The sequence below is a fragment of the Mycobacterium deserti genome, assembly GCF_025345615.1.
Classification (GTDB): Bacteria; Actinomycetota; Actinomycetes; order Mycobacteriales; family Mycobacteriaceae; genus Mycobacterium; species Mycobacterium deserti.
Map to the genome: position 1 here is coordinate 565563 of NZ_JAODWD010000002.1, position 55710 is coordinate 621272.

A 55710-nucleotide genomic window follows, 5' to 3' on the forward strand; every position below is an offset into this window, starting at 1 on the left:
ACGGAGCACTGCCGGTCACGACACTCGAGTTGGCGTCGCGACTGCGCGCCGTGCGCGCCGACGTCCGCGTCGTCGGACTCGAGATCGACCCCACTCGGGTGGCAGTGGCGCGGGCCGCCGGCAGCGACACGGTCGAATTCGGGCTGGGCGGTTTCGAATTGGCCGGTTTGCGACCCGTACTGGTGCGCGCGTTCAACGTGCTACGCCAGTACCCGGTCGAGGCGGTGCCACAGGCATGGTCGGTCATGCAGAAGCAGTTGGCGCCCGGCGGGCTGATCATCGACGGCACATGCGACGAGTTGGGCAGGCGGTGCTGCTGGGTGTTGCTCGACGCCGACGGTCCGGCCACCCTCACCCTCGCGTGCGACCCGTTCGCGATCGAGCGGCCGTCCGACCTCGCCGAGCGTCTGCCCAAGGTGCTGATCCACCACAACGTGGCGGGCCAGCGCATCAACGCGCTACTCGCGTCGGCCGACCGGGCGTGGAACAGCGTCGCCGGGCACGGCGTCTTCGGCCCGCGGGTGCGCTGGCGCGCGATGCTGGACTCGCTGCGCGGCGCGGGGCTGCCCATCGAACCGCCGCGCCGCCGCCTTCGCGACGGCGTGCTCACCGTGCCGTGGTCGCTCGTCGCACCACCGTGAGCGGCCCCGCCCCGTAGGATCGCGCCATGCGGATTGCCCTGGCGCAGATCCTCAGCAGCACAGATCCTTCGGCCAATCTCGGCGTGGTCGAGGACTACACGATGCGTGCCGCCGACGCCGGCGCGCGCATGGTGCTGTTTCCCGAGGCGACCATGTGCCGCTTCGGGGTGCCGCTCGCGCCCGTAGCCGAGCCGCTCGACGGGCCGTGGGCGTCCGGCGTGCGGGCCATCGCCGAGCGGGCGGGCATCGTCGTCGTCGCGGGTATGTACCGGCCCGCCGACGACGGACGGGTGACCAACACGCTGATCGCCACCGGGCCTGGCGTCGAAGCGCATTACGACAAGATCTACCTGTACGACGCGTTCGGGTTCGCTGAGTCCAAGACCGTCGCGCCCGGCCGCGAGCCGGTGCTCATCTCGGTCGACGGCGTGGGCGTCGGCCTCACGTTGTGTTACGACGTGCGCTTCCCCGAGCTGTTCGTCGAGCTCGCCCAGCAGGGTGCGCAGCTGATCACCGTGCACGCGTCCTGGGGCAGTGGGCCCGGCAAGCTCGACCAGTGGACGCTGCTGGCCCGCGCCAGGGCAATCGATACGACCGGCTACATCGCTGCGGTGGGGCAGGCCTACCCGGGAGACGAGATCGCGGCCTCGGGACCGACCGGCGTCGGGGGCAGCCTGGTGTGCTCGCCGGTCGGCGAGGTGGTCGCGGCGGCGGGAGACGACCCGCACTTGCTGGTGACCGATCTGGATCTGCCCGCCGCGCACAAAACCCGCGAGACGATCGCGGTGTTACGCAACCGTGCGGGACTCACCGCGGCGCGTAAGGCAGAATCGCGGGGATGACCGATCCCTGGGCTCGCCCGGCCGACCAGGCCCCGCCCGTCCCACCGCAGCCACCGCAGCCGCAGTACCCGCAGGGCCCACCTCCCGGCCAGCCGTCTCCTGCGAAGGATTCGTCTCTCGTCGGCCGGGCCAAGACCCTGGTGCGCGACCCGCTGTCGATCGTCCTGATCGTCGTCATCGTGCTCGCGCTGGTGCTCGCCGGCCTGCTGGGCGGTGAGCTGTATGCCCGCAACCGCGCCGACGACGTGGTGTCCAAGGTCGTCTCGTGTGTGGTGCAGGACGAGGCCACCGCGTCGTTCGGTGTGATGCCGCCGTTCCTGGTGCAACACATGTCCGGCCACTACACGAACATCAACATCGAAACCGCCGGCAATCAGATCCGCGATGCCAAGGGCATGAAGGTCAACCTCAACATCGAGGACGTCCGCCTCGAGGACACCGCTGACTCCGGCGGCTCGGTCGGCTCTCTGGTCGCGAACATCACGTGGTCGTCCGACGGCATTCTGCAGACGATCCAGGATTCGATTCCGCTCGTCGGCAGCTTCGTCACCGGCGTGACGACCGATCCGGGTGCGGGCACCATCGAGTTGGAGGGCGCGCTGGGCAGCATCGTCGCCAAGCCGGAGGTCGTGGAGAGCGGGCTCTCGCTCCAGGTGGTCGAGCTGACCGGGCTGGGCTTCACACTGCCCCGCGAAACCGTGCAGCCCGCGCTCGACGCATTCCTTTCGCAGGTGACGCAGAACTACCCGATGGGCATTAAGGCCGACTCGGTGCAGGTCACCGAAGGCGGTGTGGTGAGCCAGTTTTCGACGCGCAACGCCAAGATGCCGAAGGACCAGCAAGACCCCTGCTTCGCGGGTCTCTAGCCGGCTCAGCCGGCGAGCCCGTCGAGCACTGCGCGGGTGCCCGACAATCCCAGCCGCTTGGCGCCGGCGTCGAGCATCGCGACGGCGTCGGCGGCGGTGCGGATGCCGCCGCTGGCTTTAACCGACACGTCGGGACCGACGGCGGCGACCATCAACTCCACCGCGCGCGTTGACGCGCCGCCGCTGGGGTGAAAACCGGTGGAGGTCTTGACGAAATCGGCGCCGACGGCCGCGCGGCACGCCTGCACGAGGGTCTGGTCGCCCCCGAGGCTCAGCAGCGCGGCGGACTCCACGATCACCTTCAGCAATACGTGCTCGCCGATCGCGTCGCGCACCGCGGCGACCTCGGCGCGCACGGAGTCGAAGTCACCGGACAACGCCGCGCCGACGTCGATCACCATGTCTATCTCGTCCGCGCCTGCGGCCACGGCGAGCCGAGCCTCCTGCGCCTTCATCGCCGAAAGGTGCTTGCCGGACGGGAATCCCACGACCGCGCAGATCTTCTGCGGGCCAGACGGTTTGACGGCAGGCACCATCGACGGCGACACGCACACGGCGTACACACCGAGAGCTGCGGCCTCCTCAGTGAGCGCGCGAACGTCGGCTTCGGTGGCTTCGGGTTTGAGCAGGGTGTGGTCGACGAGCGCGGCCACTTCGCCGCGGGTAGGGCCCTGCCGACCCCCGGGTCGCTCCGCTCCTGCCCGCCGCCGCATCTAGAACGGTTCTTCGGTGCCGCCGGGATTGCACCCGGCCGCGACCATCTCCTGATCGGACACCTCGTTGCGCCAGGGCTCGAGGTTCCAGCTGACCTTCCCGGGCCTGCCCAGTTCGGCGAACTCCCAGTGGCAGACGAACTGCGCCTTCATTCCGGGGATGTCGGCGTCGGGCGCCAGGGTCAACACCTCATTCCACGCGGCGTCGGCCAGGGTCGGAGCGGCCAGGCCCGTGGCCTGGCGCCCGGCCGGGGTCGGATAGACCCGCAGGCTCGACAGGTCGCCCCACTTGGCCCACTCGACATGGTCGACGAACGGTGGTGCGGGATCGGCCGAAGCGGCGGGCGCCGCGATCAGGGGCGCGAACATCGCCGTCGCCGCGGCGGCGACGGCGATCATAAGACGCACTAGCGCGACTTCCCTTGCACCTCGAGGATCTTGGGTCGCACGTCGACCAGATACACGCCTGCGGCGACGGCCGCGATCGCGGTGCCGGTGATGCCGAGCAGCAGAGCCAGCACGATGCCGACGCCGAGGATCACCAGCCACACGGGCTTGGTGAGTTTGTCGGCTGCGGTGTAGGCGTCCGGGCGCTGCATCGCGGCGTGCACCACCGCGTACACCGCCGTCGCGACGACCGCGATCTGCAACGCAAAGAGGACGTAACCCACAAGGCCTTGGAGCTGCACGCTCTAAGCCTAGGCGGGTTACGCCCCCTTAGTCGACTCGCGTCAACGACGCGTGTCGATGCTTACTTCTGGGTGACCTTCTTGGCCGGGGCCTTCTTGGCCGGAGCCTTCTTGGCCGGGGCCTTCGCCGCGGACTTGGCCGGCGCCTTCTTGGCAGCCTTCTTGACCGGCGCAGCGCCCTTGTCGGCCTTCTTCGGCAGCTCGACGCCGACCAGCTTGGCGGCACGCTCGCCCACCGCGCGGGTCTGCGCGGCGACGTTGCCCAGCGCTTCCTGGGTCAGCTCGACAGCCTGGTCGGTGTAGCCCTCGACGCGGTTCGCCGCGTCGGTGACGCCGGGCTGGGTGCGCAGCCGCTCGAGAGCAGCCTCGCCGCGCTCGATCAGCTTGTTGTAGGTCGACTGCGCGGCATCGGCGTACGTCTCGGCGAACTTGCGCAGCTCGTCGGAGCTCAGCCGGTCACGCAGGCCGGGCAGGTCGTCCTGCAGCCGGTTCACCCGGGCGCGGGTCTCCGCGGCGCGGCTCTGGGTGTCGGTGCGGGCTTCGCCTGCACGCTCACGCAGGGTGGCGACGATCTCGTTGACCCGCTCGAGCGCCAGGTCGGCGGCGCCGACCGCGGCGAGCAGCGGGGCCTTCAGGTCGTCGACATTGGGCTGGTTCTTAGCCGGGGTGTTCTTGGCCATGTTTCTAGGTCCTTTCTCAGGTCTTGATTGGGATCTCTGCTGCGCTGTTGTTCTCGTATCAGTCAGTCGTCGGCTCCTCTGGTGTCTTGAGGCTGTTCGCCTCGGAGCCTCCGGCCTCGGCGTCTGCAGCTTCGTTCTGCTGGCGAAACGACGTGTAGATCTCGAGCAGCACCTGCTTTTGCCGCTCCGTGATCGCCGAGTCGGTGACGATGGCGTCGCGCACCTCGCTGTTGACACTGGGTTCCAGGATTCCGGCCCTCACGTAGAGCACCTCCGCAGAGACCCGCAGTGCCTTGGCGATCTGGTTGAGCACATCGGCCGAGGGTTTGCGCAATCCCCGCTCGATCTGGCTCAGGTAGGGATTGCTGACGCCGGCCTTCTCGGCCAGTTGCCGCACGGACACCTGCGCTGCCTCACGTTGCGTGCGGATGAAGCTGCCGATGTCCATCGCTGCGCTCTGCGCGGCGGTGGATACGACGACAGCCAGATTTTCATCCTGCGGCATGCGTAGACCCCTCGATTGCGTCGGTTATCCAAGCGACGAAGACAACCGTACGACGGGGTGCTAACTTTTGCAAGCACTAGTTAGCGCAGGTCAGAAGAGTAGCTGGGCTATCGAATAGATCGCGAGGCCGGCCAGCGAGCCCACCACGGTGCCGTTGATCCGGATGAATTGCAGGTCACGGCCGACGTGCAATTCGATGCGGCGGCTCGCCTCATCGGCGTCCCACCGCTCGATCGTTTCGGTGATGATCGCTGTGATCTCCACCCCATACTCGGCGACCAGGTGCTGGGCGGCCCGGATGATCCAGTTGTCGACCTTGTCGCGCAGGTCGCCGTCGTCGCGCAGGGATTCGCCGATGTGCACCACGGAGTCGGCGATGCGGGTGCGCAGCGCCGACGACGGGTCGTCGACCGACTCGAGGATGATCCGTTTCGCCGCGTTCCACGCGGTTTCGGCGGCCTTGGCTACCTCGTCGCGGGCCATGATCTGGTCCTTGACGTTCTCGGCGCGCGCGATGGTGGCGTCGTCGTTCTGCAGGTCGTCGGCGAACTCGAACAGGAACCGGGTGGCAGAGCGCCGCAGTTCGTGGTCGGGGTTGCGCCGCACCTTGTCGGTGAAGTCCATCAGCTCGCGGTGGATGCGGTCGCCGACGAGGTGGTCGACCCAGCGCGGCGACCAGGTCGGCGAGTCGCGCTCGATGACCCGCTCGATGATGTCGCCCGCGTTGAGCGACCACTGAAAGGCCCGGTCGGCCAGCAGCTGCAGCAGCGCCTCCTGGCGGCCCTCGGCAAGCAGCGTGCCCAATACGCGCCCGATCGGCGGGCCCCATTGCGGTTCGGCGACGCGCTTGATGATCATCCGGTCGAGCACGTGCTGGACGTCCTCGTCGCGCAGCATCTCGACGAGAACCCTCAGCACGGTCGAGGCTTCGGCGGCGACACGTTCGGCGTGCGTCGGCTCGGAGAGCCATTTGCCCATCCGGCCCGCGACCTCCGCGTCACGCAGCTTGGTCGCCACGACCTCGGGCGACAGGAAGTTCTCGCGCACGAATGTGCCGAGGCCCTCGCCGAGCTGGTCCTTCTTGCGCTTGATGATCGCGGTGTGCGGAATGGGGATCCGCAACGGATGCCGAAACAGCGCCGTCACCGCGAACCAGTCGGCGAGCGCGCCGACCATGCCGGCTTCGGCGGCGGCCCGGACGTATCCGACCCAGGCTGCGGCGCCGTCGGCCTGCGCCCAGCTGCAGAGCAGGAAGACGATCGTCGCACCGATCAGGAAGCTCAGAGCGACGAGTTTCATCCGCCGCAACGAGCGGGCGCGCTCCGCGTCGGCAGCTGAATCGGCCGCGGCCAGCGACTCGGCAAAGCCGGCCCGCGGCGGGTTCAGAGCCGGGCCACCGGCGTGGGGTCTGTGTGCCACCGTTCCATCATCCGCTACTGCGGCGGCGCGGACCGTCCGACAACGCCTGAGGTCAAGATCAGCCGTAGTATCAAGGAGAACTAGGGAACGGATCACGGGCACAGTGGCACAGCAGGCTCACGCGATTGCGGTCAAGACCGATGGCCGCAAGCGACGCTGGCACCAGCACAAGGTGGAGCGGCGCAATGAGCTGGTCGACGGCACCCTCGAAGCCATCCGTCGACTGGGCAGCAACGTCAGCATGGACGAGATCGCGGCCGAGATCGGGGTCTCCAAGACGGTGCTTTACCGCTACTTCGTCGACAAGAACGACCTCACCACCGCGGTGATGATGCGCTTCGCGCAGACCACGCTGATCCCGAACATGGCGCGTGCGCTGTCGTCGGATCTGGACGGCTACGAGCTCACCCGCGAGATCATCCGCGTCTATGTCGAAACCGTGGCCTCCGAGCCGGAGCCGTATCAGTTCGTCATGGCCAACAACTCGGCCAGCAAGAGCAAGGCCGTCGCGACCTCCGAGCAGATCATCGCGCGCATGCTCGCGGTGATGCTGCGCCGCCGCATGATGACCGCAGGCATGGACACCGGCGGCGTCGAGCCGTGGGCGTACCACACCGTCGGCGGGGTCCAGCTGGCCACGCACTCGTGGATGACGAACCGCCGGATGACCGCCGACGAGCTGATCGACTACCTCACGATGCTGTCGTGGAACGCGCTGTGCGGCATCGTCGAGGTCGGCGGGTCGTTGGAGAAGTTCCGCAGCCAAGCGCACCCCTCACCGGCTTTGCCGAAACATAAGCTGCAGGAATGAGCTCTTCGATACCTGCCCAGCTCGTCTTTGCGCCCGGCCAGTCAGTCGCCGACATCGACACCAGTGCGACGCCCGGGTTTTCCGGTGCGAAAGCCGACGCGGCTCCCGTGCAGGCGGAACGCAGTGCGCGCCTAACCGAACTGCAGGAGATGCTCTACGCCAGCCACAAGGCCGCCGACGACACCCGCTCAGTGCTGCTGGTGCTGCAGGGCATGGATGCCGCAGGCAAGGGCGGGATCGTCAAACATGTTGTCGGCGCGGTCAATCCGATGGGTGTGCGGTATACCAGCTTCGGCAAGCCGACGGAGGAGGAGCTGGCGCACGACTACCTGTGGCGAATCCGCAAGGCGCTGCCGCCTGCCGGACACATCGGGGTGTTCGACCGCTCACACTACGAGGACGTGTTGATCGTTCGGGTGCACAACCTCGTCGCGCCGGAGGTGTGGGGTGCGCGCTACGACGAGATCAATGCGTTCGAGCGCGAACTCGTCGACAGCGGGGTGCGGCTGGTCAAGGTCGCGATGTTCATCTCGCTCGACGAGCAGAAGAGACAACTGCTCGAGCGGCTCGACGATCCGACGAAGTACTGGAAATACAACCCCGGCGACATCGACGAGCGCTTGGAGTGGCCGAAGTATCAGGAGGCCTACCAGGCGGTGCTGGACCGCACCTCGACGGATTACGCGCCGTGGCATGTGGTGCCATGCGACAAGCGCTGGTACAGCCGTCTCGCGGTCACCGAGCTGCTGATTCAGGCGCTTGAGAGCCTCGACTTGTCGTGGCCCGCAGCAGATTTCGATGTCGAGGCGGAACGCAAGCGCCTGCTCGACGCTTAGGCCCTAGTACGAGTAGAAGCCCTGGCCCGACTTCTTGCCGAGCTGGCCGGCCTCGACCATCCGCAGCAGCAGCGGCGGCGGGGCGTAGTGCGCGTCCCTCAATTCGTCGTACATCGAGTCCGCGATCAGCTTCATGGTGTCCAGACCGATGAGATCCGACAGCCGCAGCGGGCCCATCGGATGCGACAGTCCGGCCACAATCGCCGTGTCGACGTCCTCGACTGTCGCGACGCCCGCCTCGACCATGCGGATCGCCGACAGCAGATAGGGCACCAGCAGCGCGTTGACCACGAAGCCGGACCGGTCGCTACACCGCACGACCTGCTTGCCCAGCACCTCACTCGCGAACTGCTCGGTGCGCGCGAGCGCACCGTCAGACGTCACCAACGTGTTGACCAGTTCCACCAACGGCAGCACCGGGACCGGGTTGAAGAAGTGCAACCCCAGCACCCGCGACGGATTCTTCGTCGCCGCAGCGATTTTCATGATCGGGATGCTCGAGGTGTTCGACGCGAGCACCGCGTCGGGATCGGTGATGATCTCGTCGAGTTGCGCGAAGATCTTGCCCTTGACCGCTTCGTCCTCGACAACCGCCTCGATCACGAGCTGACGGTCCGCCAGGTCGGCGAGCGAGGTCGTGAACGTGAGCCGCCCCAGCGCCGCGTCGCGCTCGCCCTCGGACAGTTTGCCCTTCTTCGCCGCGCGCTCCAGCGACCCGGTGATGCGGTCACGGCCCGCGTTCGCCAGCTCTTCGGTCGGCTCGAAGACGACGACGTCCGCCCCGGCCTTCGCGCACACCTCGGCGATGCCGCCGCCCATCTGCCCCGCGCCGACAACGCCTACCCGTTCAATGCTCACTGGTGACTCCCTTAGACAGCATCAAGCCCCGCCCAATGATGGACGGGGCCTGACGCTATCAACTCCTAGTGGAACTGCCCCTCTTCGGTCGAACCCGCGAGCGCGGTGGTCGACGAGTTCGGGTCGACGGTGGTGGCGATCCGGTCGAAGTAACCGGCGCCGACCTCGCGCTGGTGCTTGGTCGCGGTGTAACCCCGCTCCTCGGCGTCGAATTCACGCTCCTGCAGCTCGACGTACGCGCTCATCTGGTTGCGGGCGTAGCCGTAGGCCAGATCGAACATCGAGTAGTTCAGGGCATGGAAGCCGGCCAGCGTGATGAACTGGAACTTGAAGCCCATCGCGCCGAGCTCCTTCTGGAACTTCGCGATGGTCGCGTCGTCGAGATGCTTGCGCCAGTTGAACGACGGCGAGCAGTTGTAGGCCAGCATCTGGTCCGGGAACTCGCTCTTGACGCCCTCGGCGAACTTCGCCGCCAGCTCCAGGTCCGGCGTGCCGGTCTCCATCCAGATCAGGTCGGAGTACGGCGCGTAGGCCTTGGCGCGGGCGATGCACGGCTCCAAACCGTTGCGCACCCGGTAGAAGCCTTCCTTCGTCCGCTCACCGGTGATGAACGGGCGGTCGCGCTCGTCGACGTCGGAGGTGATCAGCGTGGCGGCCTCGGCGTCGGTGCGGGCGATGACGACCGTAGGCACGTCGGCGACGTCGGCCGCCAGGCGAGCCGAGGTCAGCGTGCGGATGTGCTGCTGGGTCGGGATCAGCACCTTGCCACCGAGGTGACCACACTTCTTCTCCGAAGCCAGCTGGTCCTCCCAGTGCGAGCCCGCGACGCCGGCGGAGATCATCGCCTTCTGCAGCTCGTAGACGTTGAGCGCACCGCCGAAGCCGGCCTCGCCGTCGGCGACGATGGGCGCGAGCCAGTTCTCGACCGACGTATCGCCCTCGACCTTGGCGATCTCGTCGGCGCGCAGCAGGGCGTTGTTGATGCGGCGGACGACCTGCGGCACCGAGTTGGCCGGGTACAGGCTCTGGTCCGGGTAGGTGTGGCCGGACAGGTTCGCGTCACCGGCGACCTGCCACCCCGAGAGATAGATGGCCTTCAGGCCGGCGCGCACCTGCTGGACGGCCATGTTGCCGGTCAGCGCGCCGAGCGCGTTGACGAACTCCATGTCGTGCAGCTGGTTCCAGAGCACCTCCGCGCCGCGGCGGGCCAGCGTGGCCTCCTCGACGACGGAACCCTGCAGGGCCACGACGTCCTCGGCGGTGTACTCGCGGGTGATGTTCTTCCAGCGGGGGTTGGTGTCCCAGTCCTTCTGGATTTCCTCCGGTGACTTCGGCTGGCCAACGGTCGACATGGGTGCTCCTTCGAATCGTTCACTAGGCTGTGGCGCTGCCGGCATACCCGGCTTGTTAACGCCCGAACGGCTTTGCCGTTCCGCTATTTCGAGGATGCACCACGGCGTCTATGCAGGTCCAGCCGTTTCAGTTGCCAATTTTCGCCAATGATCGCCAGAACCTTGCGAATCTTGCGAAGGTGATTTACTCCTTGACCGGTTCAGAAGTTACCCGCCGGTAGGCGGTTTTCGCAGGTCAGTACGCCCGTACTGTTAACGGCGCGGTAATCAGAGCGAGAAGATCGCGGCGATGGCTTTGGCCTCCTCGCCGACCGCATATGTGAGCGTTGTAACAGTGCGGTCGGTGAGTTCGGGACCGAACTGCTCGGTCGATCCCGGCGGGTGCACGTGCGAGATGATCTCGAGTTTGTCGCCCAGCGCGACGGCGGCGTCGTGCTCGATGGTCACCCGCAGCGGATACCGCACCAGGTCGGGATGGTTGTAGAGGTAGTCCTCGATCACCGACCAATACACCGAGTTGTTCATGTGGTCGAAGATGTCGATGTCGCTGACGCGGATCGGATAGTCACGAATCTCCGCAGCGTCGTCGCGGCTGCCGGGCGACAGGTAGGCCTTGAATCGCAACCGGTCGACATCGGTGGTGCGCCGCAGACCTTCGAGGAAGTCGTCGGAGATGCGCGCGGGCCCCTGCGTCTCCCGGTTGATGTTGATCCAGAACGCCTCGGACTCGATGAGACCGCCCTTGCGGCCGTCGATGCGCACCCGCATCTCACACCACCGGTTGGACGTGCCCGAACACCACCGCCGAAGGCGCAGGATGTCCTGGAACTCGATGGGCTTGATCATGTCGATCATCGTGCGGCGCACGATCCAGAGCGGATGCGTTTCCTGGAAGCCCATCTCGCGCAACTGATCCGAACCGATGTCCTGAATATGACGGGTCGCGGCGTCGAACTTCAGCCGGCCCACCCGGTCCACATCGGCGACCCGCAGTGGCCACTGGATGTCGAACACGTCGGGGTGTGGATCGGGGACGGGCATCAGAGCCTTGAAGAGGCCCTGCGAAGGCCTTGCGCCTGGTCCACCCTTGGTACTCACGGCATTCGATCCTGCCACAGCGGGACCGGCTGCCAACAATGCGAAGAGCGTCTTCACAGCGAAGCTATGCTGGCTGACGTGGCGAAAACGTTCGTCGGCTCGCGCGTTCGACAACTTCGTAGCGAGCGCGGATTCAGCCAGGCGGCGCTGGCCCAGATGCTGGAGATCTCGCCGAGCTACCTGAACCAGATCGAACACGACGTGCGTCCGCTCACCGTGGCCGTGCTCCTGCGGATCGCCGAGCTGTTCGGCGTCGATGCGACGTTCTTCGCCTCTCAGGACGACACCCGCCTGGTGGCCGAACTGCGCGAGGTGATGCTGGATCGCGATCTCGACATCGACATCGACCTCGCCGAGGTCGCCGACCTGGTCGCCACTCACCCGAACATGGCCCGCGCGATGGTCAATCTGCACCGGCGCTATCAATTGGCGCACACGCAGCTGGCCGCCGTCACCGAGGACCGGTTCTCGGGCGGCAGTGGCAGCGGAACCGGCTCGATCACCATGCCGCACGAGGAAGTGCGCGACTACTTCTACGAACGACAGAACTATCTGCACGAACTCGACACGGCGGCCGAAGACCTGACCATCCGCATGCGGATGCACCGCGCGGAACTGGCCCGCGAGCTGTCGGACCGACTGACCATGGTGCACGGGGTGCGCATCGTGCGCCGGATCAGCCTGGGCGACTCGGTGCTGCACCGCTTCGATCCGGCGACCAAAACGCTGGAGATCAGCAACCACCTCTCCTCGGGGCAGACGGTGTTCAAGATGGCCGCCGAATTGGCGTACCTGGAATTCGGGGAGTTGATCGACAAGCTGGTCGCCGAGGGCAAGTTCACCAGCGAGGAGTCGGCGACCCTGGCCCGTCTCGGGCTGGCCAACTACTTCGCGGCCGCGACAGTGCTGCCCTACGGGCAGTTCCACGACGTCGCCGAGAACTTCCGATACGACGTCGAGCGGCTGTCGGCCTTCTACTCGGTCAGCTACGAAACCGTCGCCCACCGGCTCTCGACGCTGCAGCGACCGTCCATGCGGGGGGTGCCGTTGTCGTTCATCCGGGTGGACCGCGCCGGCAACATGTCGAAGCGACAGTCCGCCACCGGGTTTCACTTCTCGTCCAGCGGCGGCACCTGCCCGCTTTGGAACGTCTACGAGACGTTCGCCAACCCGGGCAAGATCGGAGTGCAGGTCGCGCAGATGCCCGACGGGCGCAACTACATGTGGGTGGCGCGCACCGTTGAGCGCCGCGCGTCGCGCTATGGGCAGCCAGGCAAGACGTTCGCGATCGGCCTCGGCTGCGAACTGCGCCATGCGCACCGCCTGGTCTACTCCGAGGGACTGGACCTGTCCGGCGACATCGCGACGCCGATCGGGGCGGGCTGCCGAGTGTGCGAGCGCGACAACTGTCCGCAGCGCGCCTTCCCCGCCCTGGGCCGCGCACTCGATCTCGACGAGCACCGCAGCACCGTCTCGCCGTACCTGGTCAAGCAGCAGTAGGCCGGACCACGCCTATAGACTCGTTTCGGTGAGTGCAATCGAGCCGGCGCGCATCTCGCCCGGCGGCTTCAAGGAACTCGGTCCTCTCAACTGGGCCATCGCCAAACTGGGTGCGCGAGCGATCAGGGCGCCGCGATTCAGCCTCTTCAATGTGCTTGGCCAGCACCGCCTTCTGTTCCTGGCCTGGTTGCCCTACAGCGGCATGCTGCTCGGAATGCTGAGCAAGCTCTCGGTGAAGGACGCCGAGGTCGTCATCCTGCGCGTCGGGCACCTGCGCGACTGCGAATACGAACTACAGCAGCATCGCCGGCTCGCCCGGACCCGCGGCATCGGCCCGGACCTGCAGAAGAAGATCTTCGAGGGCCCCGACGCCGAGGGGTTGACCGACCGACAGCGCGCACTGATCACCGCGACCGACGAGTTCGTCGTCACCCGGGGTGTGTCACAACAGACCTGGGCCGTGCTGTCCGGCCACCTCACCAAGCCTCAACTGATCGAATTCTGCCTGCTCGCCGCGCAGTACGACGGGCTCGCGGCGACGATCACCACGCTGGGCGTCCCGCTCGACTTCCCCGACTAGAGGTACGTCACTCCGAGCACGACCACCGACAGGAGCACCGGCGACGCGGGCAGCATCCATAGAAACGCGGCCCACACCTCGGACTTGCGCTGATAAAGGCGCCACCCCAGCCAGCCCAGGGCCGCGCCGACGACGAACGACACCGCCGCGACGACCAACACCCACGTGCTGACCGAAGTGGTGGCCGTGGCAAGGGATATGCCGGCCAGCCACAGGATGTGGCCGATGATCAACCCGCCGACGCCGGCGACCCAGATCGCTCTCAAAAGTTGATCATGTGTCCGGCGAGGCCGTGGAAGCACTCCTGCAGCGCCTCGGACAGCGTCGGGTGGGTGTGCACGTTGCGGGCCAACTCGTTGACGGTCAGGTCCCACTTCTGCGCCAGGGTCAGCTCCGGAAGCAGTTCGGAGACGTCGTGTCCGATCAGGTGACCGCCGAGCAGTTCCCCGTACTTGGCATCGGCGATCAGTTTGACGAACCCGCTCGGGTCGCCGAGGCCGTGGGCCTTGGCGTTGGCGGTCAGCGGAAACTTCGCGACCTTGACGTCGTAGCCCTCTTCGCGCGCCTGCTCCTCGGTGAGTCCGAAGCTGGCGACCTGGGGCTGACAGAAGGTCGCGCGCGGCATCATCCGGTAGTCGCCCAGCGCCAAAGTCTCTGCCCCGGCGATGGTTTCGGCTGCAACCACACCCATGGCCTCGGCGACGTGGGCGAGCTGCAGCTTGCCGGTGACGTCGCCGATGGCGTAGATGTGTGGCACGTTGGTGCGCATGTAGTCGTCGACGCCGATCCCCTTGCGGTCGGTCAGCTCCACCCCTGCCTTGTCCAAGCCGTAGCCTTCGACGTTGGGCGAGAACCCGATGGCCTGCAACACTTTGTCGGGTTTGAGGGTGTCGGACTTCCCGTCCTTGCTGACGGTGACTTCAACGGGCCCGTCGCCTCCCTCATCTTTGATCGACTCGACCTTCGTGCCGGTGAGGATCTTGACGCCGAGCTTCTTGAACTGCTTCTCGATCTCCTTGGACACCTCGGCGTCCTCGTTGGGCAGCGCGCGTGGAAGGAACTCGACGATGGTGACGTCCACACCGAAGTTGTTCATCACGTAGCCGAATTCCATGCCGATGGCGCCCGCACCCGCGATCACGATCGACCCGGGCAGTTCTCGCTGCATGATCTGTTCTTCGTAGGTGACGACGTTCTCCGACAGTGAGGTGCCCGGCACGAGGCGCGTGCTGGCACCGGTGGCGATGATCGCGTTGTCGAAGGTGACCTTCTCGGTGTCGCCTTCGTTGAGGTCGACCTCGAGCGTGTGGTCGTCGGTGAACTTTCCGTAGCCGCTGATCTCGGTGATCTTGTTCTTCTTCATCAGGAAGTGCACGCCCGCCACGCGGCCGTCGGCCACCTTGCGGCTGCGGTCGTAGGCCACCCCGTAGTCCATGCTGGCCTCGCCGCTGATGCCGAACAGCTTGGCGTCCTTGGTCAGGATGTGGTTCAGCTCGGCGTTGCGCAGCAGCGACTTCGACGGGATGCACCCGACGTTGAGGCACACGCCGCCCCAGTACTTGGGTTCGACGACTGCGGTGTTCAGGCCAAGCTGGGCGGCGCGAATGGCCGCGACGTATCCGCCGGGGCCTGCTCCGAGTACGACGACGTCATAGTGGGTCACGCCCCCACCCTAGTAAGGAATGACCCCCGCGAGACACCGGCTGGCCCATTCGCAGAAGTACAGGCCGTGCAGCACCGCCGCTGCGGCGGTCGCGGCCAGCGGCGCCGACGTGATCGCGACGGCCAGCGCCGAGAAGACCGGCCTGCCGGGCACCATCGCGGTGAGCAATCCGCCGACCGTGCACGCGATCAGGAAACACAGCACGACGAACACCGGGGCCGTCTTGTCGAGCGAGTGATACCACCAGTGGTAGAGGCCCCATCCGGCCGCGGCGGCGGCGATCCACACACAGGCGACGACGAGCACGAACGTCCACCGCTTCAGGTACTGGTAGGCCCCGGGCACGGCGACGGGCAGGGCAGGCGCCGACGGCAACTCGGGTTCTTGCGGCGGGGGTGGATGTTGGACCGGTATCTCACCGGTGAACATCGGCGTGAAGGGTCCCGTGGGATCGCCCGGCAGTTCGTCGAGGTCAGACACCGTGTGCCGCCTGGATCGCCACCAGTACACCGAACCAGCCAGGTGCGATCGCGAGGACGAAGGCGCCTGCCGCGGTGACCCATCGTCTGCCCGACAGCAGGATCATCAGCATTCCGACTGCGCTGGGCACGCCGACGACGAGTGCGATCACGACGTCCGGCCGCATCGCCGCATCCACGAGCAGGGTCGAGGCGATGCCGAGTATCAGCCCGGCAGCGGCCCCGACGAGTAGTGCACTCGTCAACACCCAGGCCCGCGGCAGCGGAATCACGTCTTTGAGGTTAACGCCGGGGAACCGCTAACCCTTTGAGCCACGCCCCAACGGAATCGGACAAGCATCGACGGCCTCGGCGACGATGTGCGTTCCGGCCGACGGCGGCCGCGTGCCCTTCTCGTAGTCGGCGCCCGTCACCGGCGGCTGTTCGTCCAGCAGCCGATTCTCCTCTTCGGTGAAGGCGCGGCCGCGCGACAGGAACCGCATACCCTCGGGAGCCTCGACGCTGAATCCGCCGCCGCGCCCGGGCACGACGTCGATCACCAACTGGGTGTGCTTCCACGCCTCGAACTGCGGACCGGAGATCCACACCGGCACGCCTTCCGATTGGACGTGCAAGCCGACGTCGAACACAGCCAGCAGGACATCGCGGTCTCCGATGATGAAGTCGCCGTCGGGGTAACACATCGGCGACGACCCGTCGCAACAGCCGCCGGACTGGTGGAACATCAGTGCGCCGTGGCGGCCCTGCAGTCGCTCCAACAGGTCGGCGGCGGCCCGGGTGATCAGCGCCCGCGCCGGGAGTTCAGCCATACGCACCCCGTCTCCGCGAACGTTCCTTACCACTCGAAGATTCGGCGAAATATCGAGTGGTAAGGAACGTTTGGCGCCGAAGGTGAATCAGAAGAAGCCCTGGGCCTTGTTGCTGTAGGAGACCAGCAGGTTCTTCGTCTGCTGGTAGTGGTCGAGCATCATCCTGTGGTTCTCGCGCCCGATGCCGGACTGCTTGTAGCCGCCGAACGCCGCATGCGCGGGGTAGGCGTGATAGCAGTTCGTCCACACCCGGCCTGCCTTGATGTCGCGCCCGGCGCGGTAGGCGACGTTGCCGTCGCGCGACCACACACCCGCGCCCAGCCCGTAGAGCGTGTCGTTGGCGATGCTGATCGCGTCGTCGTAGTCGGAGAACGACGTCACCGCCACGACCGGACCGAAGATCTCCTCCTGGAAGATCCGCATCTTGTTGTGGCCCTCGAAGATCGTCGGCTGCACGTAGTAGCCGCCGTTGAGGTCGCCGCCGAGTTCGGCCCGCTCACCGCCGGTGACCACGCGCGCGCCCTCGTCCTTGCCGATCTCGATGTAGGACAACACCTTTTCGAGCTGATCGTTGGACGCCTGCGAGCCGATCATGGTCTCGGTGTCGAGCGGATCGCCCTGACGCACCGCTTTGGTGCGGATAGCGGCCAGTTCCAGGAACTCGTCGTAGATGTCGGCCTGGATCAGCGACCGTGACGGGCACGTGCACACCTCGCCCTGGTTGAGGGCGAACATCGCGAAGCCCTCCAACGCCTTGTCCTGGTAGTCGTCGGCCGCGGCAAGCACGTCGGAGAAGAAGATGTTCGGGCTCTTGCCGCCGAGTTCCAGCGTGACGGGAATCAGGTTCTGCGACGCGTACTGCATGATCAGCCTGCCGGTCGTCGTCTCACCGGTGAACGCGATCTTGGCGATGCGGTTCGATGACGCCAGCGGCTTGCCCGCCTCGGCGCCGAAACCGTTGACCACGTTCAGTACACCGGCGGGCAACAGGTCACCGATCAACGACATCAGGTAAAGGATCGACGCGGGCGTCTGTTCGGCGGGTTTGAGCACTATCGCGTTGCCGGCCGCCAGCGCCGGGGCCAACTTCCACGTGGCCATCAGGATCGGGAAGTTCCACGGGATGATCTGGCCGACGACGCCGAGCGGTTCGTGGAAGTGGTAGGCGACGGTGTCGTCGTCGATCTGGCTCAGCGAGCCCTCCTGCGCGCGGATGGCGCCGGCGAAGTAGCGGAAGTGGTCGATGGCCAGCGGCAGGTCCGCGTTCAGCGTCTCGCGGATCGGCTTGCCGTTGTCCCACGCCTCGGCCAGGGCCAGCGACTCGAGGTTCTCCTCGATGCGGTCGGCGATCTTGTTGAGGATGCCCGCGCGTTCGCCCGCGGCCGTCTTGCCCCATGCGGTGGCGGCGCCGTGCGCCGCGTCGAGCGCCTTGTCGATGTCGGCCTCGGTGGAGCGAGCCACCTCGCAGAAGGCTTGACCCGTCACGGGAGTCGGATTCTCGAAGTACTCCCCCGACGCAGGCGGCACCCACTCACCACCGATGAAGTTTCCGTAGCGGGACTCATACGACATCAACGCGTCTGCTGATCCGGGCCGGGCGTAAACGGTCATCGGGGACTCCTCCCTGGACGGTGTAACGACGCTCACACTACGCCGCCCCGACACAATGGAGCTGTGGCTGACGACCCCTATCTCTGGCTCGAGGACATCACCGGCGATGACGCGTTGGACTGGGTGCGCGCGCACAACGAACCGACGATCGCCGAGTTCGGCGGTGACCGGTTCGAGCAGATGCGCGCCGAGGCGCTCGAGGTGCTCGACACCGATGCCCGCATTCCGTACGTGCGGCGGCGCGGCGAGTACCTCTACAACTTCTGGCGCGACGCGGACAATCCGCGCGGGCTGTGGCGGCGCACGACGCTCGCGAGTTACCGCACCGAAGAACCCGACTGGGACGTGATCATCGACATCGATGCGATTGCCGCCGCCGATGGCGAGAAGTGGGTGTGGGCCGGAGCGTCGGTCATAGAACCCGACCACTCGCGGGCGCTGATCTCATTGTCTCCGGGCGGCTCAGACGCGGCGATCGTGCGTGAATTCGACATGGCGACACGGCAGTTCGTCACCGACGGTTTCGAGGTACCGGAGGCCAAGACGCAGATCAGCTGGGAGGACGAGGACACCGTTCTGATCGGCACCGACTTCGGCGAAGGTTCGCTCACCGAGTCGGGATACCCGCGACTGGTGAAACGCTGGCGTCGCGATCAGCCGCTGCAGGACGCCGAGACGTTGTTCAGCGGAGCTGAAACCGACGTCCTGGTGGGCGCCTCGGCGGACCGCACTCCTGGTTTCGAGCGCATCCTACTGAGCCGTGCGATCGACTTTTTCAACGAAGAGGTCTACGAGGTGCGCGGCAACGAGTTGATCCGGATCGACGCCCCGACCGATGCGACGGTGTCGGTGCACCGTGGCTGGCTGCTGATCGAGCTGCGCACCGATTGGTCCAGCGGCGGTGCCGAGTATGCGGCCGGCTCGTTGCTGGCCGCCGATTATGACGAGTTTCTCTCCGGCACCGCCGAATTGGCCGTGGTGTTCGAGCCCGACGAGCACACGAGTCTGTACCAATACGCGTGGACACGGGACAAGTTGTTCGTGGTGACGCTGGCCGACGTCGCGAGCCGAGTGCAAGTCGTCACGCCAGGGTTGTGGCGCGCCGAGTCGGTTCCGGGCATTCCCGACAACGCCAACACCGTCATCGCGACCGCCGACGACCTGGGCGACGAGATCTTCTTCGACTCAAGCGGTTTCGATACGCCGTCGCGGCTTCTCTACGCTTCTGGCGGCGACGAACTGACCGAGATCAAACGGGCGCCGTCGTTCTTCGATGCCGCCGACCTGGACATCTCTCAGAACTTCGCGACGTCGACCGACGGCACGGCGATTCCGTACTTCGTCGTGAGCCACCGCCATGTGCGGGCGGCCGGGCCCACCCTGCTCGGCGGTTACGGCGGGTTCGAGGTCGCACGAACACCCGGCTACGACGGTGTGCTGGGCAGGCTGTGGCTGGCCCGCGGCGGCACCTACGTGCTGGCGAACATCCGCGGTGGCGGCGAATACGGTCCGACGTGGCACACCCAGGCCATGCGCGAGGGCAGGCACCTCGTCGCCGAGGACTTCGCCGCGGTGGCGCGGGATCTGGTGGACCGCGGCATCACCAGTGTCGAGCAGCTCGGCGCCCAGGGCGGCAGCAACGGCGGGCTGCTGATGGGCATCATGCTGACCCAGTACCCGGAGCTGTTCGGCGCGCTGGTGTGCAGTGTTCCGCTGCTCGACATGCGCCGGTTCCACCTGCTGCTTGCCGGCGCCTCGTGGGTGGCTGAGTACGGCGACCCCGACGATCCGGACGACTGGGAATTCATCTCGAAATACTCGCCGTACCAGAATATTTCGACCGATCGCCGATACCCACCGGTGCTGATCACCACCTCGACCCGCGACGACCGCGTCCACCCGGGCCATGCCAGGAAGATGACGGCGGCGCTCGAGGCTGCCGGCCATCCGGTGCACTACTACGAGAACATCGAAGGTGGCCATGCCGGTGCGGCCGACAACGCCCAGACCGCGTTCCGCTCCGCGCTGATCTACGAGTTCCTCTGGTCTCAGCTGACCAACTGATCGCCCAGGAATCGGTCCTGCCCGGTGACGCCGGGCAGGACGAAGAAGAAGCCCCCGCCGACCGGCAGGATGTATTCCTCGAGTGGCTCGCCGGCCAGGCGGCGCTGCACGGCCAGGAAACCCTTCTCCAGACTGCGTTGGTAGGCGATGAAGGCCAGCCCCTGATCGAGCCGCCCGGCGCCGTCGAAACCCCGGGAATAGTTGAATCCGCGCCGAAGGATCAGGTTTTGCTCGGTTTCGGGCGTGCGGGGGTTCGCCAGGCGGATGTGTGCGGTGAGCGGAATCCTCTTGCCGTCAGGATCTTCGGCGTAGTCGGGATCGGTGAACTCGCCGGAGCGCCCCAGCGGGGCGCCGCTGATCTTGCTGCGGCCGATCAGCGCTTCCTGCTCGACGAGCTGGGTGCGGTCCCAGAATTCGACGAACATACGGATGATGCGCACCGCCTGGTATGAACCGCCGACCGCCCATTCGGGCTCGCCGTCGCCGGGTCCGACCCACACGTGGCGGTCCATCAGAGCGTTGTCGTCGACGTCGAGATTGGCTGTTCCGTCCTTGAACCCCAGAAGGTTTCGCGGGGTCGCCGTTTCCGAGACACGACCCGCACCGATCCCCCGGGCGTAGCCATCGACCATCCACCGCAACACCAGATCGCTTCTGGTGCGACGCATCAACTGGCGCAACGCGAACTGCACCGTGTCGTTGTGGCCCGCTTCGAAGATGATCGAGATGTCACCGTGCGAGAGTTTGGGGTCGAGCCTGTCGTTGGCCAGAAACGGCATGGTGACAAGTTCGTTGGGCTTGCGGTCAGCCAGACCGAACCGCTTGTCGAACAAAGATGCTCCGACCCCGACGACTATCGAAAGGTCGTCGGCGGGCGGCTTGTCACCCAAGATGCCGGAGTCGACGGGCGGGTAGGCGGGGTCGCGGATCTCGGGCGGCTTGCCCGCCATCAGTCCCCGAATCTCCTCGGTCAGCTTGCGCAGCGTCTCAGTCAGCCCGGCACGATCCTTGGCGTGCACGTTGAACGAGGCGATCAGTCCCTGTTCTGGAATCGGCAGCGCGGTGACGCCGGTCTGATGCGTCCCTTCGAACGGAACGAATCGGCCCTCCTGGGCGGCCTTGGGCGACGGCTCGGACGACGAGCAGCCCGCCAGCGACGCGCCGGCACCTACCGCGACACCGGCGCCCAGCGCCCCCGTGAAAAACCCTCGTCGTGAAATACCCGAGCGCGAACGCCGCTGAGTCACTGCAGCTTCAACACCCCGGAGACCTGAGCCAGGTTCTCGGAGAGGCCGGCGAGTTCGGCCTTCAGCTTGTCGATCATCGCCGGATCCACGGTCACCTCGGGGCAGCGCGGCGACGGATACGGGTCGTTCTGCGTGCAGAACAGCACCCACCCGTCACCGCGTCGCAGCGGCCGCATGGTGTCGAAGATCTGGTCGAAGCCGGCGTCGATCTTGCCCAGCAGTGCCGGGTCGGTCTGCGACAGAGCCTGACTCAGTTTGTCGACCGCGGCCTGCGAGCCCTGAAGGTTGGCGTCGAAGTCCCACAGGTCGGTCTTGGAATAACGGTCTTCCTCGCCGGTGATCTTGCCTTCGGACACCTCTTCGATGAGTTCGGCCGCACCGGTGGAGACGTCGACCGGCTTCACCTCGACGGAAGCGAACTGGTCCTTGAGCGTGGCGACGTCCTTGTCGAGCTGGTCGGCGAACGGGGCGCCGCCTTCGGTGGTGTTCTGCTGGAACAACAGGTACTCGAGGCGGTGCCAGCCGGTGAACGCCGGATCGTCGACGCCGGCGAAGTCGTCGACGCGGGCGTCGACCTTGCCGTCGATCTCCTCGACGAGGCCCGCCAGCGGTTCGATGCGCTCCCACGGCAGGCGCGACGGAGCGTAGGCGTCCTGGGCGGCCTGCAGATTGTTCGCCCGCACGGCGTCGGTGAACGTCTTGACGGCACCGACGAGTTCGTCGATCTGGGACGTCGCGTACGCCTTGTATTCGGTTGCTGCTTTTTCGACGGCGGGGTTCGGCGCCGCCGCGGATGCGCTGGTCTCGCTCGCGGCCGACGTGGAGGTTTCGCTACCGCCGGAGTCCTCGCTCGAGCAGCCGGAAAGAATCAGGCTCGCCGCCGCAACCGGCACGGACCATGCGAAATAGCGGTTCATTGGGACCTCTCACTCGGAGAGGCTGAACATAACACCCTGGCCATCTGCGAGGGTAGGCACACCTAAAATTGCGGCTCGGCGGTGAGGTTGCTGCGCGCTCGCACCTCGAACTCCAACGCCAACTGATTCAGCGTCATCGGTAGCGGCCGCTGCGATGACAGCGTCGGTGTCGATGCCAATTCGACGTCGAGAGCGCTCACAAGATGGGCCAGCATCGTGGCGGTCACCAACAACACCAGGTTGCGGCCGGGGCATTCGGCGGGCCCCGCCGAGAACGGCACCAACTGCGGATGCTCCTGCGCTCGGCCGTCGAGCCAGATCTCTGGGGTGAACTCGTGCGCGAACGGCAGCAGATCGGCATCGCGGTGGAAGGCCGGCGCGACGATCATGACGCCGTCGCCCTTCGCGATCGTCTGGCCGCGCACGTCGGTGTCTTCGGCCGCGTCGCGCAGAATCGTCGGCGTCGTCGGCCACAGCCGCACCGACTCCAGCACGCACCCGCGCAGGTAGGGCCGCAGCGAGGCGTGGCCCGGGTCACCGGCGTCCTCCAGAGCATCGGCGTGCTGTTGCGGATGCGTCGCCAACAACGCGAGGGCACGAAGCGTCGCCATGCCTGCGGCGTCGAATGCGAACAGCCATTGCGGAATCTGACCCACCGGGTCAACGGCTCCGCTGGCCGGGGCCGCGGCGACCGCACCGGCCAACGTGTTCGCTTGCGGCTCCTCGACGTAGCGGTACAGGTGCTCGAAGAATTTCGCGCGCATCCGGTAGTGCGGCAGCGCCAGGAACGACCAGTTGCCTGCCTTGCGCAACCGCCGCAGCTCGTCGGTAATCGCCTCGTCGTCGCGTGCTCGATCGCCAAGAGTCAGCCGTCGCACGATCCGCCACCATGCGGTCATGAACTGCGCCGAGTCCATCCGGCCCCGCGCGCCCGCCTCCGATATCAGCCGCCGCGCCTCGTCGGCCACCACGTCGACAACCGACGGAGCCAGGCTGTGCAGTTCCCATCCGGATTCCAGCGCGACGTCGTTGAGCGCACGACGTTGCTGACGAATGGAACCCTGGCTGATCAGCACACCGTGCGGTTGAAACCACTGCAGCGCCTTGCGCTTCTCCTGGCTCGCCGGGTCGAATGGCCTCGGGGCACCGGTAAGCACCCGGCCCACGTCCTCCGGGTCGATGATCACCACCATCCGTCGGCCGGGCAACACCAATTCGACTGGCCCGCGGCCGAATTCGCTGCGCAGCTGCTGCATCCGCTTCACGGCGCGCTCGTCGGCCTGCAGCTTCTCGAGCAGTCGCACGACCGGACGCCGCCGCGCGATCACTCCGGCAGCGATCGACGCGAAGCCCAAATCCGTCAACGCCGCCGCCGCGCGCGCGCCGGTCAGGCGATTCTTCATGGTCCCCGATTACCCATGGCCGACTCTGTCAAACTGCAGAGATGCCGACATCGCCGCAGTTCGAGACGCTGCTCTACACGACGGATGGACCGATCGCGACCGTCACGCTGAACCGGCCCGAGCACCTCAACACGATCGTGCCGCCGATGCCCGACGAGATCGAATCGGCGATCGGACTGGCCGAGCGCGACCCCGCCGTCAAGGTCGTCGTGCTGCGCGGCGCGGGCCTCGCGTTCTCCGGCGGCTACGACTTCGGCGGTGGCTTCACGCACTGGGGCGAGGCGATGAACACCGACGGACGCTGGGATCCCGGTAAGGATTTCGCGATGGTCAGCGCGCGCGAGACCGGTCCAACTCAGAAGTTCATGGCTATCTGGCGCGCGTCGAAACCCGTTATCGCACAGGTACATGGCTGGTGTGTCGGCGGCGCAAGCGACTACGCGCTGTGCGCCGACATTGTCATCGCCAGCGACGACGCCGTGATCGGGACGCCGTATGCCCGCATGTGGGGGGCTTACCTGACCGGCATGTGGCTATACCGCCTGAGCCTGGCCAAGGTGAAGTGGCATTCGCTCACGGGTGAACCACTCACCGGGACAGAAGCTGCCGCAGTCGAACTCATCAACGAGTCCGTGCCGTTCGACAGGCTCGAGGCCCGGGTCAAAGAGGTGGCAGGTAGGCTGGCGCGGATCCCGCTCTCCCAGTTGCAGGCGCAGAAGCTGATCGTCAACCAGGCCTACGAGAACATGGGTCTGGCTTCGACGCAGACGCTCGGCGGCATTCTCGACGGGCTGATGCGCAACACTCCTGAGGCGCTGTCTTTCATTGAAACCGCTGGAGCGCAGGGGGTTCGGGCCGCGGTGGAAAGGCGTGACGGCCCGTGGGGCGACTACAGCCAGGCCCCGCCCGACAAGCGTCCCGACCCGTCGCACATCATCGAACCCTAGAGCCCGGCGCGCAGGTCGAGGAGGGCGTCGAGATCGGCGATCGCGCGCAGCGTGTCGTTGAGGTGCGTGCACGTGCTGGTCCCGACGAATTCGCGGCGAATACGCTCGCGCATCTCGCCCAGCGTCATCCCCCGGATCCGCGCCGCGCTCCCGATCGCCTGAGGGCATTCCTGCCACGGCAGCACCCGGACGTCGGCTGTCACCGCCGTGACGGTGCGCGTCGACGTCTGGACCGAACCGGCGACGGTGTATTCGTGCACGATTGTCTCGACGCCGTCGCCGTCGACGTGGGAATCACGGAAGTGCGCATCGAACTGAGCCGACGATTCGTCGACCGGGCACAGGTCGAGCCGTCGCAACCGTCGCATCCCGTGGGCGCGCAACGGTTCGACGGGGTGTAAGCCCGCCGCCCCGATTGGCGGAGCCACCGGCCCGTGCACCGACGGAATGGTGCCGTTGCGCCTTGCGTATCCGACGAGTGAGGCTTGCGGCGCGAAACCCGCGCAGATGCCGGCCATTCGGTCGGCGGTGCCCGCGGGCAGTTTCTCCTCGACGCCGGCCACGATCGCGGCGTGCTGCACGGAGTATCCGGCGACCAGGGCTGCCCCCACCCAGTCGTCGAGCAGCAGGTGAAGGAGGCTGGAGCGCGCGACCTCGTCGGGCAGCAGCGTCGCCACCGTCGCCCGGAATCCGGGTCCGATCCGGTTGCCCAGCAACTGCGCGAGCCGCACGTCGGGGGGCGTCGACCCGATGTCCTCGATCACCCGCTCGGCGAGGTGGGCGCGCACCCGCACGTCGCCGAGCACGTTCACCCCGTCCCCCGCGGCTGCCACATCACGCGCCCGAAGGTCCACATGTGACGCGCCGGGACCGGCCGGATGGGTGTCGATGGTGCTGGTGCGCCGCAGCGCTCCCGCCGCGAGCGGTGCGTCCGTCCGGACGGGGTGCTGCGGCCCCACGATGTCCGAGACGAACGGCATGCGAGAACGGTACCGGTCGGTGCGGCTACTGCGGTCGGCGCAAGCCACCTAGCATCGCCGCGACCACGCCGAGCACCACCAGCACGCCGCCTGCCGCCAGCGTGATGTTCAGCCAGGTGTGCAGGCTGTCCTCGGCATGGTTGACCATCACATCGGCGACCGTCCGGATGTCACCGGTGGTGCGGTTGAGCGCGTCGTTGACATAGCCCCGCGCGATCTCGAAGCCGGCCCATCCCGCCGCGCCTACCAGTAGCGCCGATACGCCAAGCGCGGCAATGGCTTTGCCGCGCGCTCGCGCAGCCGACAACGTGAGCAGCGCGAACACGCCCGTCAGGATCGTTGCGCCGATGCTGACCCACGGTCCCCACGTCGCCAGCACCCGCAACTTTCCCGGCCGCAGTCCCGTCGTCTCGGGCACGGTGATCGGTACCGTCAGCGTCTGCGGGACGTCGAGATCCAGATTGCCCAGCGTCTCGCGCAGCGACGGATCGTTGAGCATCGGCGCGATGTCGATCAGCCAGCGACCCTGCGACCCCTGCTCCTGCTGCGCCGAATCGGTGAACATCCAGCGGTGGGCGATGCGGTTGGCCGCGGCGAACTGGCCGGGGAAACCCGCGTTGCCGGTATAGCCGGCGGCCACGCCGTGCACGAGGTCGCGGTTGAGTTCGAAGCCGTTGTCGGAGGCGAAGGCGAGGATCTGGGTCGTCAACTCCGACGCCATCGCTTGCTGCAACTGCGCGTCGTCGGCGGCCGACGCGGCCATCGATGCGTAGCCGTCCTCGCTGACCACGTGACGCTGCGCCCACATGGTCGGCACCGCGACCGCGAGCAGGACCGTGGTGACGAGCCACAGAAACACGGTCGTCACCAACCGCACGCGTCCTCCTTGCCGGACGCGCCGACTCGACGTCAGTCGGAAAGGGCGCGTCCCACGATGAGCGGGTCGGGCCTGCCGACCACCTCATGGTCCTTGTTGTCGTAGTCGAACTTACTCAACACGTAGCGCATCGCATTGACCCGCGCGCGCTTCTTGTCGTTGCTCTTGACCACCGTCCACGGTGCGACCTCGGTGTCGGTCCATGCGAACATGTCTTCCTTGGCCGCGGTGTAGTCATCCCACTTGTCCAGTGACGCAACGTCGGTCGGCGAGAGCTTCCACTGCCGGACCGGGTCGACCTGGCGGATGGTGAAGCGGGTGCGCTGCTCGGACGGCGACACCGAGAACCACAGCTTGGTCAGGCTGATCCCGTCGTTGACCAACATCTGCTCGAACAGCGGCACCTGGCGGATGAACTCGGCATGCTGCCTGGGGCTGCAGAAACCCATCACCCGCTCGACACCGGCGCGGTTGTACCAGGACCGGTCGAACATGACGATCTCCCCGGCGTGCGGCAGATGGCTGACGTAGCGCTGGAAATACCACTGGGTGCGTTCCTTCTCAGTCGGCTTCTCCAAGGCCACCACCCGGGCGCCGCGGGGGTTGAGGTGCTCCATGAACCGCTTGATCGTGCCGCCCTTGCCCGCCGCGTCGCGGCCCTCGAACACGATGACGTGCCGGTGACCGTTGGCCTGGCTCCACTTCTGCAGTTTCAGCAACTCGATCTGCAGCAGGCGCTTCTGCTCCTCGTACTCGTCGCGGCTCATGCGCTCGCTGTACGGGTAGTTCTCCCGCCAGGTGTCGACTGACAGCCCGCTGGGGTCCAGCAACACGGGGTCGTCATCGTCGTCGTCGCGCACACGGTAGCCGTGCGAATCCAAAGTCACCGGCAGAACGTATCGACGCACGCGGACGCCGAGGTGACGGTTCGGTGAACGGCGGGTGCGGACGCGAGGAGCGAGAACGGCGGGTGCGGACAGGTGCCTACTTGGCCTTGCGGCGCGGTCCCCTCAGCGCGAGCTTCGTCATCATCGTGTTCATCCGCTTGAGAGCGCGCTGCGAATTGTTGTAGTAGTTGCCGCCGGCGCCGACGTTGGTGCGTGGCGCCACCACCGCCTCCTGCCTGCAGTACTTGCGCAGCCCCTCCGCGCCGCCGAAGCGCGCGCCCATTCCGGAGGTCTTCCATCCGCCCATCGGGGCCGTCGTGCACATCAGGTTCGAGATGACGTCGTTGACGTTGACCGCGCCACAGTCCAGCTCCACCGCAACGTCTTTCGCCCGCTGGATGTTCTTGGAGAACACCGCGGCGCTGAGGCCGTACGGGCTGTCGTTCGCCAGCCGGACGGCTTCACCGACGGTCGACACCTTCATGATCGGCAGAGTCGGCCCGAATGTCTCTTCGGTCATGCACAGCATCGAATGGTCGACGTCGACGAGCACCGTCGGCGGGTAGAAGGTGCCGGCGCCTGCGGTGCGCTCACCGCCGGTCAGGACCCGCGCGCCCTTTTCCTTCGCGTCGGCGACATGACGCTCGGTGACCGCGAGCTGGGTCTCGTCGATCATCGCGCCGAAGTCGTTGCCGTCGCCCGCGCCGATCTTCAAGTTCTTGACGTCACGCACGACTGCGTCGACGAATCGGTCGTACACCGACTCCAGCACGTACACGCGCTCGACGGATACGCACGTTTGGCCCGCGTTGAAGAACGCACCCCACACCGCGGCGTGCGCGGCCAGGTCGACATCGGCGTCGTCGAGCACGAGCATCGGATCCTTGCCGCCGAGTTCGAGGCTGACCGGAGTGAGCGTGCGCGCTGCCCGCTCCATCACCTTGGCTCCAGTCGCACACGATCCGGTGAACTGGACGAAGTCTGAGTTGTCGATGACGGCTTCGGACACCTCGCGGGCGCCCTGGGTCAGCGCGAGCACCTCGGGGGCGCCGCAGTCCTGCCAGCCACGCAGCAGCAGTTCGGCCGTCAGCGGAGTGCGCTCGGAGGGCTTGAGCAGCACGGCGCAACCCGCCGCCAGCGCAGCGATCGCGTCCATCAGGGCATTGGCGACCGGATAGTTCCACGGCGCGATAATGCCGACGAGTGGACGCGGGCGGTAGTGCACCTCCACTCGTTTGATCGCCAGGAACGGCAGCGCCGCGGGCCTGCGTTCCGGCGCGAGCGCCTTCTCCATCGTCTTGATGTAGTAGGCCGCGATCATGATCAGAAGCGGCACCTCCTGGGCGGCGTCGGTGGCCGACTTGCCGGTCTCCTTGATCAGCAGCGATTCGATCTCGGCGCGGTGATCACCGAGCCACACCGCGTAGCGGGCCAGGACCCGGGCGCGGCCCTGGGCGCCGCGGGCCTCCCACTCCTTCTGCGCCTTGCGCAGACCCGCCGCGATGCGGGGGATGTCGGCGGGATCGGTCCACCGCACGCTTCCGGCGACGGCGCCGGTCGCCGGGTTGCGGATGGTGCTGGTGTCGGGCAGCGAGTCTTGCGTCGCGGTCATAGCCTTATGTTAGCCACCGCGTGTGACGTAGATCGCACCGGGGTTGACACGTGTCAAGTCCGGTTTGGCGATCAATGCGGCCACGCCGACGAGTGCGGTGCCCAGCAGCAGCCCACCGAACGTGTCGGTGAGGTAGTGGAAAGTAGCGCCGACCCCGATGGCGCCCAGCACGCTGACACCGACGCCTACCCATACCGCCCACAACGCGCCGCCGGCCAGCACGATTGCCAGGCCCCAGATCACGACCGTCACCGTCACATGTCCGCTCGGATAAGCCAGTCCCGACCCTTTCTCGCGGCCGATCACCGGCTTGAGCAACTGCACCAGGCCGTAGGCCGCGAGCGGAAACACAAGCGCTACAACGACAGTGCGCCACCATCGCCGGTACAGCGCGACGCCGACGACCACGGCGAGTACGAGCCCGTTGAGCCACGGACTGACGAACACCGTCAGCCACCGCAGCGGAATCTCTTCCAACCCGTGGAACCAGTCGTCGAGCCGGGTGGAGCCGTGGGGCAGAGCGAATCCCAGGATCAGCATCCCGAGCACTCCGATCGGCCACAGCCGAAGCGCTTTGTCCAGCGTCACTTCAGCGGCAGATCCCACGCACATACGCCGCCTGGCCCAGATGCTGAGCCGCGTCGTCGACGATGCTGACCAGCCGCGCGCCTGCGGTGACTGGCGGATCCCACTGTTCGTCGACGATGCGGCCGAGCTCTTCGGGTGTGACCGAGGCGATGTATTCGAGCGTGGCTTTGTGCACAGAGTGGTAATACCCGGCGAGCAGATCAGCCGGCACACGCACCTTGGCGACCTCCTCCGGTCCGTCGCCGTAACCCATCGCGTCGCGGGGCAGGTCGAGACCGAACCGGTCGACCCACTCGTCGCGAAACCACACCTGTTCCGTGCCGGCGAGGGCACTCAGCTGCAGGTCCTGCTGACGGGCGCTGTGCCAGATCAGCCACGCGATGCTGTTGGCGGTGGCCGTCGGACGGAAGAAGGCCACCTCGTCGGTCAACCCGTCGGTCAGGTCCTCGACATGCTCGATCTGCCTGGTGAACGCGTCACGCAGCAGTTCGCGGACCGTCGCCGCCTCAGTGTCAGCCATGGCCCAAACGCTACCGTTCTGGTCTCAGCCCTCCGGCTGCGCGCCGTGGAAAACCGCTTCGACGTTGTTGCCGTCCGGGTCGCGCACAAAGGCGCCGAAGTAGCCGGGGTGGTACTCCGGCCACAGCCGCGGCGCGTGCAGCGACTCGGCGCCCGCCTGCAGCGCCGCGTCGTAGAACGCGCGCACGGCGTCAGTGTCGGCGGCCCGGAACGCGAAGTGCGTTTCGCGGTTGGGTCCGGCGGCCTCACCGGCGCTCATGTCGGCGATCCAGAAATCGGGGTGGCCGTCCCTGCCGTAGCCGATGGCGACGTGGTAGTCCAGCTGCCTGGTGTAGCCCAGTACGCCGAGGACGGTGTCATAGAAGGCTTTCGCCTTCTCCCAGTCGGCGCAGTTGATTCCGAAGTGATCGATCACGCGCTCATCGTAGATTCGAGGTATGACATATGAGCTCGTCATCCGCGGCGGCACCATCGTCGACGGCCTGGGCGGTGAACCATTCGTCGGCGACGTGGCTGTCTCCGACGGCGTGATCGCCGCGGTGAACCGCGCAGACGACCCCGAGGGCGGCACCGTCGACGGCTCCGGCGACCGCGAGATCGACGCATCGGGACTACTCGTCACGCCGGGCTTCGTCGATCTGCACACCCACTACGACGGACAGGCCATCTGGTCGGACCGGATGACGCCGTCGTCGGCGCACGGTGTCACCACGGCGGTGATGGGCAACTGCGGTGTGGGCTTCGCTCCGTGCCGCGCAGAGGACCACGACGTGCTGGTCGACGTGATGGCCGGCGTCGAGGACATCCCCGGCGTCGTCATGGTCGACGGATTGCCCTGGACGTGGGAGACATTCCCCGAATTCCTCGACGCACTGGAGGCACGACACAGGGACATCGATGTGGCCGCCTTCCTACCGCACTCCCCGCTACGCGTGTACGTGATGGGGCAGCGGGGGGTCGACCGCGAACCCGCCACGGTCGAGGATCTCGCCCTGATGCGCAAACTCGCCGCCGAAGCGGTGCGGGCCGGCGCCCTGGGCTTCGCGTCGTCGCGGCTGACGCTACACAAAACCGCGGGCGGACAACCGATTCCGAGCTATGACGCGGAGTACGCCGAAATCGAGGCCATTGCGCGGGGCCTCGACGACGCGGGCGGCGGGCTGCTCCAGTTCGTCCCTGATCTGATGGCAGGTGACTACGAGGGCTCTCTGGGCGCAGTGTTCGACGTGGCCGGCAAGGTGGGACTGCCGGTGACGTTTACGTTGGCGATCGGCAATGCGGGTCCGCCAATCCATCTGGACGCGCTGGCGATGGTGGAGAAGGCCAATGCGAACGGCGGCGACGTCACCGGGCAGATCTTCCCCCGTCCGATAGGTCTTGTTCTCGGCCTGGATCTGTCGGGCAACCCGTTCGTGATGTACCCGTCGTATCAGGAGATCGCCGGGCTGCCGCTGGCAGAGCGTGTCGCGCAGATGCGCAAGCCCGAAGTGCGCGAACGCATTCTGACCGATAAGCCCGGTAGCGACGGCCATCCCCTGATGTTCGCCGCACAAGCGTGGGACTACATGTTCCCACTCGGTGATCCGCCGAACTACGAACCGTCGCCCCGGGATTCGATCGGCGCCAGAGCGCGGGACCGTGGCGTGAGCCCGTTGGAGGAGGCGTACGACCGCCTGCTCGACGACGACGGGCAGGCCATGCTGCTGGTCACGTTGGCCAATTTCCGCGACAACTCGTTGGACACGGTGGCGGAGCTGATCCAGCGCGACGACGTCGTCCTCGGCCTCGGTGACGGCGGCGCCCACTACGGGATGATCTGCGATGCAAGCTTTCCCACGTATTTGCTCACTCACTGGGTCCGCGACCGCAAGTCGGGTCGGCTCGAGATGGCACAGGTGATACGCGAGCTGACCTCGGTGCCGGCCCGAATAGCCGGCCTGCATGACCGCGGTCGGATTGCGGTGGGATACAAGGGCGACCTCAACGTGATCGACGCCGCTGCGCTGCGACTGCACCGGCCGGTTCTGAAGTCCGACCTGCCCGCAGGCGGGCGCCGTCTGGATCAGACCGCCGACGGCTACGTTGCGACAGTGGTCTCGGGTGAGGTCATCGCCGAGAACGGCGTGCCCACCGCGGCGCGGCCGGGCCGGTTGATCCGCGGACGTCGGCCCGCGCCCGCCGCATGACCCGGGTCGCACCGCTGCCGCCACCGTGGAGCGACGCCGACGCTGCGGCGATCCACAGCTGGGGTCATCCCGACCGCACCTATGAACCGCTACTGCTGGTGCGGTGCCTGCAGCGCCATCCGGCACTGGCCGATCGGCTGCGCAGGATGGGCGAGTCGCTCTACGTCGACGCGCGGCTGCCGCCGCGGGTGCGCACCATCGCGATCCTGCGTACCTGCGCGTTACTGCGATGCCAGTACGAGTGGGGCGGCCAGGCCGCGTTCTGGGGTCCGATCGTGGGTCTGACCGAGCGCGAGTGCGACGCGCTGGTCACCGGTGCTGATCCGGGGTGGAGCCACTGGGAGCGGACGCTCATCGGCGCGGTCGACGAACTCGAACGTGTCGGGTCGTGGTCTGACCAGATGTGGAATGCGCTGGGCGACAAGCTCGATGACGAGCAGCGGATGGAGTTGTTGATCGCGGTCGGCTGGTATCGGACGATCTGCACCTTATGCAACGGCATGGCGCTGCCGGTCGAGGGCTGGATGCGGGCCTGGCCGTCAGATTGAGGCGCGGTCGCGACGCAGCGCGGGATGCTGCTGCGCCAGCGTCTTGACAAGCACGAAGCGCGGAATCCGTTGCAGCACAAACGTGCTCACCTTGTTGGGCCAGCCCGCGATCACGGTGCCTTTGTCATTCTCGAGCGCATCAAGCCCCACTCGGGCGACCTCACGCGACGGCATCCACATGAACTTGGGGAAAGCCTTGGCGAACTTCTTCTCGTCCATGCCCGCGGACTGCAGGAACTCGGTGCGCACCGGCCCTGGCGCGAGCATTGCGACTGTCACGCCGGAGCCTGCGAGTTCGGCGCGCACGCCCTCGGTGTAGGCCCTGACGAACGCCTTGGTGCCCGCATAGCCGGATTGGCCTGGGAACGGGTGGTAACCAGCCGTCGAGCCGACATTGAGGATCGCGCCGCGACCGCGCGGCACCATCTCCTGCACCGCCCGCGTGGTCAGGTCGATGACAGCCTCGACGTTGACCCGTACCTGCGCGATCTCGTCGGCGACATGGGCATTGGGAATCCATCCGAGCGTCCCGATGCCCGCGTTGTTCACCAGGATGTCGACGGTGAGCCCCCGGCGTTCGATCTCCTCGAACAGGCCCGCGCGAGCGTCGGCGTCGGCGACGTCGCACGCGATGATCTCCACGCGCACGCGATCGTTGAGTTCGGTTGCGAGGTCGCGGAGCTTGTCCTCACGGCGGGCGACCAGCGTCAGGCCGTAGCCGCGGGCGGCCAGTTCACGGGCGATGTCGGCGCCGATGCCCGCCGAGGCGCCTGTGACGACGGCGGTGGTTGTCGGCGAGGGCGGCGGCAGAGGCATGCTTCAACCTAACGCTTCGGATGAGCCGATTATTCTCGCGGCATGAGCGTCAAGGTGGATCTCGACCGGCTGGCCGACGTGCTGACCGATTTCCCGATCGGCTACCTGATCACCGTCGGAGACGACTACCGCGCGCACACCGTCGCGGTCGAACCGACCTACGTCGACGGTGCGCTCGACGTCGGCGACATCGGACGACACACGCGCGACAACGTGACCGCCCACGCCGACGTCACCCTCATCTGGCCGCCGCGCGATCCTGGCGGCTACACGTTGATCGTCGACGGTACCGCCCAGCCGAGCGAGAAAGCGCTCACCGTCATACCGAATCGTGCTGTGCTGCACCGCAAAGCGACGTCGGAGTCGCCGTCGACGAGTCCCGACTGCCTGCACGACTGCGTGCCCATCGAGAAGTAGTCGCCGCTTCGCCCAGTGGTGGGTTGTGCTACGGCTTCGGGCCGAAAACGTGTCTCGAGCCGACACTCGAGATCGCAGGCACGAAAAAGCCCGGCTCCCTTGTGAGGAACCGGGCCTTCTCGTCGAGAGGACCTAGAAGTCCATGCCGCCCATGCCACCGGTCGGGTCGCCCGCCGGAGCGGACGCCTTCTCCGGCTTGTCGGCGACGACAGCCTCGGTGGTCAGGAACAGCGCCGCGATGGACGCCGCGTTCTGCAGCGCCGAACGCGTCACCTTGACCGGGTCGGCGACGCCCGCCTTGAGCAGGTCCTCGTACTCGCCGGTCGCGGCGTTGAGGCCGGTGCCGGCGGGCGAGTTGGTGACCTTCTCGGCGACAACGCCGGGCTCGAGCCCGCCGTTGAAGGCGATCTGCTTCAGCGGAGCCGACAGCGCCACGCGGACGATGTTCGCGCCGGTGGCCTCGTCGCCCGACAGACCGAGGTCGTCCAGCGCGGGGGCTGCCTGCAGCAGAGCCACGCCGCCACCGGCGACGATGCCCTCCTCGACGGCGGCCTTCGCGTTGCGCACCGCGTCCTCGATGCGGTGCTTGCGCTCCTTGAGCTCCACCTCGGTGGCAGCCCCGGCCTTGATCACCGCAACTCCGCCGGCCAGCTTGGCCAGGCGCTCCTGCAGCTTCTCGCGGTCGTAGTCGGAGTCGGAGTTCTCGATCTCCGCGCGGATCTGGGCCACGCGACCGGCGATGGCGTCGGAATCGCCTGCGCCCTCGACGAGGGTGGTCTCGTCCTTGGTCACGACGACCTTGCGGGCCTTGCCCAGCAGCGACACGTCGGCGGTCTCGAGCGACAGGCCGACCTCTTCGCTGATGACCTGGCCACCGGTGAGGATCGCCATGTCCTGCAGCATCGCCTTACGACGGTCGCCGAAGCCCGGGGCCTTGACGGCGACGGACTTGAAGGTGCCGCGGATCTTGTTCACGACCAGGGTCGACAGCGCCTCGCCCTCGACGTCCTCGGCGATGATGAGCAGCGGCTTGCCGGACTGGATGACCTTCTCCAGCAGCGGCAGCAGATCCTTGACCGTCGACACCTTCGACGAGACCAGCAGGATGTACGGATCCTCGAGGACCGCTTCCTGACGCTCGGCGTCGGTCACGAAGTAGCCCGAGATGTAGCCCTTGTCGAAGCGCATGCCCTCGGTCAGCTCCAGCTGCAGGCCGAAGGTGTTGCTCTCCTCGACAGTGATGACACCCTCGTTGCCGACCTTGTCCATGGCCTCGGCGATGAGCTCACCGATCTGGGTGTCACCGGCCGAGATGGCGGCGGTGGCAGCGATCTGCTCCTTGGTCTCGACCTCTTTGGCCGACTTCAGCAGCGTCTCGGTGATCTTCTCGACGGCCTTCTCGATGCCGCGCTTGAGGCCGAGCGGGTTGGCGCCGGCGGCCACGTTGCGCAGACCCTCGCGCACGAGCGCCTGGGCGAGCACGGTGGCGGTGGTGGTGCCGTCGCCCGCGACGTCGTCGGTCTTCTTGGCGACTTCCTTGACCAGCTCAGCGCCGATCTTCTCGTAGGGGTCCTCCAGCTCGATCTCCTTGGCGATGGACACACCATCGTTGGTGATCGTGGGAGCGCCCCACTTCTTCTCCAGGACGACGTTGCGGCCCTTGGGGCCCAACGTCACCTTTACCGCGTCGGCGAGGCTGTTGAGGCCCCGCTCGAGGCCGCGCCGGGCCTCTTCGTCATACGCAATTGTCTTGGCCATTGCGAAGTGTTCCTCCGGATTGGGGATGCACGTCTTGTTGGCCGGCACAGTGCCCGCGACGGACGGCTGTGGGTGTGCTCCGCGCTTGCGGCCCCTTGCCTCACCGTTCCGACCTAGCACTCGCCGGTCGCGAGTGCCAAGTGCATTCTTAGCACTCGACCAGGGAGAGTGCAAGGTGGTCAGGCGGCTCGGCTACGCCTTCAGGCCGTCGAGAACCACGTCGGTGAGGCGCTCGGCCGCCGGCGGATTGGCCGCCTGCATTTCCAGGCAACCGACCAGAAGTGCCTTCACATCGTCGGCGTCCACATCGCGGCGCACGGCCCCCACGTTCTGCCCCGCTTCCAAGAGTCCGCGCAGGACCCCTTTGAACGCGTCCTCGGTCTCGCGCGACACCGTCTCGACGTCGACGCCCGCACCGGACAGGGCGTCCTTGAGTCCGCGATCGGTCGCTCCGAACTGCAAGACCAGAGAGCGCAGGAATACGACGAGCGCCGTTTCGGGTGGCTCCTTCTCCGCCAGCGCCCGGCCCTCGTCGACGATGCGACGAAGCCGGTGGTCGACCACGGCAGAGAACAGGTCGTCCTTCGTCGGGAAGTGCCGGTAGACGGTGCCCGCCCCCACACCGGCGCGGCGCGCGATCTCGTCGATCGGCACCGCGAGACCTTCGGCAGCGAAGGCGTCGTAGGCAACCTGCAGCAGGCGGGCGCGGTTGCGCGCGGCGTCCGCGCGCAGTGGCCGGTCGTTGGGGGACATGTGCACACCTCGGGAATAGATAAACGGGGCGCGCGTTCCGTATAGTCGTAGTCAACCGGGGCGAACGCTCCGCTTAGTACTCTACCGAGGAGACCCGATGTCCAAGTGGACCACTGCCAACATCCCTGACCAGACCGGCCGCACTGCCGTGATCACCGGCGCGAACACCGGTTTGGGTTACGAGACGGCGGCCGCCCTGGCCGCACGAGGCGCCCACGTCGTCCTTGCGGTCCGCAACCTGGAGAAAGGGAAGGCCGCCGCCGACCTCATCGTCGGGCGGAGTCCGGGTGCCAGTGTGGCCCTGCAGGAACTCGACCTCACCTCGCTGGCGTCGGTCCGCTCGGCCGCCGGACAGCTTCGGTCCGAATACGACTCGATCGATCTGCTCATCAACAATGCGGGCGTGATGATGACGCCGAGGTCGACGACCAAGGACGGTTTCGAATTGCAGTTCGGCACCAACCATCTGGGCCACTTCGCCCTGACGAACCTGCTACTCGACCGTGTGCTGGCCGCGCCTGGCTCACGCATCGTCACCGTCAGCAGCACCGGGCACCGCTTCGTGCGCGGCATCCGCTTCCACGATCTGCAGTGGGAACAGCAGTACAACCGCGTCCGTGCGTACGGGCAGTCGAAGCTCGCCAACCTCATGTTCACCTACGAACTGCAACGGCGTTTGCACAACACCCAGACCATCGCCGCGGCCGCGCATCCCGGCGGTTCGAAGACCGAGCTGACGCGGAACCTGCCGCGACCTGTCGCCGCACTGTCATCCCTGTTGGAGCCGCTGTTCCAAGACGCCGACATGGGTGCTCTACCGAGCCTGCGCGCCGCAACCGACCCCGGCGTGCTCGGCGGGCAATACTTCGGCCCGGACGGATTCGGTGAGCAGCGGGGATACCCGAAGATCGTCGGGTCCACCGACGCGTCCCACGACGCCGACGCGCAGCGCCGGCTGTGGGCCGTCTCCGAAGAACTCACCTCGGTGTCTTCTCCCGTCATCTGACCCCGTCGAATAGAACAGGAGATACGCGCATGTCGAAGTGGACCACCGCCCACATCCCGGATCAAAGCGGCCGCATCGCGGTGATCACGGGGGCCAATACGGGCCTGGGCTATGAGACCGCCGCCGCGCTGGCCGTCAAAGGCGCGCGAGTCGTGCTCGCCGTCCGGAACGTCGAGAAGGGTAAGGCCGCCGCCGAACGCATCACCGCGGCGACCGCTGGCGCAGACGTCACCGTGCAGGAACTGGACCTGACATCGCTGCAGTCCATTCGAGAGGCCGCCGAACAGATTCGAGCCGCACACGACCGAATCGATCTGCTGATCAACAACGCCGGGGTGATGGTCACCCCCAAGTCCACCACCAAGGACGGCTTCGAATTACAGTTCGGCACCAACCATTTGGGCCACTTCGCGCTCACCGGCCTGTTGATCGAGCGGCTGCTGCCCGCATCAGGGTCGCGGGTCGTGACGGTCAGCAGTAACGGGCACAAATATCCCGCACCGATCCGCTTCGACGACCTGCAATGGGAGCGAAGCTACAGTCGGATGGGCGCATACGGGCAGTCCAAGCTCGCCAACCTGATGTTCACCTATGAACTGCAGCGCAGGCTCGCAGGCACGAACACTATTGCCGCCGCGGCACATCCGGGCGCATCGAGGTCCGAACTCGGTCGCAACGCGCCGCTTCCGATCATGGTGCTGTTCGCGCCGTTCATGCCGATCCAGCAGAGCGCGGCCATGGGCGCGTTACCGACTCTGCGCGCCGCAACCGACCCGGGGGTGCTCGGCGGCCAGTTCTTCGGACCCAGCGGCATCGGCGAACTGCGCGGCCATCCGAAAGTCGTGGTGTCCAACGACCGCTCTCACGATGTCGACGCGCAGCGGCGGCTGTGGGCAGTGTCCGAGGAGTTGACCGGCGTCACGTACCCGATCGGCTGACCCTCACCGCACTCCGACGACGGCCCACCCGCAGTACGTCAGCAGGGTGCCGGGAACTGCCGCCAGATAGTGCGCGTGCGAGTCGGGTGGCGGGCAAGGGTCCGGCAACGTCCGCGTCGCGCCGGTCGAATCTATGGTGCGCAGGGGCAGGGCGATGCGTCGGGTTTCCTCGAGCTGTTGGGCTGTGGGCACATCCGGCAGGAACGTCGCCCACAGCGAACCGGCGCGGACGATGGGCCGCCACTGGGCCTCCCCGCCGATATAGCCGAGATTGGCTGACAACAACGGAGTTTCGATGATCCGGTTGGAGTCGAGGTCGAATATGGCAAGCGACGACGGCGTGTTCACATTCCCGGTCCGCCGGTACAACGCCACCGACTGGCCGTCGATGAGCGCTGCCGAGTATTCCTGAGGCAATCGCCTGCGTAACGTCTGCGTGTCGATGTCGACCACCATGTCGGCGCTGTCGGATGTCGCGGATCCCTGGACCACAGCGATTCCGCCTTCGGCTCCACTCAACCGCATCCCTTCGCGGGCGGCCGGCGAGCGGGGGTCGACACCCAGATCGGAGGCGGTGATCGTGCCACGGTCCGTCCCGGTCTCGGTATCGATGACGGTAGCGATGACGTTGCCGGGTGTGCCGCAATTATGTTGCAGCACAGCATCGTCGGTGAGCCGAGCGTAGCCGGCGCACTTGCCGTCGAACGTCCTGGTCCACATGGTGTGTCCCGTGCGAGGTTCGAGCGCGGTCCACGTGCGGTTGACCGTCAGACCTTCGGCGTCCTCTACCGACTGAACGGCCAACACCACCCGCGATGAGGCGCCGGTGACGACATCCTCGGCGCCGAAGGTGCCGACATCGGTTCGGGTCCACAGGGGTGCTCCGGTCGTCGCGTCGATGCCGATCAACACTGACGAACCGTCACGCCCCATCGCCACATAGCCGTCGGCGACCACGACGCTGTCGGGACCCGTACCCGTCGAGCGTGCCGAGTACATCGACAGTCCGGGCATCTGGAAGGACCACCGACTCTGCCCGGTGACACCGTCGAATCCCTCGAGTCGGTAGTTCGTCTTCGGCGTCGACCCGTTGAAGCGCCGCACGAATCCGGCACCGGCGGGCATGAGTTGCTCCGTTCCGATCGGGGCGTCGAACCCATATGCCACCGCGCCGGTGACGGCGGGGACGGGTGGCGCGTCGACGCGTTCTGCGGTGGGGTTGTCGGATGAGGGCCTGTTAGCGACGACGGCCACCGCCGTTATGACGATGACGCTAACCAATGCCGCTGTGGCACAAGCGATTACTGGATGGTTGGGTCGCCCCTTCGGGTCTCCCGGTGTCTGGCTCTCCGGAAAAATGTACGCCGATGCGCTGAGTAGAAACAGCGCGAAGACGGCCAGGCAGGCCAACCACCAGGCGGCGCGTGCCACCGTCGTCACCGCGATGGCATCGAAGCCCATCTGCGCCCTGCCTGCGGTCTCGAACACGCGGGCCGTGCCACCCTTGACCAAGAGGACAAGGCCGGCGACGCTCACCGCGAGCAGTACCGGCGAACTGAAGGTGACGACACGCGCACGGCGGCCGGTGCCACGCCGGTGCACGCGACCCACCACCAGGTAAAGGGCGACCATCAAACCGCTCAACGCCACGGCCAGTGTCGTTCGTTGCAGCATCGCGGTGACGGAACTGCGATCAGCGACAAGCGGATTCGCCGGTTCCCGAGCCAACCAGGCGTACACCAGCGTGCCGGTCGCGGCCAGCAGCAGGCCGAACACAACACCGAGAAGAGGAGCGAATTGCGGGAACGACTGCCGGTCGGAGTCGACGTCGGCACCATGATCGTCTACCACCTGCCGAGCCTATCGGCCGCTGAACATGCCCCCGCGCACGTAATCTAAGGGCATGTCGCTGTGGGATCCGAAAAACGTGCCGCCGTATCCCCCACCTCGCTACACCGACGACCAACCGGAAGTCAGCGCCTGGGTTCGGCGCGGTGATGAACCGCCGGACTACGACGCGTTCGGTCTGGTGCAGTACCACTACCTGGCCAACCAGAAAGCGACCGACGGCGACTACGGGCTGTACCGCGTGCAGATTGCGCCGAACGGCGGCGGGCCGGGTCCGCACTTCCACCGCGCGATGTCAGAGGCGTTCTTCGTATTGTCGGGCACGGTCAGGCTGTACGACGGCAAGGACTGGACCGACGGGCGTCCGAACGACTTCCTGTATGTCCCGCCCGGCGGCATCCACGGCTTCCGTAACGAGGCCGACGAGCCGACCGAGATCCTCATGCTGTTTGCTCCCGGCGCACCGCGTGAGCACTACTTCGAGGGCCTGGCCCAGCTCGGCGACATGACCGACGCGCAGCGCCGAGAATGGTTTGTCAAGAACGACAACTTCTTCGTCGAGTGACACTCCGGTGGCCGACACGCCGAAAGGTGCGTGGCCGTAAACCGTTGCGTTAGGCTGCTTCCGATCAGTGAGGAGTCCTTGGGTGCGGGCATTTGCAGCGCCCGACACCCAGGCTTTGCGGGGCTGGCAGCGTCGGGCATTGGTGCGGTATCTTGCCGCCCAGCCTCGGGATTTTCTGGCCGTCGCCACGCCCGGCTCAGGAAAGACCACGTTTGCCCTGCGGATTGCGGGCGAGCTGCTGGCCGACGGCAAGGTGGATCGCATCACCGTCGTCGTACCGACCGAGCACCTCAAGATCCAGTGGGCGCTGGCGGCCGCAGGCGCCGGGATCGCCCTGGACCCGAAGTTCTCGAACTCCTCAGCGCAGACGTCGTCGGAGTACCACGGCGTCGTCGTGACGTACGCGCAGGTGGCCAGCCACCCTGCCCGGCACCGGGTACGTACCGAGAACTACCGCACGCTGGTCATCTTCGATGAGATACACCACGGCGGCGATGCGAAGAGCTGGGGCGACGCGATGCGTGAGGCGTTCGACGACGCCACCCGGCGGCTGGCCCTGACCGGGACGCCGTTTCGCAGCGACGACAGCCCCATCCCGTTCGTCACCTACGAGCGCGACGGCGAGGGCCTGCTCCGTTCGCAGGCCGACTACACCTACGGCTACTCCGACGCGTTGGGCGACGGGGTGGTGCGCCCGGTGGTGTTCATGGCGTACTCCGGCGAAGCACGCTGGCGCACCAGCGCGGGCGAGGAGCACGCGGCGCGACTCGGCGAGCCCCTGAACGCCGAGCAGACCGCGCGGGCGTGGCGCACCGTGCTCGACCCCAACGGCCAGTGGATCCCAGCCGTGATGCAGGCCGCCGACAAGCGGCTCACCCAGTTGCGCAACGGTGGTGTCCCCGACGCGGGCGCCATGGTGATCGCGTCCGACCAGAAGGCTGCCCGCGCGTACGCAGCCGTGCTGAGCACTCTCACTGGTGAAGCACCGACGGTCGTGCTCTCCGACGACCCGGGAGCATCGGCCCGCATCGCCGAGTACGCGGCGGGCACCGGTCGGTGGCTGGTGGCGGTGCGGATGGTCTCCGAGGGTGTCGACGTACCGCGGCTCGCAGTCGGCGTGTACGCCACCAGCGCGTCCACTCCGCTGTTCTTCGCGCAGGCGATCGGCCGCTACGTCCGGTCCCGCAGGCCCGGTGAGACGGCGAGCATCTTCCTGCCGTCGGTACCGACGCTGCTGGACCTCGCCAGCCAGATGGAGGCGCAACGCGACCATGTGCTGGGCAGGCCGCACCGTGAGTCGCAGGGCTTCGACGACGAGGCGCTCGAGGACGCGGCACGCAAGAAGTCCGAGCCCGACGAGGACAACGGCTTCGAGTCGCTGGGTGCCGATGCCGAACTTGACCAGGTGATCTTCGACGGCTCCTCATTCGGCACCGCGACGCCCGCGGGCAGTGAGGAAGAGGCCGACTATCTCGGGATCCCCGGCCTGCTCGACGCCAACCAGATGCGAGACCTGTTGTCTCGCAGGCAGGAAGAGCAGCTGAGTAAGCGCACGGCCACCGGCGAGGTGCCGCGGGTGTCGACCCATGGCCAATTGCGCGAGCTGCGTCGCGAACTCAACGCCCTGGTGTCGATCGCACACCACCGCACCGGCAAGTCGCACGGCGCCATCCACAACGAGTTGCGCAGGCTGTGCGGTGGCCCGCCGGTCGCGGCGGCGACGACCGATCAGCTCAAGGCGAGAATCGAAGCCGTCCGCACCCTGAGGGCTTAGCGGTTCTGCGCCAGCTCGGCCAGGTGCTCGAGCGAATTGTCCAGGTGCGACGCGGGGAAGGGCGGAAACTCGATGTCCTCTCGCGTCTCCTGCGGCACCTTCGACCAGTCGTAGGTCAGCGTGACCCGAGTCTCGGACGGTCCTGCCACCTCGAGGTCGTACCGCCAGATCCACCCGCCGAAGTCGAGTTCTTGGTTGCCGACCAGGTTCCCACCGTCGTCGGGGCCCTGCCCGGGTTGCCATGCGATCGCGCGGGGCCGGTCGAGGACCTCGACGCGGTTGGACATCTCGTAGTACTTCTCCGGGTGGTTGTCGTGATACATCCTGATCCGGAAAATCTGGCCGACCTGCGTCAAATGGGGTTCGTTGAGTGGCTCGCGCACCCATCCGGTGCCGTCGATCGCCTCGTGGGTCGACGCGTCCGCGAGCACGTCGAAGACGGCCTCGGCGGGAGCGCTGACGGTGATGGTGGCCTTCAAGTTTTCTTCAGTCATGCCGGTACCGACTGCCGCGGCGGCCGGAACTCATCGCTACAGCCCCAGCAGAGCAGGCAGGTCGGCCACCGAGTCGATGACGTGATTGGGCTGCATCGCGTACTCGTCGGCGGCCCAGCGGTCGAGCGTGTCCTGACGGAACTTGCCGGTCCGCACCAGCACTCCGGTCATCCCGACGACCTGCGCGGCCAGCACGTCATTGTTGAGGTCGTCGCCGACCATGTACATCTCGTCGGTGTCGACGCCGAGACGGGCCGCGGCGGCCAGAAACCCCTGCGGCGCAGGCTTGCCCACGGCTGCGACCCTGCGGCCGGACGTCTCTTCCATGCCGATCAGATACATGCCGGTGTCGACCCGCAGCCCGTCGGTGGTGGTCCACGCGGTGCTGCGGTGCATCGCGACGACCGGCACACCACGGGCCATCCAGTCATAGACCCACGACAACGTGAGGTGGCTGTACTCCGGACCGGCGCCACCCAGCAGCACCACATCGGGCGTCTCGGGCGTTTCGGGTCCGTTGAACTCGCTGGAGTAGACGATGTCGATACCAGGCATGTCCTCGGCGATCTGGCCGCTGTTGACCAGGAAGCATCTCGCGTCGGGATAACGGTCGCGGACGTACTCCGCGGTGAGCACGGCCGCGGTGATGACCTCGTCGGCGCGTACGTTCATCCCCGCGTCGGTGAGCAGTTCGGCGATCTGCACCCGGGTGCGGGTCGTCGTGTTGGTCAGAAACGAGCACGCGACCTGATGATCGGACAACGTTCGCAACGTTTTCGCGGCACCGTCGATCGGTTTCCATGAGGTCGCCAGGACGCCATCGATGTCGAACAACACACCACCGATAGCCATGGCCCGACAGTAAACGGCAAACGACTCAGCGCAAGTCGGGGCCCCGCGCCCATTCGCTGTCGGCAACCCACGCAGACGCGGCCGCGGCGACCGACCATGCCAGGTCCGCTGGGACGTCGAGCACCTGATAGCGCTTCACGCCGGCTGCTGTCGCCGCGATCAATGTCGCCACCCCGGCCCGTCGTTGGAAGAACGTCTGCCGCACCGTCCAGCCGATGATCCCCGGCGCAGCGATACAGTCGCGCCGCCGGTGCAGACTGCCTGCCCGAGCGACCAGCCATCCGTCGCCGACCCGGTGGCCCAGCGACCGTGACCGGTCGGCCGCCAGCAGCGCGCAGCACACCGTCAGGATCGCCACCACCGCCCAGCACCAGCCGGGCACCGACGCCGTCGCCGCGAGCGCGGCCAGCCCTGCAGCCATCAGGACTGGCGCCGCGAGCGCCCGCGTCCAGCGCCTGCGCGCCGCCACCGGACCATGCCGGCGCAGGGCGCCGCTGACAGCGTCGGGCCGCTCGATCAGATCGGTCAGTACCGCCGCGGCCGTCTCTTTCGGGCATGGCGGCAACAGCAATGACGCCTCCCCCGCGCCGCCGACGCCGGTCATCACCGCGTCCAGTCGCGCACCGCCGAACAGCCGCACCAACAACGGCTCTCGTAAGGTGCCGCCGCGCAACCGGCGCATGTCGAACGTGTGCTCGCGCACCCGGACCAGTCCGTGTTGCAGGTGCAGCACTCCTTCGTTTCCAGCGGCGTCCCGGCGGACCAGCACGAGGTTGCCGTACGTCAACAAGGACTGCAGCACCGACAACAGCACCGACGCGAGCAGCACCACACCCACTGCGGCCACTGCGGCCGCGGCCACGCCGAACCGCTGCGCCGCGTCGACGCCGGTGCGCGCGATGCGCGAATCCTCAAGCAACGAACCGATTCCCGCCTGATACACCAGTCCGGCCGCCGCTGCGATCATCGCCAGACCGGTGAAGCTCAACGGGCTGTACCGCAACCACGCGGGCTGCCAGCGCGCCAGTTCCCGGTCCGGCACCTGCGCGGGGTCATCGGCGGGAGCCAACTTGTCGGCCAGCAGGACGGCGCGCAGCCGCCCCACCTGTTCGGCCCGCACCGCATCCAATTCGAACGCCGCGGCGCCCTTGGCCTCCTGTCCGGTGCTGACCTGCAACACCGTGAGGCCGAGCACCCGGTGCAACAACCGCGCATCGGTGGACACCGAGCGAATCCTGTTGCGCGGAACGGAGAGAACCTTGCGCTGCAGGACACCGGCGCGCAGTTGCACTTCACCGGGTCCGATGCGGTAGGCGGTGGTGAACCAGCGCGCGATGCCGAACGCGACGGTCGCTGCGAGCACACCGATGGCCCACATCGGGTTGCCCGTTGCCGAACCGAGCACCACCGACCCGACGAGAACGGGGATCTGCCGCACCACTTCGTGCACCGGATGCACCAACAGCATCCGCGGGCTGAGCCGATGCCACACCTGCGCGGCGTCGGTCGTCATGTCGCGTCCTCGGCACCGATCGCGGCAATGTCGGTGAGCTGAGCGACGACTCGATCGGCGACGTCGCAGTCGAGCGCGACGATGCGCACCGCCCCGGCAGACGAGGCGGTGGTGACCGTGACGTTGGCCAGACCGAACAGCCGGTCCAGCGGCCCACGGTAGGTGTCGACCGTCTGTACCCGGGAGATCGGCGCGATGCGACGCTCCTGCACGAGCCAGCCCGAGCGGGTGTAGACCGCCTGCGGGCCGATGTCCCAGCGGTGCACGCGATAGCGCCACACCGGTACGACGCCGACGAACACCACGATTCCCAGCACCGTGGCCGTCGCGGCAATCGCGTTCAGCCACAACATCTGACGATCGAGCGTGAACCACACCAATTGCGCAACCACCAGAAAAACCCACGGGATGGCAGCGCCGATCGCCCAGACCAGCGGAGCCTTGCGGCTCGGCGGATTGGTGGGATCGACGAGTGCGGTCACGACGCGGCCCGTTCGACGTGGTCGCGCTCGACTCCGACAAGCGCCGCGAGTAGCCGTTTCGCCATGAAGCCTCCCGTATCGGGGTCCAGCGTATGTTGATCGCATGAGTGCCAAATGGACCGCGTCCGACGTGCCTGACCAGTCCGGCCGCGTGGCGATCGTCACCGGTGCCAACAGCGGCCTGGGCTACGACACCGCCGCCATCCTCGCCGACAAGGGCGCGCGCGTCGTGCTGGCGGTGCGCAACGTCGACAAGGGCAATGACGCCGCCGCCAGGATCAAGCAGGCCAATGCGCGCGCCGACGTCGTGGTGCAGCAACTCGACCTCTCCTCGCTCGACAACGTCCGCGCGGCGGCCGACCGGTTGCGCGCCGACTACCCACGCATCGACCTGCTGATCAACAACGCAGGGGTGATGTACGTGCCGACGCGCGAGCTCACCAAGGACGGTTTCGAGATGCAGTTCGGGACCAACCATCTCGGTCACTTCGCGCTGACCGGTCTGCTGTTGGACAACCTGCTGTCGGTCGACGCTTCGAGGGTGGTGACCATCAGCAGCGTCGGCCACCGGATCATCGCCAAGATTCGTTTCGACGACCTCAATTTCGACGGCGGATACAACCGCGTCGCGGCGTACGGCCAGTCGAAGCTGGCGAACCTGTTGTTCACCTACGAATTGCAACGGCGGCTCGCCGCCAAGGGCGCGTCCACCGTCGCGCTCGCCGCACATCCGGGGTTCTCGGACACCGAACTCATGCGCTACCTGCCCGGCTTCATCCCCGACTTCATCTGGAAGATGGCCACCCAGCCTGCCGACAGGGGCGCGCTGCCCACTCTGCGCGCCGCGACCGACCCGAGCGCACGCGGCGGGCAGTACTACGGGCCCGACGGCATCGGCGAGGTCAAGGGTTACCCGAAAGTCGTTGCGTCCAGCGCACAATCGCACAACCAAGACATTCAGCGCCGACTCTGGGCCGTGTCGCAGGAGTTGACCGGCGTGGCGTACCCAGTCTGATGCGCTCGGTCGACGAACATCGTCAGGTCGTCGCCGGCCTGTTCGCTACCGCCGCATCCACCGCCGTGCCGCTGGCCGACGCGCTGGGCCTGGTACTGGCCCAGGACGTCATCGCACCGCTGTCACTGCCCGGCTTCGACAACTCGGCGATGGACGGGTACGCCGTCATCGCCGACGAAATCGCCGATGCATCCGCCGACCAACCGGTGTCGTTGCCGGTCGTCGAGGACATCCCGGCAGGCCGCACCGACGCGCTGACCTTGAAAGCCGGCACGGCGCACCGCATCATGACCGGTGCACCGCTGCCCGCAGGCGCCACCGCGGTCGTCCCGGTCGAGGCCACCAACGCCGCCACCGACACCGTCGAGATCCGGGTCGGCGCGAAGCCCGGACAACACATTCGGCGCGCAGGCGAGGACGTCACAGCCGGCACCACGGTGCTGGCTGCCGGGCAGGTCGTCACCCCCGCCGCGCTGGGACTGACCGCCGCGCTCGGACTGGGCGAGCTGTCGGTCATCCCTCGCCAGCGGGTGCTGGTGATGTCGACGGGCTCCGAACTCGTCGCAGCCGGTACCCCACTGAAGCCGGGCCAGATCTACGAATCGAACGGTGTGATGCTCACCGCCGCCGTGCGCGAGGCCGGCGCTGACGTCGTGTTCACACCGATGACCGACGACAACGTCGAGGTGTTCCGGGAGGCGCTCGACCGCTATTGCGCCGATGTGGATCTGATCATCACGACCGGCGGGGTCAGCGCAGGCGCCTACGAAGTCGTCAAGGACGCGCTCACCGATTCCGTGGACTTCGTCAAGGTCGCCATGCAGCCGGGCATGCCGCAGGGCTGCGGAACCGTCAACGGCACGCCGATCATCACGCTGCCGGGCAACCCCGTCAGCGCCCTGGTGTCCTTCGAGGTGTTCATTCGGACCCCGCTTCGCGCCGCGATGGGCCTGCCGAACCCCGAGCGCCCACGACGCACCGCCGTACTCACCGAGGACCTGACCTCACCGCGCGGCAAACGCCAGTTCCGCCGTGGCGTGCTCGACGCCGATGCGGGGACGGTGACCAGTTACGGGCCCCCTGCCTCGCATCATCTGCGCTGGCTGGCCTCGGCGAACTGCCTGCTGGAGATCGGTGAGGACGTCGATCAGCTCACCGCCGGGTCACAGGTTCACCTCTGGGACCTGGCATAGCGGTGGTGGCGCGGCCCGCTATCCGTAGAATCGCGACACGATGGCCAGACGCCCCGACCTCACATCCGGCCCCGAGCGGCTCATGGCGCTGGTGCGCACCACGATTCCCCCGATGCATTCCGCAGGGCTTCCGTTCGTCGCGGCCAGCCTGGCGGTCGCCGCGCTGGGCCGGAAGAACCGGTGGCTGCGCGGTGCGGGCCTGACCTCGGCCGCCGCCAACGCCGCATTCTTCCGTCATCCACCGCGGGTCCCGCCGATCCGCCCCGGGGTGATAGTGGCCCCAGCCGACGGGCTGATCTGCCTGATCGAGGAGGCTACGCCTCCGGCCGAATTAGGCTTGCCTGCAACGCCTTTGCCGCGAATCAGCATTTTCTTGTCCATCTTCGACGCGCACGTGCAGCGCGCTCCGATCGGTGGTGAGGTGACAGCTGTCGCGCACCGGCCAGGGCTGTTCGTCTCCGCGGAGCTGGAGGCCGCCAGTGAGGACAACGAACGAAACAGCGTGGTGATCCGCAGCGCCGACGGGGTCGAAGTCATCGCGGTGCAGATCGCCGGACTGGTCGCCCGACGCATCGTGTGCGAGGCCAAGGTCGGCGACAAGCTGGCGATCGGCGACACCTACGGCCTCATCAGGTACGGATCGCGGCTCGACACCTATCTGCCCGCCGGGGCCAACATCCTGGTCAGCAACGGCCAGCGTGCACTGGCCGGCGAAACCGTGTTGGCCGAGCTGCCATACCCGGATATCGCCGCAGGGGCGGCTCCGTGATCAAGCCCCGCGTCAAGAAGCCGCCGGTGGTCAGCCTGCGCATCCTGCCGAGCGCGATGACGGTGGCCGCGATCTGCCTGGGACTCAGCGCGGTGAAGATGGCGCTGGACGACCGGCCCACCGAGGCCATGGCGTTCCTCGCGGTCGCGGCGATTCTCGACGCCCTCGACGGACGCATCGCACGCATCCTCAAGGCGACCTCGCGGATGGGCGAGGAGATCGACTCGCTCGCCGACGCGGTGAACTTCGGTGTCGCACCGGCGTTCATCGTCTATGCAACGCTGCTGTCCCAGTCGCGGATCGGGTGGATCGTCGTCCTGCTGTACGCGGTCTGCATCGTCCTACGGCTGGCTCGGTTCAACGCGATGCTCGACGTCGCCAAACCCGCATACGAGAAGGAGTACTTCGTCGGCATGCCCGCGCCCGCGGGTGCGATCGGCGCCATCGGTCCGCTTGCGGCGAAGATGCAATTCGGGGAGGGGTGGTGGACCTCTGAGCCCGCGGTGGTGATCTGGATGATCGGCGTCTCACTGCTGGTGGTCAGCACTCTGCCGATGCGCAAAATCCATACGTTTTCGGTGTCGCAGAACATGGTCGCGCCGCTGCTCGCGCTGCTGGCGATCGGCGTCGCGGCCTCGATTCTGTACGGCTACATCGTGATCCTGCTCATCATCGTCGCCTACGTCATTCACATCCCGTTCGCAATCCGGACGCGGCGTTTCCTCGCGGCGCACCCAGAGGTCTGGGGCGACAAACCCCGACAGCAGCGACAAGCCCGTCGCGCCATTCGCCGGGCACAACCGCACCGCAGGTCGGTGAAGCGGTTGGGACTGCGCAGGCCGGGCTCCTGACGTGACACAGACCGACGTCGCGGAGGATCCGTCGCTGTCCCACCTGCGGCTGACCGCGCGGCTGAACACCTCGGCGCTCGACTCGCGTCGCGGCGTGGTGCGGCTGCACCCGGAAGTCATTGCCGCGCTCGGTATTCGCGAATGGGACGCGGTCTCGCTGACAGGTGCGCGCACGACGGCCGCGGTAGCCGGTTTGGCCCCAGCAGGAACACCGACCGGCACCGCTCTGCTCGACGACGTGACCATGTCCAACGCAGGCCTACGCGAGGACACCACCGTCATCGTTGCGCCGGTGACCGTGTACGGCGCGCGGTGGGTCACGGTCAGCGGTTCGAAGATGGCGACACAGTCGATCTCGCCGGCCACCCTGCGCCAGGCCCTGCTCGGAAAGGTGATGACCGTGGGCGACACGGTGTCGCTACTGCCCCGTGAACTGGGGCCGGACATCCCGTCGTCACGGGCCACCGCCGCTCTGGCGTCGTCGGTCGGCATCACGTGGACCTCGGAACTCCTGACGGTGACGGGCACCGATCCCGCCGGACCCGTGAGCGTACAACCGAATTCGGTCGTCAGCTGGGGTGAGGGAGCCGGTGCGCCGAGCGCACATGGCGCATCGGGCCACCACACCGTCACCGCGCCGAAGCAACGGCAGGCCCCCACGGTCACCATCGACGATCTCAAGGGCTCACAGGCCCAGGCCGAGCGCCTCACCGAGTGGCTCAAGCTCGCCCTCGATCAACCTGAATTGCTCGAGAGCCTCGGCGCGACAGCCAATCTCGGCGTTCTGGTGTCCGGGCCCGCCGGTGTCGGCAAAGCGGCGCTCGTGCGCGCCGTCTGCGCCGAACGACGGCTGGTCGAACTGGACGGCCCTGAGGTCGGCGCACTTCACGCCGAAGACCGACTGAGGAGTGTCACGTCGGCGGCAGCCACCGTCCGAGACGGCGGCGGCGTCCTGCTGATCACCGACATCGACGCGTTGCTGCCCGCGACCGCCGACCCGGTGGCGACGCTGATCCTCACCGAGCTGCGTAGTGCGGTGGCCACCCGCGGGGTCGCCTTCGTCGCGACGTCGCAGCAGCCGGACAACATCGACCCGCGGCTGCGGGCACCGGACCTGTGCGACCGCGAGCTCGGCCTGAGTCTGCCCGACGCCGCGATTCGCAAGCAGCTGCTGGAAGTGCTTCTGCGCGACGTCCCGGCGGCCGAGCTTGAGTTGGACGGAATTGCCGCTCGGACACCAGGATTCGTCGTCGCAGACCTCGCTGCGCTGGTTCGGGAGGCGGCGCTGCGGGCGGCCGCGCGGGCCAGCTCCGACGGCAAGCCGCCCGCCTTGACGCAGGACGACTTGATGGGCGCGACGTCCGTCGTCCGCCCGCTGTCGAGGTCGGCCACCGAAGAGGTGTCTGTCGGTTCGATAACCCTCGACGACGTCGGGGACATGGCCGAGACGAAACAGGCGCTCACCGAGGCGGTGCTGTGGCCGTTGCAACATCCGGACACGTTCCAGCGCCTTGGGGTGGCGCCGCCGCGCGGCGTGCTGCTCTACGGTCCGCCGGGCTGCGGCAAGACCTTCGTCGTGCGAGCCCTCGCGAGCTCCGGCCGGCTCTCGGTGCATTCGGTCAAAGGCGCAGAGCTGATGGACAAATGGGTCGGCTCGTCGGAGAAGGCGGTTCGCGAACTGTTCCGGCGGGCCCGCGACTCGGCGCCGTCATTGGTTTTTCTCGATGAGATCGACGCGCTCGCGCCGCGGCGCGGGCAGAGCTTCGACTCGGGCGTCACCGATCGGGTGGTGGCGTCTCTGCTGACCGAACTCGACGGCATCGAACCGCTGCGCGACGTGGTGGTTGTCGGGGCGACGAACCGGCCGGACCTCATCGATCCCGCGCTGCTGCGCCCGGGCCGGCTGGAAAAGCTCGTGTTCGTCGAGCCGCCCGACGCAGAAGCCCGGCGCGAGATCTTGCGCACCGCGGGCAAGTCCGTTCCGCTCGCCGATGACGTCGACCTCGACGCCCTCGCTGGAGATCTCGATGGTTACAGCGCCGCCGATTGCGTGGCCCTGCTGCGGGAGGCGGCGCTGACCGCGATGCGGCGCTCCATCGACGCGGCGGACGTCACCGCTGCCGACGTCGCGACGGCGCGGGCGAACGTGCGGCCGTCGCTCGACCAGGCGCAGGTCGACTCGCTGCGGGCGTTCTCCGCTGCGCGCTAGGTCTACGGCCGAGCCTCCAGCACGAGGTTGAACGGAGTCTCGGTGGCCCGCCGGAACCGCGTGAAACCGCCGCCGTCGACGACGACTTCGCGTAGCCGCGCTTCACCGGCCTGAGCCCCCAGCGCGGGGCCTTCGCGGGCCAGCGAGACAGGCACGCAGATCTGGGTGGATGCCCCGTACATCACTCGGCCGACCGGGTTCAGATTGTCCTGCACCCGGTCGTTGGCGAACGGCTCGACGATCATCGCGGTGCCGTCGTCGTTGATCGCTTGGCGTGCGTGGCGCGACACACTGACCGGGTCCGCCATGTCGTGCATGCAGTCGAAGAACGCGATGAGGTCGAAGTTTTTGTCCTGGTACCCGACGGCGTCGGCGACCTCGAAGCGCGCGTTAGCGGCGCCCGCGGCGGCCGCCTTCTCAGTGGCGACGCTGATCGATTCCCCGTGATAGTCGTAGCCGACGAACTCCGAATCCGGATAGGTCAACGCCATCAGAATGGTGCTGGCGCCGTGTCCACATCCGACATCGGCGACTTTGGCTCCGCCCTGCAGTTTCTCGACGACGCCGTCAAGGGCCGGTAACCATGAACCGATCAGACTGGTGTTGTAGCCGGCGCGAAAGAACCGTTCGGTTCCCTCGAACAGGCACGGATGGTGCTCGCCCCATTCCATGCCACGACCGGTCTTGAAATTGTCCAGCGTCTGCTCGAGCGCATGAAATGTCGCCTCGACGATGTTGTAGGCACCCGGCATGTCGACCGGTCCACTCGGATCGGTCAGGCACAGCGCCTGCTCCGCGCTCAGAGACCACTCATCGGATGCGGCATCGAATTGCACGTATCCGCCTGCGCCTTGATTGCCGAGCCATTCACGGACGTATCGCTCGTTGGTGCCGGTACGTTGCGCCAGTTGCGCAGCGGTCATGGCACCCTTGGCCAGTTCGCGGTAGAGGCCGAGTCGGTCGCCGACGAGAATCAGCGTCGCACTCATCGCGGCGCCGAGGTCGCCGACGGCCCTGCCGAGAAACTCATTCAGCTTTTCTTCGTCGACAGCCATGCTGCCTCTTTCCCCTCGCCGGTTGCCGGCCGGTCCACGCGTGGTTAAGGCCGCCGGGCCAACGGTATTGCGGTGGTCAGCATTTTTATCCCTGATTCGCAAACTCGAGCGAAGACATTTTCAAGGGCAAGTTCTTTGGTGAAGTAGCGGGTTGCGCGCGCGACCGCTGACACCCGAATCTGCATCTTGACAGTGACTAGTTGAGGCGGCATAGTCGGGTTAACTAGTCATTGTCAAGATCGATCTCCGGAGGCACTATGACCGCGCCCATCGCGCCAGTTGTTCGAGCCGGCGACCGTGAGCGGGAGAAGACCGCTGATCAACTCGGCCAAGCGCTCGCCCAGGGATACCTGGAGATGACGGAGTACGAGACCAGGCTGCAGGCGGCGTTCAGCGCGCACACCACCGCTGACCTCCGCCTACTCGTCGCCGACCTGCCGCTGGCCCAGCTGCGGCGCAACGACCCTCGTCGACAGGCGGCTCGGAGGAAGGCGGCACGCCGCGGCGTGCAGATCCACCTCGCCGCCTATCTGACGATGGTATTCATCGTGCTGACCGTCTGGTTGGCCGTCGGCCTCACGGCAGGCGCGTGGTACTTCTGGCCGATCTGGCCCATCCTCGGAGCGGGCATCGGCGTCGTCAGCCATGCGCTCACGGTCCGATCAGTCCAGCCCGGATCGCGTAGCGCGTCAATGCAAGTCGGTCACGCGGGCCCAGTCTGGCCAGGATGTTCGTCCGGTGTCGGTCGACTGTCTTGGCACTGATGCTTAACGCAGAACGGTAGGCCCCTCCCCGGCAGGAGGGGCCTACCGCAGCGCTCACTCGTTGTCGCCGTCGCCGCCGTCACCATCACCGGCGCCGTCGCCGTCGCCGTCTGCGGTGTCCGGGTCAGTGCCTGCACTTGGCGTGGCCGCGCCGGCCTGATCGTCATCCGTTGTCGAAACCGGCTGCGTCACAGCGCCTGTCGGCGTCTCATCATCGCCTGCCACGCCAACGGCGACCTCACCTGGGACCGCGACGATTCCAGTCCGCACATCGGACTCCTCTTCGCCCGCTTCTTCATCGGTCGGCTCGAGGGACTCCTCAGACTCGTCGGTCACCACCTCCACCTGCTCGGTTTCGTCGGTAACCACCTCCGACTGCTCCGCTTCCTCCTCGGCCGCGCCCGCCAGGTCGGAGACAGGTGGCGCCGAATCAGGCCCGGCAACCGGCTCAGCTTCGATCTCGGGAGTGGTCGACAACGTGAACGTGGCGGCGGCCTCCGTAGTCGACGCGGTGATCGCCGCAGTCGCTGGCAGGGCGGCCGTCGCGGGCGCGGTCAATGCGGCGAAGATCATCTTGCCCGCTTCGATCAGGCCGGCGATCAGACCCCGGTCGTACCCGTAAGGCGGCGTGCCCGGATTCAGCAGCCGGTCGATCACCGCCTCGGTGACGTCACCGATGCCCTTCACGAGACTGCTGACAAACGCTCCCGGATTGCCCGCCTCGGCCGCATCGAGCATCGCCTCCGCGGCCCCGCCCACGGCCGAGGTGAGGGCGTAGATCGACTGCAACGGCCCCAGCCCGACGGTCAGCAGAAAGTCGGGATCGCCCAGCAGGCCGATGACGTTCGAGATCGGGGGCACCCCGGCGAACGGACGCTGCAGGAGCCCGACCAGGTCGACCAGCGGGCCGGTCCCGCTGAAGATGGCATCCAGTACCGGGCCGGTGACCGGGGTCAGGACGATGTTGACGATCGTGTTCAACGCCGACGTGATCTGGCCTGCGGAAATTTGCTCAACTGCAAGTTGGATTTGCGCCGGGGCGTCGGAGAGTGCGGTGCCGAACACCGCGATGAACTCGGAAGCAACCTCAAAAAGCTCCTGCGGGCTGGGCAGTTGCGGCAATGGAGGCAGCAGCGCACTCGCCGCAGCAGCAGTCTGCGCCGCCGCGGCCCTGGCAAGCACGTCCGCCGGGCCGGAAGCGTCCCGAACGGCGGGCGATAGAGCCGCGATCAACGGATTGGTCAGAGCGGACAGCCCACGACCGCAGAACGCATCGCGGACACCGGATCAGGGATGTCCGGCATGGGCGGCGCCACCGGTGCCGCGACGAGGATGCCGGCTCCGACGATCGCCACTCCTGCAGCGAATGATGAGCGTTCAGCTAATTGCATGTCTGACCTTTCTGGGCCGTCAATTCCCCCGTCGCGCCAGAACTTACCTGACAGTAACCTTCGGTCAAGTAGCAATTTTGGTCGCGGTGCGTCGCCGGGCCTCGGCGCGATAGCTGGCACTGTCGGTCACATCGTTGCTGTTATGGGACGGATTCACGGGAGAAGCGTGCTGCTGGCAAACCCGTCATTGATCTTGATCATAACCGCGGTTATGGTGCCTTCTCGGCAGTCAACTTACTGGTAGGTCAGGTTCGATGGACTCCTGCGCCAGCAAACAAGGCTGGTCAGGCTGGTGCAAAGGTCGGTACAGAGTCGTCGGACATAGGTCCACACGCCGAACACCGCGGGCTGTGGCCGACACCAGTCGACATATCGGCGGGCAACAAATCGACCGAAAACCGGACATCGGGTATCTGTTCGCCGATCGCGGCCTGATTCACATCGCACGGCCGAAGAGACTCGTATCACATCGTGAGACGGGTCGTTCCCGACGAGCGTCGAGTCGAGCACCGCAACGGTT

The 55710-nt window shown here is 66.9% G+C and carries 57 protein-coding genes and 3 pseudogenes (2 of these 60 running past the window's edge); 23 read left to right on the plus strand and 37 right to left on the minus strand.

Annotated elements, in window-relative coordinates; translation table 11 throughout:
• The 3 genes in view from N4S67_RS09005 to N4S67_RS09015 are tightly spaced (at most 26 nt apart) and all read left to right on the plus strand, a layout consistent with a single transcriptional unit that may run on beyond the window.
• Window positions 1–641 carry the 3' portion of a class I SAM-dependent methyltransferase gene (locus N4S67_RS09005; protein WP_260992603.1) on the plus strand. 142 nt of this gene lie to the left of the window's left edge, so 641 of the gene's 783 nt are visible here — the last part of the coding sequence; its start codon lies beyond the left edge, outside the window; its stop codon occupies window positions 639–641.
• 26 nt (window positions 642–667) lie between these two features.
• Entirely contained in the window at window positions 668–1483 is an 816-nt protein-coding gene (locus N4S67_RS09010) for a carbon-nitrogen hydrolase family protein (protein ID WP_260992604.1), read from the plus strand.
• Window positions 1480–2349, plus strand: coding sequence for an LmeA family phospholipid-binding protein (locus N4S67_RS09015; RefSeq protein WP_260992605.1), 870 nt, complete (start codon window positions 1480–1482; stop codon window positions 2347–2349). The genes N4S67_RS09010 and N4S67_RS09015 overlap by 4 nt, the downstream gene beginning before the upstream one ends.
• A 5-nt stretch (window positions 2350–2354) precedes the next feature.
• Here the strand turns inward: N4S67_RS09015 and deoC are convergent, their stop codons facing one another.
• The 6 genes and pseudogenes from deoC to N4S67_RS09045 form a co-directional block, all read right to left on the minus strand.
• Window positions 2355–3062: a deoxyribose-phosphate aldolase gene (deoC, locus tag N4S67_RS09020; RefSeq protein WP_260992606.1), complete on the minus strand. Its 708-nt coding sequence runs from the start codon at window positions 3060–3062 to the stop codon at window positions 2355–2357.
• Window positions 3063–3461 (minus strand): DUF2599 domain-containing protein, encoded by a 399-nt coding sequence (locus tag N4S67_RS09025; RefSeq protein WP_260993059.1) that lies wholly within the window; start codon window positions 3459–3461, stop codon window positions 3063–3065.
• A gap of 8 nt (window positions 3462–3469) precedes the next feature.
• On the minus strand, window positions 3470–3751 hold the full coding sequence (locus N4S67_RS09030; RefSeq protein ID WP_260992607.1) for a DUF2516 family protein: 282 nt from the start codon (window positions 3749–3751) through the stop codon (window positions 3470–3472).
• 65 nt (window positions 3752–3816) lie between these two features.
• Window positions 3817–3951: pseudogene (locus N4S67_RS28040) on the minus strand (hypothetical protein); the annotation flags it as partial.
• A 538-nt stretch (window positions 3952–4489) separates the two neighbouring features.
• Window positions 4490–4936 carry a helix-turn-helix domain-containing protein gene (locus tag N4S67_RS09040; RefSeq protein ID WP_260992609.1) on the minus strand — a complete coding sequence of 149 codons (447 nt, stop codon included), beginning with the start codon at window positions 4934–4936 and terminating at the stop codon, window positions 4490–4492.
• A gap of 90 nt (window positions 4937–5026) precedes the next feature.
• A complete protein-coding gene (locus N4S67_RS09045) occupies window positions 5027–6355 on the minus strand; it encodes a DUF445 domain-containing protein (RefSeq protein WP_260992610.1) in 1329 nt (442 codons plus the stop codon).
• A 103-nt stretch (window positions 6356–6458) separates the two neighbouring features.
• On the opposite strand from N4S67_RS09045, the gene N4S67_RS09050 reads away from it, so the two are divergent.
• Together N4S67_RS09050 and N4S67_RS09055 are read left to right on the plus strand one after the other, a co-directional pair.
• A complete protein-coding gene (locus N4S67_RS09050; protein WP_260992611.1) occupies window positions 6459–7166 on the plus strand; it encodes a TetR/AcrR family transcriptional regulator in 708 nt (235 codons plus the stop codon).
• A complete protein-coding gene (locus N4S67_RS09055; protein ID WP_260992612.1) occupies window positions 7163–8002 on the plus strand; it encodes a polyphosphate kinase 2 family protein in 840 nt (279 codons plus the stop codon). The genes N4S67_RS09050 and N4S67_RS09055 overlap by 4 nt, the downstream gene beginning before the upstream one ends.
• Before the next feature lie 3 nt (window positions 8003–8005).
• Here the strand turns inward: N4S67_RS09055 and N4S67_RS09060 are convergent, their stop codons facing one another.
• The 3 genes from N4S67_RS09060 to N4S67_RS09070 all read right to left on the minus strand — a co-directional run bounded on the left by N4S67_RS09060 (window position 8006) and on the right by N4S67_RS09070 (window position 11253).
• On the minus strand, window positions 8006–8860 hold the full coding sequence (locus tag N4S67_RS09060) for a 3-hydroxybutyryl-CoA dehydrogenase (RefSeq protein WP_260992613.1): 855 nt from the start codon (window positions 8858–8860) through the stop codon (window positions 8006–8008).
• A gap of 65 nt (window positions 8861–8925) precedes the next feature.
• A complete protein-coding gene (gene aceA / locus N4S67_RS09065; RefSeq protein ID WP_260992614.1) occupies window positions 8926–10212 on the minus strand; it encodes an isocitrate lyase in 1287 nt (428 codons plus the stop codon).
• Between the two features lie 267 nt (window positions 10213–10479).
• Window positions 10480–11253, minus strand: coding sequence for an acyl-[acyl-carrier-protein] thioesterase (locus tag N4S67_RS09070; RefSeq protein ID WP_260993060.1), 774 nt, complete (start codon window positions 11251–11253; stop codon window positions 10480–10482).
• A gap of 135 nt (window positions 11254–11388) precedes the next feature.
• On the opposite strand from N4S67_RS09070, the gene ramB reads away from it, so the two are divergent.
• Together ramB and N4S67_RS09080 are read left to right on the plus strand one after the other, a co-directional pair.
• A complete protein-coding gene (ramB, locus tag N4S67_RS09075) occupies window positions 11389–12810 on the plus strand; it encodes an acetate metabolism transcriptional regulator RamB (protein WP_260992615.1) in 1422 nt (473 codons plus the stop codon).
• Window positions 12811–12838: 28 nt separating this feature from the next.
• Window positions 12839–13390, plus strand: coding sequence for a carboxymuconolactone decarboxylase family protein (locus N4S67_RS09080; RefSeq protein ID WP_260992616.1), 552 nt, complete (start codon window positions 12839–12841; stop codon window positions 13388–13390).
• Here the strand turns inward: N4S67_RS09080 and N4S67_RS09085 are convergent.
• The 6 genes from N4S67_RS09085 to adh all read right to left on the minus strand — a co-directional run bounded on the left by N4S67_RS09085 (window position 13387) and on the right by adh (window position 17952).
• Window positions 13387–13656: a hypothetical protein gene (locus N4S67_RS09085; RefSeq protein ID WP_260992617.1), complete on the minus strand. Its 270-nt coding sequence runs from the start codon at window positions 13654–13656 to the stop codon at window positions 13387–13389. The genes N4S67_RS09080 and N4S67_RS09085 overlap by 4 nt on opposite strands.
• A complete protein-coding gene (lpdA, locus tag N4S67_RS09090; RefSeq protein ID WP_260992618.1) occupies window positions 13653–15053 on the minus strand; it encodes a dihydrolipoyl dehydrogenase in 1401 nt (466 codons plus the stop codon). The genes N4S67_RS09085 and lpdA overlap by 4 nt, the downstream gene beginning before the upstream one ends.
• 9 nt (window positions 15054–15062) lie before the next feature.
• Window positions 15063–15533 carry a hypothetical protein gene (locus N4S67_RS09095; RefSeq protein ID WP_260992619.1) on the minus strand — a complete coding sequence of 157 codons (471 nt, stop codon included), beginning with the start codon at window positions 15531–15533 and terminating at the stop codon, window positions 15063–15065.
• The gene (locus N4S67_RS09100) at window positions 15526–15804 is read right to left on the minus strand and encodes a putative holin (RefSeq protein WP_260992620.1); all 279 of its coding nucleotides are present in this window, start codon (window positions 15802–15804) and stop codon (window positions 15526–15528) included. Before N4S67_RS09100 ends, N4S67_RS09095 begins: the two co-directional genes overlap by 8 nt.
• A gap of 27 nt (window positions 15805–15831) precedes the next feature.
• On the minus strand, window positions 15832–16341 hold the full coding sequence (locus tag N4S67_RS09105) for a DUF779 domain-containing protein (RefSeq protein WP_260992621.1): 510 nt from the start codon (window positions 16339–16341) through the stop codon (window positions 15832–15834).
• 87 nt (window positions 16342–16428) lie between these two features.
• The gene (gene adh / locus N4S67_RS09110) at window positions 16429–17952 is read right to left on the minus strand and encodes an aldehyde dehydrogenase (protein ID WP_260992622.1); all 1524 of its coding nucleotides are present in this window, start codon (window positions 17950–17952) and stop codon (window positions 16429–16431) included.
• Between the two features lie 21 nt (window positions 17953–17973).
• On the opposite strand from adh, the pseudogene N4S67_RS09115 reads away from it, so the two are divergent.
• A pseudogene (locus N4S67_RS09115) lies at window positions 17974–20016 on the plus strand (prolyl oligopeptidase family serine peptidase); the annotation flags it as partial.
• On the opposite strand, the gene N4S67_RS09120 reads toward N4S67_RS09115, so the two are convergent.
• The 3 genes from N4S67_RS09120 to N4S67_RS09130 all read right to left on the minus strand — a co-directional run bounded on the left by N4S67_RS09120 (window position 20001) and on the right by N4S67_RS09130 (window position 23583).
• Entirely contained in the window at window positions 20001–21263 is a 1263-nt protein-coding gene (locus tag N4S67_RS09120; RefSeq protein ID WP_260992623.1) for a Dyp-type peroxidase, read from the minus strand. The pseudogene N4S67_RS09115 and the gene N4S67_RS09120 overlap by 16 nt on opposite strands.
• Window positions 21260–22180: an EfeM/EfeO family lipoprotein gene (locus N4S67_RS09125; protein WP_260992624.1), complete on the minus strand. Its 921-nt coding sequence runs from the start codon at window positions 22178–22180 to the stop codon at window positions 21260–21262. Before N4S67_RS09125 ends, N4S67_RS09120 begins: the two co-directional genes overlap by 4 nt.
• A 62-nt stretch (window positions 22181–22242) precedes the next feature.
• Window positions 22243–23583 carry a cytochrome P450 gene (locus N4S67_RS09130; protein WP_260992625.1) on the minus strand — a complete coding sequence of 447 codons (1341 nt, stop codon included), beginning with the start codon at window positions 23581–23583 and terminating at the stop codon, window positions 22243–22245.
• A 41-nt stretch (window positions 23584–23624) separates the two neighbouring features.
• On the opposite strand from N4S67_RS09130, the gene N4S67_RS09135 reads away from it, so the two are divergent.
• Window positions 23625–24530: a crotonase/enoyl-CoA hydratase family protein gene (locus N4S67_RS09135; protein WP_260992626.1), complete on the plus strand. Its 906-nt coding sequence runs from the start codon at window positions 23625–23627 to the stop codon at window positions 24528–24530.
• Here N4S67_RS09135 and N4S67_RS09140 read toward each other — a convergent pair.
• The 7 genes from N4S67_RS09140 to N4S67_RS09170 all read right to left on the minus strand — a co-directional run bounded on the left by N4S67_RS09140 (window position 24527) and on the right by N4S67_RS09170 (window position 30408).
• Complete coding sequence (locus N4S67_RS09140; protein ID WP_260992627.1) at window positions 24527–25510, minus strand: DUF2889 domain-containing protein; 984 nt, start codon at window positions 25508–25510, stop codon at window positions 24527–24529. The genes N4S67_RS09135 and N4S67_RS09140 overlap by 4 nt on opposite strands.
• A 25-nt stretch (window positions 25511–25535) precedes the next feature.
• Complete coding sequence (locus N4S67_RS09145; RefSeq protein WP_260992628.1) at window positions 25536–26387, minus strand: hypothetical protein; 852 nt, start codon at window positions 26385–26387, stop codon at window positions 25536–25538.
• A gap of 32 nt (window positions 26388–26419) precedes the next feature.
• Window positions 26420–27274: a polyphosphate kinase 2 gene (gene ppk2 / locus N4S67_RS09150; protein WP_260992629.1), complete on the minus strand. Its 855-nt coding sequence runs from the start codon at window positions 27272–27274 to the stop codon at window positions 26420–26422.
• A gap of 97 nt (window positions 27275–27371) precedes the next feature.
• On the minus strand, window positions 27372–28886 hold the full coding sequence (locus tag N4S67_RS09155) for an aldehyde dehydrogenase family protein (RefSeq protein WP_260992630.1): 1515 nt from the start codon (window positions 28884–28886) through the stop codon (window positions 27372–27374).
• Window positions 28887–28895: 9 nt separating this feature from the next.
• Window positions 28896–29492, minus strand: coding sequence for a phosphoesterase PA-phosphatase (locus tag N4S67_RS09160; protein ID WP_260992631.1), 597 nt, complete (start codon window positions 29490–29492; stop codon window positions 28896–28898).
• Window positions 29476–29994, minus strand: a complete 519-nt coding sequence (locus N4S67_RS09165) for a mycothiol transferase (protein WP_260992632.1) — start codon at window positions 29992–29994, stop codon at window positions 29476–29478. Before N4S67_RS09165 ends, N4S67_RS09160 begins: the two co-directional genes overlap by 17 nt.
• A gap of 24 nt (window positions 29995–30018) precedes the next feature.
• Complete coding sequence (locus N4S67_RS09170; protein WP_260992633.1) at window positions 30019–30408, minus strand: VOC family protein; 390 nt, start codon at window positions 30406–30408, stop codon at window positions 30019–30021.
• A 22-nt stretch (window positions 30409–30430) separates the two neighbouring features.
• On the opposite strand from N4S67_RS09170, the gene N4S67_RS09175 reads away from it, so the two are divergent.
• Both N4S67_RS09175 and N4S67_RS09180 read left to right on the plus strand, forming a co-directional pair.
• Window positions 30431–32179: an N-acyl-D-amino-acid deacylase family protein gene (locus N4S67_RS09175; protein WP_260992634.1), complete on the plus strand. Its 1749-nt coding sequence runs from the start codon at window positions 30431–30433 to the stop codon at window positions 32177–32179.
• The gene (locus tag N4S67_RS09180; RefSeq protein ID WP_260992635.1) at window positions 32176–32727 is read left to right on the plus strand and encodes a carboxymuconolactone decarboxylase family protein; all 552 of its coding nucleotides are present in this window, start codon (window positions 32176–32178) and stop codon (window positions 32725–32727) included. Before N4S67_RS09175 ends, N4S67_RS09180 begins: the two co-directional genes overlap by 4 nt.
• On the opposite strand, the gene N4S67_RS09185 is transcribed toward N4S67_RS09180, so the two are convergent.
• Complete coding sequence (locus N4S67_RS09185) at window positions 32719–33543, minus strand: SDR family NAD(P)-dependent oxidoreductase (protein ID WP_260992636.1); 825 nt, start codon at window positions 33541–33543, stop codon at window positions 32719–32721. The two genes, N4S67_RS09180 and N4S67_RS09185, sit on opposite strands and share 9 nt — an antisense overlap.
• A gap of 42 nt (window positions 33544–33585) precedes the next feature.
• Here N4S67_RS09185 and N4S67_RS09190 point away from each other — a divergent pair, with 42 nt between their 5' ends.
• On the plus strand, window positions 33586–33960 hold the full coding sequence (locus N4S67_RS09190) for a pyridoxamine 5'-phosphate oxidase family protein (RefSeq protein WP_260992637.1): 375 nt from the start codon (window positions 33586–33588) through the stop codon (window positions 33958–33960).
• 132 nt (window positions 33961–34092) lie between these two features.
• Here N4S67_RS09190 and groL read toward each other — a convergent pair whose 3' ends face one another.
• Together groL and N4S67_RS09200 are read right to left on the minus strand one after the other, a co-directional pair.
• A complete protein-coding gene (groL, locus tag N4S67_RS09195; RefSeq protein ID WP_260992638.1) occupies window positions 34093–35718 on the minus strand; it encodes a chaperonin GroEL in 1626 nt (541 codons plus the stop codon).
• A 192-nt stretch (window positions 35719–35910) separates the two neighbouring features.
• A complete protein-coding gene (locus tag N4S67_RS09200; protein WP_260992639.1) occupies window positions 35911–36471 on the minus strand; it encodes a TetR/AcrR family transcriptional regulator in 561 nt (186 codons plus the stop codon).
• A 97-nt stretch (window positions 36472–36568) separates the two neighbouring features.
• Between N4S67_RS09200 and N4S67_RS09205 the strand changes: the two genes are divergently transcribed.
• On the plus strand, window positions 36569–37477 hold the full coding sequence (locus N4S67_RS09205) for an SDR family NAD(P)-dependent oxidoreductase (RefSeq protein WP_260992640.1): 909 nt from the start codon (window positions 36569–36571) through the stop codon (window positions 37475–37477).
• Window positions 37478–37506: 29 nt separating this feature from the next.
• Window positions 37507–38415, plus strand: coding sequence for an SDR family NAD(P)-dependent oxidoreductase (locus N4S67_RS09210; RefSeq protein WP_260992641.1), 909 nt, complete (start codon window positions 37507–37509; stop codon window positions 38413–38415).
• Between the two features lie 3 nt (window positions 38416–38418).
• Here N4S67_RS09210 and N4S67_RS09215 read toward each other — a convergent pair whose 3' ends face one another.
• Window positions 38419–40266 (minus strand): hypothetical protein, encoded by a 1848-nt coding sequence (locus N4S67_RS09215; protein ID WP_260992642.1) that lies wholly within the window; start codon window positions 40264–40266, stop codon window positions 38419–38421.
• 52 nt (window positions 40267–40318) lie between these two features.
• Between N4S67_RS09215 and N4S67_RS09220 the strand changes: the two genes are divergently transcribed.
• Window positions 40319–40828, plus strand: a complete 510-nt coding sequence (locus N4S67_RS09220; RefSeq protein ID WP_260992643.1) for a cupin domain-containing protein — start codon at window positions 40319–40321, stop codon at window positions 40826–40828.
• A gap of 82 nt (window positions 40829–40910) precedes the next feature.
• Window positions 40911–42602 (plus strand): DEAD/DEAH box helicase, encoded by a 1692-nt coding sequence (locus N4S67_RS09225; RefSeq protein WP_260992644.1) that lies wholly within the window; start codon window positions 40911–40913, stop codon window positions 42600–42602.
• On the opposite strand, the gene N4S67_RS09230 is transcribed toward N4S67_RS09225, so the two are convergent.
• The 4 genes from N4S67_RS09230 to N4S67_RS09245 are packed head-to-tail and all read right to left on the minus strand — an operon-like array spanning window position 42599 to window position 45943.
• Entirely contained in the window at window positions 42599–43096 is a 498-nt protein-coding gene (locus N4S67_RS09230; RefSeq protein ID WP_260992645.1) for a polyketide cyclase, read from the minus strand. The two genes, N4S67_RS09225 and N4S67_RS09230, sit on opposite strands and share 4 nt — an antisense overlap.
• Before the next feature lie 36 nt (window positions 43097–43132).
• A complete protein-coding gene (locus N4S67_RS09235) occupies window positions 43133–43948 on the minus strand; it encodes an HAD-IIA family hydrolase (protein WP_260992646.1) in 816 nt (271 codons plus the stop codon).
• Between the two features lie 25 nt (window positions 43949–43973).
• Window positions 43974–45461: a PH domain-containing protein gene (locus N4S67_RS09240; protein ID WP_260992647.1), complete on the minus strand. Its 1488-nt coding sequence runs from the start codon at window positions 45459–45461 to the stop codon at window positions 43974–43976.
• A complete protein-coding gene (locus N4S67_RS09245) occupies window positions 45458–45943 on the minus strand; it encodes a PH domain-containing protein (protein WP_260992648.1) in 486 nt (161 codons plus the stop codon). Before N4S67_RS09245 ends, N4S67_RS09240 begins: the two co-directional genes overlap by 4 nt.
• A 103-nt stretch (window positions 45944–46046) precedes the next feature.
• Between N4S67_RS09245 and N4S67_RS09250 the strand changes: the two genes are divergently transcribed.
• The 5 genes from N4S67_RS09250 to N4S67_RS09270 are packed head-to-tail and all read left to right on the plus strand — an operon-like array spanning window position 46047 to window position 51980.
• On the plus strand, window positions 46047–46958 hold the full coding sequence (locus N4S67_RS09250; RefSeq protein WP_260992649.1) for an SDR family NAD(P)-dependent oxidoreductase: 912 nt from the start codon (window positions 46047–46049) through the stop codon (window positions 46956–46958).
• Window positions 46958–48151: a molybdopterin molybdotransferase MoeA gene (gene moeA / locus N4S67_RS09255; RefSeq protein ID WP_260992650.1), complete on the plus strand. Its 1194-nt coding sequence runs from the start codon at window positions 46958–46960 to the stop codon at window positions 48149–48151. The genes N4S67_RS09250 and moeA overlap by 1 nt, the downstream gene beginning before the upstream one ends.
• 40 nt (window positions 48152–48191) lie before the next feature.
• Complete coding sequence (locus tag N4S67_RS09260) at window positions 48192–48920, plus strand: phosphatidylserine decarboxylase (protein ID WP_260992651.1); 729 nt, start codon at window positions 48192–48194, stop codon at window positions 48918–48920.
• Complete coding sequence (pssA, locus tag N4S67_RS09265) at window positions 48917–49771, plus strand: CDP-diacylglycerol--serine O-phosphatidyltransferase (RefSeq protein WP_260992652.1); 855 nt, start codon at window positions 48917–48919, stop codon at window positions 49769–49771. The genes N4S67_RS09260 and pssA overlap by 4 nt, the downstream gene beginning before the upstream one ends.
• Before the next feature lie 34 nt (window positions 49772–49805).
• On the plus strand, window positions 49806–51980 hold the full coding sequence (locus N4S67_RS09270) for an AAA family ATPase (protein WP_260993061.1): 2175 nt from the start codon (window positions 49806–49808) through the stop codon (window positions 51978–51980).
• A gap of 2 nt (window positions 51981–51982) precedes the next feature.
• On the opposite strand, the gene N4S67_RS09275 is transcribed toward N4S67_RS09270, so the two are convergent.
• Window positions 51983–53035, minus strand: a complete 1053-nt coding sequence (locus tag N4S67_RS09275; RefSeq protein WP_260992653.1) for a class I SAM-dependent methyltransferase — start codon at window positions 53033–53035, stop codon at window positions 51983–51985.
• 257 nt (window positions 53036–53292) lie between these two features.
• Between N4S67_RS09275 and N4S67_RS09280 the strand changes: the two genes are divergently transcribed.
• Entirely contained in the window at window positions 53293–53799 is a 507-nt protein-coding gene (locus N4S67_RS09280; protein WP_260992654.1) for a DUF1707 domain-containing protein, read from the plus strand.
• Here the strand turns inward: N4S67_RS09280 and N4S67_RS09285 are convergent.
• The 3 genes and pseudogenes from N4S67_RS09285 to N4S67_RS09295 form a co-directional block, all read right to left on the minus strand.
• Window positions 53759–53857, minus strand: a pseudogene (locus tag N4S67_RS09285) (hypothetical protein); the annotation flags it as partial. The gene N4S67_RS09280 and the pseudogene N4S67_RS09285 overlap by 41 nt on opposite strands.
• Window positions 53854–54981, minus strand: a complete 1128-nt coding sequence (locus tag N4S67_RS09290; RefSeq protein WP_260992655.1) for a hypothetical protein — start codon at window positions 54979–54981, stop codon at window positions 53854–53856. The pseudogene N4S67_RS09285 and the gene N4S67_RS09290, both read right to left, overlap by 4 nt.
• Before the next feature lie 59 nt (window positions 54982–55040).
• Complete coding sequence (locus tag N4S67_RS09295; RefSeq protein ID WP_260992656.1) at window positions 55041–55190, minus strand: hypothetical protein; 150 nt, start codon at window positions 55188–55190, stop codon at window positions 55041–55043.
• Window positions 55191–55661: 471 nt separating this feature from the next.
• On the opposite strand from N4S67_RS09295, the gene N4S67_RS09300 reads away from it, so the two are divergent.
• Window positions 55662–55710: the beginning of a hypothetical protein gene (locus N4S67_RS09300; protein WP_260992657.1), read on the plus strand. It continues 80 nt past the right edge of the window; only the first 49 of its 129 coding nucleotides appear in the window; the start codon lies at window positions 55662–55664; the stop codon falls past the right edge of the window.

What these genes read in the sequence shown, in the direction of transcription:
- N4S67_RS09070 (WP_260993060.1), bottom strand. Translation starts at nt 11,253, where the DNA reads ATGCCCGTCCCCGATCCACACCCCGACGTGTTCGACATCCAGTGGCCA.
- N4S67_RS09230 (WP_260992645.1), bottom strand. Translation starts at nt 43,096, where the DNA reads ATGACTGAAGAAAACTTGAAGGCCACCATCACCGTCAGCGCTCCCGCC.
- N4S67_RS09240 (WP_260992647.1), bottom strand. Translation starts at nt 45,461, where the DNA reads ATGACGACCGACGCCGCGCAGGTGTGGCATCGGCTCAGCCCGCGGATG.
- N4S67_RS09190 (WP_260992637.1), top strand. Translation starts at nt 33,586, where the DNA reads ATGAGCGTCAAGGTGGATCTCGACCGGCTGGCCGACGTGCTGACCGAT.
- N4S67_RS09185 (WP_260992636.1), bottom strand. Translation starts at nt 33,543, where the DNA reads ATGCCTCTGCCGCCGCCCTCGCCGACAACCACCGCCGTCGTCACAGGC.
- N4S67_RS09220 (WP_260992643.1), top strand. Translation starts at nt 40,319, where the DNA reads ATGTCGCTGTGGGATCCGAAAAACGTGCCGCCGTATCCCCCACCTCGC.
- N4S67_RS09275 (WP_260992653.1), bottom strand. Translation starts at nt 53,035, where the DNA reads ATGGCTGTCGACGAAGAAAAGCTGAATGAGTTTCTCGGCAGGGCCGTC.
- N4S67_RS09205 (WP_260992640.1), top strand. Translation starts at nt 36,569, where the DNA reads ATGTCCAAGTGGACCACTGCCAACATCCCTGACCAGACCGGCCGCACT.
- N4S67_RS09140 (WP_260992627.1), bottom strand. Translation starts at nt 25,510, where the DNA reads ATGCCGTTCGTCTCGGACATCGTGGGGCCGCAGCACCCCGTCCGGACG.
- aceA (WP_260992614.1), bottom strand. Translation starts at nt 10,212, where the DNA reads ATGTCGACCGTTGGCCAGCCGAAGTCACCGGAGGAAATCCAGAAGGAC.
- N4S67_RS09175 (WP_260992634.1), top strand. Translation starts at nt 30,431, where the DNA reads ATGACATATGAGCTCGTCATCCGCGGCGGCACCATCGTCGACGGCCTG.
- N4S67_RS09130 (WP_260992625.1), bottom strand. Translation starts at nt 23,583, where the DNA reads ATGAAGAATCGCCTGACCGGCGCGCGCGCGGCGGCGGCGTTGACGGAT.
- N4S67_RS09015 (WP_260992605.1), top strand. Translation starts at nt 1,480, where the DNA reads ATGACCGATCCCTGGGCTCGCCCGGCCGACCAGGCCCCGCCCGTCCCA.
- deoC (WP_260992606.1), bottom strand. Translation starts at nt 3,062, where the DNA reads ATGCGGCGGCGGGCAGGAGCGGAGCGACCCGGGGGTCGGCAGGGCCCT.
- N4S67_RS09250 (WP_260992649.1), top strand. Translation starts at nt 46,047, where the DNA reads ATGAGTGCCAAATGGACCGCGTCCGACGTGCCTGACCAGTCCGGCCGC.
- N4S67_RS09010 (WP_260992604.1), top strand. Translation starts at nt 668, where the DNA reads ATGCGGATTGCCCTGGCGCAGATCCTCAGCAGCACAGATCCTTCGGCC.
- N4S67_RS09210 (WP_260992641.1), top strand. Translation starts at nt 37,507, where the DNA reads ATGTCGAAGTGGACCACCGCCCACATCCCGGATCAAAGCGGCCGCATC.
- adh (WP_260992622.1), bottom strand. Translation starts at nt 17,952, where the DNA reads ATGACCGTTTACGCCCGGCCCGGATCAGCAGACGCGTTGATGTCGTAT.
- N4S67_RS09040 (WP_260992609.1), bottom strand. Translation starts at nt 4,936, where the DNA reads ATGCCGCAGGATGAAAATCTGGCTGTCGTCGTATCCACCGCCGCGCAG.
- N4S67_RS09105 (WP_260992621.1), bottom strand. Translation starts at nt 16,341, where the DNA reads ATGGCTGAACTCCCGGCGCGGGCGCTGATCACCCGGGCCGCCGCCGAC.
- N4S67_RS09295 (WP_260992656.1), bottom strand. Translation starts at nt 55,190, where the DNA reads ATGCAATTAGCTGAACGCTCATCATTCGCTGCAGGAGTGGCGATCGTC.
- N4S67_RS09025 (WP_260993059.1), bottom strand. Translation starts at nt 3,461, where the DNA reads ATGATCGCCGTCGCCGCCGCGGCGACGGCGATGTTCGCGCCCCTGATC.
- groL (WP_260992638.1), bottom strand. Translation starts at nt 35,718, where the DNA reads ATGGCCAAGACAATTGCGTATGACGAAGAGGCCCGGCGCGGCCTCGAG.
- N4S67_RS09165 (WP_260992632.1), bottom strand. Translation starts at nt 29,994, where the DNA reads ATGGCTGACACTGAGGCGGCGACGGTCCGCGAACTGCTGCGTGACGCG.
- N4S67_RS09155 (WP_260992630.1), bottom strand. Translation starts at nt 28,886, where the DNA reads ATGACCGCGACGCAAGACTCGCTGCCCGACACCAGCACCATCCGCAAC.
- N4S67_RS09200 (WP_260992639.1), bottom strand. Translation starts at nt 36,471, where the DNA reads ATGTCCCCCAACGACCGGCCACTGCGCGCGGACGCCGCGCGCAACCGC.
- N4S67_RS09235 (WP_260992646.1), bottom strand. Translation starts at nt 43,948, where the DNA reads ATGGCTATCGGTGGTGTGTTGTTCGACATCGATGGCGTCCTGGCGACC.
- N4S67_RS09125 (WP_260992624.1), bottom strand. Translation starts at nt 22,180, where the DNA reads ATGAACCGCTATTTCGCATGGTCCGTGCCGGTTGCGGCGGCGAGCCTG.
- moeA (WP_260992650.1), top strand. Translation starts at nt 46,958, where the DNA reads ATGCGCTCGGTCGACGAACATCGTCAGGTCGTCGCCGGCCTGTTCGCT.
- N4S67_RS09180 (WP_260992635.1), top strand. Translation starts at nt 32,176, where the DNA reads ATGACCCGGGTCGCACCGCTGCCGCCACCGTGGAGCGACGCCGACGCT.
- N4S67_RS09280 (WP_260992654.1), top strand. Translation starts at nt 53,293, where the DNA reads ATGACCGCGCCCATCGCGCCAGTTGTTCGAGCCGGCGACCGTGAGCGG.
- N4S67_RS09055 (WP_260992612.1), top strand. Translation starts at nt 7,163, where the DNA reads ATGAGCTCTTCGATACCTGCCCAGCTCGTCTTTGCGCCCGGCCAGTCA.
- N4S67_RS09260 (WP_260992651.1), top strand. Translation starts at nt 48,192, where the DNA reads ATGGCCAGACGCCCCGACCTCACATCCGGCCCCGAGCGGCTCATGGCG.
- N4S67_RS09135 (WP_260992626.1), top strand. Translation starts at nt 23,625, where the DNA reads ATGCCGACATCGCCGCAGTTCGAGACGCTGCTCTACACGACGGATGGA.